This window comes from Siccirubricoccus deserti, from assembly GCF_014283215.1.
In the GTDB taxonomy this organism is placed as follows: Bacteria; Pseudomonadota; Alphaproteobacteria; order Acetobacterales; family Acetobacteraceae; genus Siccirubricoccus; species Siccirubricoccus deserti.
Genome location: NZ_JACOMF010000002.1, coordinates 277,757 through 331,043 on the forward strand (window position 1 = coordinate 277,757; position 53,287 = coordinate 331,043).

Below are 53,287 nucleotides of genomic sequence, written 5' to 3' on the forward strand. Positions count from 1 at the left end.
GGCGCGGAGCCATGTGCTGGAAGCGATGGGTTTCGGCACCGCCGCCGGCAGCGGCATCCGTATCTCGCTGCCCTGGAATGCCGCCGAGGACGCACCGGACCGCTTCCTGGCCGCCTGGGCTGCCATGCGGGCGCGGCTGGCGTGATCGGAGGAAGGAAGTTCGCGGGCTCCGCCCTATAGGCGCCAACTGCGGAAATTCCATTTTACAGTCAATGGATTGGCCGGTGGGTGCCCCCGTTTGAACACATGCGTTCAACTCGCCGGCAGGACAAGCGTCTCTCCAAGATCCCGGCGTGGGTGCGGATATCGCGGCTCCAATCGCCGCGCCGCCACCAGAAGCATGGGCCCGGCAAGCCGCGCCGATTGGGTGCCACACTCTGAGAGGCCCGGAATGAAGGCGAGCATGAGAGGGCTTCTCTCTGGCTCCACCACTACCGGCCCATCCGAACGGCGTGTATCCGAACTCAGGCTGGGGCCTGGGGGGAACGCTTGTCCCCTCAGCAGGGGTTCGGGGACAGCGTCCCCAGTTCAGCCGTTTGCCTTTGAAGAATTTCCTTTAAGGCCGGCGCTTGTGGGGCTCCGCCCCTGATCTATGGATCGGCTCTACCGTCACATTTACTCCGGAACGGCCCTCGCTCGCCCAACACCTCCATGACCAATGACCGAACCAGCCCTGCGGGCGCCGCGCGCCACGCGCCCTCGAAAACCGCCGCTGGAAGGGCCAAACTCGGAGTGATGCGCCCGAACCGCCCGATCTATCTCGACAACCACGCCACCACGCCGGTCGACCCGCGCGTGCTGGCGGCCATGCGCCCCTGGTGGGAGGAGAATTTCGCCAACCCGCACAGCGTCGAGCATGCCATGGGCCGCGAGGCCGAGGCGGCGGTGGAGGCGGCGCGGGCCGAGATCGCCGTGCTGATCGGCGCCGAGGCGCGGGAGATCGTGCTGACGTCCGGCGCCACCGAGAGCAACAACCTCGCCATCAAGGGCGCCGCCCGTTTCGCCGCCGCCCAGGGCAGCGAGCGCCGGTGCATCGTCACCCTGGCGACCGAGCATAAATGCGTCCTCGAAAGCGTCCGCGACCTGGCGGCCGAAGGCTTCGAGCCGATGGTGCTGCCGGTGCGCCCGGACGGGCTCGCCGACATGGATGCGCTGCGAGAGGCGGTGGACGACCGCACCTTGCTGGTCAGCGTCATGGCGGTGAACAACGAGATCGGCGTGGTCCAGGACCTCGCCGCGATCGGCGCCCTGGCCAAGGATGCGGGAGCGATCTTCCACACCGACGCGGCCCAGGGCTGCGGCCGTATCCCGCTGGATGTGGAGGCGATCCGGGCCGACCTGCTTTCCATCTCCGGGCACAAGATCTACGGCCCGAAGGGCATCGGCGCGCTCTATGTCCGGCGCCGGCCGCGGGTGCGGCTGGCGCCGCTGTTCTCCGGCGGTGGGCAGGAACGCGGCTTCCGCTCCGGCACCCTGCCGGCGCCGCTCATCGTCGGCCTCGGCGAGGCGGCGCGGATCGCCGCCATCGAAGGGTTGCTGGACACCGGCCGCATCGCCGGCCAGCGCGACCGCTTCCTTGCCGCGCTCAGGGCCGAGGTGCCGGAGGTGCGGCTGAACGGAGATGCCGAACGGCGCGTCAGCGGCAACCTCAACCTGACCTTTCCGGGGCCGGTGGATGCCCAGGCGATCATGGCGGCGGCGCCGGAGGTCTGCGTCTCCACCGGCTCGGCCTGTTCCTCGGCGGCGGTCGAGCCCTCCTATGTGCTGCGGGCGCTCGGGATTCCGGAGGCCGAGGCACGCGCCACCTTGCGGATCGGCATTGGTCGCTTTACCTCGCCTGCCGATGTGGACCAAGCCGCGGCAGCGCTTGCCGCCGGCTGGCGCCACGCCTCGGCTGGAAATTGAACCAACGCCCTTCGGGCAGAGCGGCCCGTCGGGGTTTCGGGCTGGATGGAGCGCGCGGACAGCATGCCCAGGATGACCTTCATTGAGACGGATGGCAGCCGGCGGGAAGTCGATGCGCCGCTCGGCCTTTCGGTGCTGGAGATCGCGCACAAGCACGGCGTCGACATCGAGGGCGCCTGCGAGGGGTCGCTCGCCTGCTCAACCTGCCATGTGATCGTGGACCCGGAATGGTTCGGCAGGCTGGTCGAGCCGACCGAGGATGAGGAAGACATGCTCGACCTCGCCTTCGACCTGCAGGAAACCTCCCGTCTCGGCTGCCAGCTCATCATGACGGAAGCGCTGGACGGGCTGGTGGTGAAGCTGCCCGCCGGCACGCGGAACGCCGGGGGATGACCGCGCCGGTCGCACCGGCCTGGGACCAGGGCTTCGGCGCCGAGGGCGGGCTGTACCGCCGGCTGCGCGACGGCTGTGCCCGGGACTGGGTGGCCTATACCTGGCACCCCTTCGTCCAGGGGCTGTCGGACGGCACCCTGCCGCTGGAAGCCTTCCGCCGCTACCTGATCCAGGACTACCTGTTCCTGATCCATTTTGCCCGCGCCAAGGCGCTTGCGGTCTTCAAGGCCGAGAGCATCGAGGCGATGCGTGACAAGACCGCGGCGATCTCCGCCATCCTCTCTGAGACGCTGATGCATCTGCGCTACTGCGCCGAGTGGGGCATCTCCGAGGCCGAGGTGCGCGGCACGCCGGAATCCGCCGAGACGGTCAGCTACACCCGCTACGTCATCGACCGGGGCCTCGCCGGCGACATCCTCGATCTCGAGGTGGCGCTGGCGCCCTGCACCGTGGGCTATGGCGAGGTGGCGCTGCGCATCCTGGCCGACCCGAACCGGCGGGTGGAGGGCAACCCCTACCAGAGCTGGATCGACACCTATGCCGACCCTGGCTACCAAGCCATGGCCAAGGCCGCGGCGATGCGGATCGACGCACTGGGCGAAAGTCACGGCGGCCACGCCCGCTTCGGCATGCTGAGCCCGACCTTCAGCGAAGCGGCGCGGCTGGAGGCGCGGTTCTGGCAGCAGGGGCTGGACGGGCTCTGATGCGTATCCTTGTGGCCTCCCTCCTGGCGCAGCCATGAGGATTCTCGTTGCCATGTCCGGCGGCGTGGACAGCAGCGTCGTCGCCGGCCTGCTGCGCGAGCAGGGCCATGAGGTCATCGGCGCCACCTTGCAGCTCTACGACCATGGCGCCGCCACGGCGAAGAAGGGCGCCTGCTGCGCCGGCCAGGACATCCACGACGCCCGCCGCGTCGCCGACACCCTCGACATCCCGCATTACGTGCTGGACCGTGAGGCCCGCTTCCAGGACGCGGTGGTGCGCGACTTCGCGGACAGCTACGCCCGTGGGGAGACGCCGATCCCCTGCATCCGCTGCAACCAGACGGTGAAGTTCCAGGATCTGGTGGCACTGGCCCGCGACCTGGGTGCCGAGGCGCTGGCCACCGGCCACTACGCCCGCCGCGTCGAGGGCGCGGACGGGCCGGAGCTGCACCGCGCCGCCGATCCGGCGCGTGACCAGAGCTATTTCCTCGCCGCGACCACCCCGGCGCAGCTTGCCTTCAGCCGCTTCCCGCTGGGCGACTACCCGGACAAGGCGGCGGTGCGGGCGGTGGCGGCGCGGCTTGGCCTCGCGGTGGCCGAGAAGCCGGACAGCCAGGACATCTGCTTCGTCCCCGCCGGGCATTACCATGACGTGGTGGCGCGGCACCGGCCGGATGCGGCGGAAGCCGGCGAGATCATCCACCTCGACGGGCGGGTGCTGGGGCGGCATGCCGGCATTGCCCGCTACACCGTCGGCCAGGGGCGCGGCCTAGGCATGGCGTCGCGGGATGGCGACCAGCCGCTGTATGTGGCGGCGCTGGATGCCGGGCGGCGGCGGGTGGTGGTTGGCCCGCGGGCGGCGCTGCCGCAGGCCGAGGTACTGGTGGGCGAGATGAACTGGCTGGCCCACCCGCCCCGCGGCCCGTTGCGCTGCCAGGTGAAGCTGCGGGCGCGCGAGGTGCCGCAGCCCGCGATGGTGGAATGGGATGCGGCGGCCGGGCTGCTGCGGGTGGTGCCGGCGGTGCCGGCCATCGCCGCCCCCGGCCAAGCCTGCGTGCTTTATGACGGGGATCGGGTGCTGGGCGGCGGTTTCATCCGCCGTGCCGCCGCGACGGCAGTGCCCGGCGCGGCCTGAGGATCAGCCCGGAGGGGACGCTTCTCGCCCGCCAGCCGCGCCAGGCCGCCGACAGTGTCGAAGGCAGCGAGTTCCTTGGTGCGGAACTTCACGCCAAAGCGTTCCTCCGTCATCGGGATGATCTCGATCGGTCTGAAGGAAGCCCGGCCCACAGGTCAGCGGCGCTGAGGCCGGGCGGGAGCACGATGTTGTCGCGGCGCAGGAAGACATGGTGGAAGATCTCGGCCAGGGCCAGACGGTCAGAGCGCCGGCTTCGCCGGGCTGATCCGCGCCGATGACGTCCGATGCGCCGGCCGGTCATCCGGCCGGAACAGTCCGGGCGGGGGAGGATGCCGTCCCTTTTTCCCCCCCGCCAACCGCGTGGCTATTCCGCGGCCTTGGCGGCCTTGGTCGGGCCCCAGCTCTTCAGCACCGGCAGCACTTCCTTGGCGAAGAGCTTCAGGCCGCGCTCGGACACCTCAAAGGGCGTGCCGCCGAAGCGGAAGGAGATGTTCAGCTCGAACTCGCCGAGCAGCCGGCGGCGCTCCTCGAGACCACGCAGGATCTTGTCCGGCGTGCCCCAGCTCGCCGCCTGCATGAAGCCCTTCACCGCGCCCTCGAAGCCGGACTGGCGGGCGATCTCGGCCTTCTGCTGGTAAGAGTCATAGCCCTTCACGGTCCTGAAGTGCTCGCCGAGGAACTCGTAGTGGTAGAAATTGCTCTCGACGAATTTGCCCTGGTACTTCCGCGCCTCCTCCTCGGCCTCGGCAAGGTTGGTGCCGCAGACGCAGAACTCGGTCAGCATGACCAGCGGCTGCGGCTTGTCGGTGCCGTGGTACTGGCGGTGCAGCTCCCGCCCACGCTCGATCACCGGCAGCCGCATCTCCCACGGCCGGTCGGCGAACATCACCATATGGGCGCCGAGCTTGGCCGCGGAGTTCACTGAATCCTCGGAGGAGGCCACGGCGTAGATGCGGCCGTCGAAGGAGCGCTGCGGCCGCGGCCGGATCTCAACGCGCGGCTGCTTGTAGTGCTTGCCGTCGCCTTCGATGAAGCCGGTCTCGAGCGCCTTGATGATCATCGGCGCCGCCTCGTCGAAGCGTTCGCGCGATTCATCCATGCTGAGGCGGAAGGCCGCGAACTCGCGCCGCGCCAGGCCGCGCCCGAAGCCGAGGCGGAGCCGGCCCTTGCTCAGCAGGTCGAGCACCGCGGCATTCTCGGCGACGCGCAGCGGGTCGTGCCAGGGCAGGATGACGGCCGCGGTGCCGACATCGATGTTCGGATGCTGCGCCGCCAGATGCGTCATCAGCGCCAGATTGTCGGGGACGAAGGAGTAGTCGTTGAAGTGGTGCTCGGCCGACCACAGGCAGTCGAAGCCGGAATCGGCGGCGATGCGGGCCAGGCGGAGTTCCTCCTCCCACACCTGACCATCGCTGCAACCTTCCCAGCCATAGCTGGAGAAGATCATCATCATGCCGACATCCATTGCGCTTCATCCCTTTGGTTGATGTTTGAACTGCCCTTCCCACGGCGTTGCGCGCGGCACCGAACGCGTCAGGGCACCCATCCGCCCGGCTGCGGCGGCGTGCTTCCGTTGGCCGCGGCAAGGCTATTCCCCTTCCACCGAGGCTTCAAATTCCAGCCCCCGTGGATATTCCAAGAACGAACCGTGCTGCCGGGCTTGCCGAAAAGGAGCGGCACTGCATAGGCTTCGCGGATGGACGCCACCCGTCATGCTCCGCCGCGGCGAGGCGAAGGCAACGCCCACGCAGGCATGGCCAGCGGCCGGGCGCGGCGATGAGCGGCACCGCCGCAACGCCGGGCACGACCCGGGTCGTCGTCGCGCTCGGCACGACCCAGACCCTGGCCTGGGCCTCCTCCTACTACCTGCCGGCCATCCTCGCGGTGCCGATGGCCCGGGAATTCGGCCTCTCCCCGAGCTGGGTGTTCGGCGCCTTCTCGGCGGCGCTGGTGCTCTCGGCCCTGCTGGGGCCGGTGGTCGGGCGCGCCATCGATGCGCGCGGCGGGCGCGGGGTGCTCGCCCTGTCCAATCTGGTGCTCGCCGCCGGGCTGGTCATGCTGGCGGTGGCGCCGGGGCCGGCGGTGATGGCGGGTGGCTGGATCGTGCTCGGCCTCGGCATGGCGATGGGACTCTACGATGCCGCCTTCGCCACCTTGGCGGGGCTGTATGGCCGGGCGGCGCGCGGGCCGATCACCGGCATCACGCTGATCGCCGGCTTCGCCAGCACCGTCGGCTGGCCGCTCTCCGCCCTGATGGAGGATGCCTTCGGCTGGCGCGGCGCCTGCCTGGCCTGGGCCGGGCTGCACCTGCTGGTCGGCCTGCCGGTGAACCGGCTGCTGGTGCCGCCGGCGCCGCCGCCCGAGCGGGAGGCCGCCGCCATCGCCGAGGGCCTGCCGCCGCCGCGCTTCGCCATGCCGCTGCTGGCCTTCATCTTCGCCATGACCTGGTTCGTCACCGGGGCGATGGCGGCGCATATGCCGGTGCTGCTGCAGGCGGCGGGCGCCACCCCGGCGGCCGCCATCGCCGCGGCGGCGCTGGTCGGCCCGGCGCAGGTGGCGGCGCGGCTGGCGGAATTCGGCCTGCTGCGGCGCTTCCACCCGCTGGTCTCGACCCGGCTGGCGACGCTCGGCCATCCGCTCGGCGTGGCGGTGCTGGCCCTGGCGGGCGGCCCGGCGGCGGCGGCCTTCGCGGTGCTGCACGGCATGGGCAATGGCGTGCTGACCATCGCCAAGGGCACCCTGCCGCTGGCGGTCTTCGGCCCGGCCGGCTACGGCGCGCGGCAGGGGCTGCTCTCCGCTCCGGCGCGGCTGCTGCAGGCGACGGCGCCCTTCCTGTTCGGCCTGCTGCTGGAACGCGCCGGGGTCGGCATCGCGCTGAGCGTCACCGCGGGCTGCTCGCTGGCCGCCACCGCCGCCCTGCTGGCGCTGCGGCCGGCGGCGGAGCCGGCGCGTGGCGGGGCGGTTCAAGCCGAGGTACGCAAGCGCCTGTAAGACCCCACCACATCCTGGTGCCCTTCCGTCGCTGTGCCACGGAAGGTGACGCCGAAGCGCCGATCATGAGGGCCTCCGGGACCCCTTGCAAAACTGCGCAGCGGTTCTGCGGGGATCAAACGATCGCTACCGGCCGCACCGGCGCGCCTGTCGCCCCGCGCATCTTGGGCGGCAGCACGATGAGGCAGAAGCGCGCGACCTTGTCCGCCGCCAGCTCCTCCAGCATCAGATTCTCGATGATGTGGACGCCGGCCTCGGCCAGACAGTGCTGGTGCACCGGCAGGGCTTTGGCCGGGTCGGGGTTGGGCAGCACCTCCAGCGCCATGTTGTCGGCGCCGATGGCGGTCACGCCCTGCGCCGTCAGCCACTGCGCCGCCGGCACGTCGATGCCCGGCGAGCCGGCCAGGTAGCGCGCGTTGTCGGTGCCGAAGTAGCGCCCCCAGCCGGTGCGGATCAGCGCGAAATCGCCTGGCTCGATCGTCACACCAGCGGCCTCGGCGGCGCGGGCCAGCTCCTCCGGCGTCACCACCCGGCCCGGCGCCAGATGCGGCCCACCGTCGAGCCCGGCGACATCCAGCAGCACGCCGCGGGTGATCATCGGCGGGGTCCGCTCGATCCCGAGCCGCGAGAGGCCCCACTCCGTCAGCGTCTCCGCCGCGTCGAAGCCGTTGTAGAGCCTGTCGCCCTTCGAGACATGGCCAAGCGCGTCGATGTGGGTGCCGACATGCGCGGTCATCTCGATCCGCTCGACATTGCTGCCGGCGTCGTTGGTCATGCCATGCTTTCGCCGACGGCGGATCGAATCCCGCCAGCTCGACCACATCATCATCAGGAAGGGCGTCTGGTTCGGCGCCATGTAGGGCGCATCGGTGCCGAAGACGTGGGAGAGGTCGTAGACCTTGCCGGTCTCGATGCTCTTCAGCGCCGCCAGCCGCTTCGCCGGGGTGAGCAGGTTGGCCGCCCCCAGCTCATCCTCCGCGCCCCAGCAGGCGCAGCCCCATTTGCCGTGGTCATGTGCGGTCATGGCGTCCCCCGTCTGCCCGGATGCTGCCGCCCTAGGCGGTGGCGGTCGCCGGCTGGCGCTGCAGCCGCAGCCAGCCGATGGCACCCACCGCAATGACCAGCAGCACGATGGAGAACCAGTTCAGCGGCACCCAGCCCATTCGTTCCTGCAGGAAGCCGGCCAGGAAGCTGGCAGTCGCCGTGGTGCCGAAGACCAGGAAGTCGTTCAGCGCCTGCGCCTTGCCGCGCTCGTTCGGGCGGTAGCAGGTGGTCACCATCGTGGTCGCGCCGACGAACAGGAAATTCCAGCCGACGCCGTTCAGAGTGAGGGCGATGCGGAAATGCCACTCCGTCATCCCCGCCAGCCCGGCCGCGACGCCGGCCAGCAGCATGACGATGCCAAGGAACATGATGTTCGTCACGCCGTAGCGGATGATCAGATTGCCGGTGAAGAAGGAGGGGACGAACATCCCCATCACATGCAGGAAGATCACCCAATGCGCCTCGGTGTGCGGCAGGCCGCAACCGACGATCGCCAGGGGCGAGGCGCTCATCAGGAAGGACATGGTGCCGAAGGCCATCATGGCGGAGATGACGGCGACGATGAAGCGTGGCTGGGCGGCGATCTCGCGCAGCGGGCGCGGCGGCGGCAGCGGGGCGCCTTGGGTGGAGGTGGTGCCGCCGCTGTCCGGCACCGGCGGGAAGCGGATGAAGGACATGATGGTGAAGACGATGACGTGCAGGCCGATCATGCTGGCATAGGTCGCCAGGTACAGCGGCATCCATTGGTCATGCGTCCAGCGGGCGAGGGCCGGCCCGATGATGCCGGCGACCACGCCGCCGGCCGTGACCCAGGAGATCGCCTTGGCGCGGTGGGAGGAGGGCACCAGCTCCACCGCAGCGAAGCGGTACATCTGCAGACTGGCCACCGCATAGCCGAGGATGAGCCCGCCGAGGCACATCAGCGGGAAGCTGGCGTTGTAGAGGCCGATGCTGACCGTGGTGCCGCCCAGCATCCCGAACACCGAGCCGACCCGGAACCCGAAGCGCCGCCCCCACCGCTGCATCATCAGCCCTGCCGGGAACACCGCGAGCATCACCCCGAGGTGCTGCAGGGTGATCGGCAAGGTCGCCAGGTCACGGTTCGAGTAGAAGGTCACGACTGACAGGGCGGTGGCCGAGAACATCATCGTGTTCCCCGCCTGGCCGATGGCCTGGCAGCAGGCGAGGAGGAAAAGGTTGCGCCGCATGCCGGCATCGAGCTGCTGCGCCATTGGGACGGTTCCGGTCATGCGCCGAACACTAACGATGATGCATGATTGGGCAAGCGGTGGCGACCAAATGCGCAACGCATGTCTGGGTTGCGATGCGGCCGTCATGCCCTGCCGCGGCAGAACGCCTGGCATGGTGCCGAAGGAAAACGGGCCGCGCCTTCGCCATGCCCGGGCCTGACCCGCGCAGCTTCCAGAGCAGGAATAAGCGCCTGAGTGGCCGGGTCAGGCTCGGTGGCTGCTATCCCGCGCCGCGCAGCAGGGTGGCGAGCCCCCCCACCTCGCCCGCCCCGGCGAGGCCGCGGATTGCGCCGAGCAGCGCTTCGGCCCGCTCCCGAGGCAGCATGCCGGCGCAATTGGCGTGGAATTTCTCCGCCACCTCGGCCGGTGTCATCGGATTGCCGGGGTCGCCCTTCGGCAGCAGCACCGTCTCGGTGAAGTGCGTGCCATCCGCCATGCGGATGGTCACCCGGGCGGGGAAGTTGCGCGGGTAGAGAGGGTCGAGGTCCGGCGCCGCCACGCATTCGGTGCGCGCCAGTACCTGGCGCACCAGCGGGTCGTGCAGCCGCGCCGGGGCGAATTGCGCCTGGCCCAGCACGCCATCCACCGCGGCGACGGCGATGCAGTAGGGCACCGAGACCCGCGCCGCCATCACCGTCTCCGCCGCCTTGGCGGAGAAATGCGTGGTCACCGTGGTGTAGGTCTCATTGGTGATGGCAACGATGCGCGCCGGGTCCGGGCGGTGCTTGCGGACCAGCTCCAGGGTCGCCTGGATGGGCGAATGGCTGGCCAGGATGGAGGGGAAATACTTGAAGCCGTTGCTCAGGATTTCCCAATGCGTGCCGAGGCCGGCGGTCAGCGCCTCCGGCTTCGGCGCCAGGGAAAAGGCAGCGAGATAGCCCTTCGGATGTTCCAGGATACCGGGCGGGCTGGTGCAGCCGAGATCGGCGAGCTGCGCCGAGAGCACGCCGTTCAGCGCTGCCTTGCCCGGATGCAGGCTCTTCGTCATGTCGCCGGATTCAAAGAAGGTGTTCAGCCCGGCCGCCTGGGTGCCGGCGAGGCCGAGCGCGCGCTGCACGCCATCCGCGTCCAGCCCCATCGCCTTTGCCGCAGTGGCGGCGGCGCCGAAGGTGCCGTTGGTCGCGGTGGAGTGCCAGAAGCGGTAATGCGTCGGCATCACCGACATGCCGACCCGCGCCGCGACCTCATAGCCGGCGACGACACTGAGGATGAGGTCGCGGCCCGAAAGCCCGCGCGCCTCCGCCATCGCCAGCGCCGCCGGCACCACCACCGAGCCGACATGCAGCAGCGCCACCTTGTGGGTGTCGTCGTTGTCGGCGGCGTTCACCAGGATGCCGTTCGCCAGGGCGGCGAAGGCGGGCTGGGCCGAGAGGCCGGCACCGATCACCGCGGCACCAGGGCCGGCCGCCGGGTAGAGCGCGGCGATGCCGCGGGCGACGGCGGCCTTGGACGGGTCCTCCACCCAGGCGGAGACGGCGCAGCCCACCGCATCCAGCACCACATCGCAGGCCATCGCCACCACCTCGGGCGGCAGGTCCTCGAAGCGCAGGCCGGCGACGAATTCGGCCAGGGCGCGGGTGGTCATGATGGCGTTTCCCCCGAAGATATGTCGTTGCGCCGGCCAGTATCCCGGCAGGCAGCGCGGCGGTCCAGCCGCGGGGCACCCGGCGAACCGGCCCGGTGGTACGAGGTTCAGGGCAAGCGCAACCCTACCGGCACCGGGACCCCACCATGAGCGAGTCCGTCCAACTCGTCTGCCCGCATTGCGACACGATCAACCGCATGCCCGCGGCGCGGCTCGGCCAGGCGCCGCGCTGCGGCAACTGCAAGACCCCGCTGTTCGGCGGCAGGCCGGTCGCTGTCTCCGAGGCGCAGTTCCGCCGCCATCTGCAGCACAGCGGAGTGCCGCTGCTGGTGGATTTCTGGGCCTCCTGGTGCGGCCCCTGCCGCAGCATGGCCCCGGAATTCGAGGTCGCGGCGACGCGGCTGGAGCCCCGGATGCGGCTGTTGAAGGTCTCGACCGAGGATGCCCCGAACCTCGCCGGGGAATTGCAGATCCGCAGCATCCCGACCCTGGCGCTGTTCGCCGGCGGGCGGGAGGTGGCGCGGCAGGCCGGCGCCATGCCGGCACGGCAGATCATCGGCTGGGCCGAGGCGGCCGCGCCCTGATGCGCAGGCCTGTCGCAGAGCGCCGTGCAGGCTGAGGCCGTCACGGCCGGGCTTGACCCGGCCGTTCAATCCATTGTTCTCACGGCAGACCGGATGCGCGGCTCAAGTCCCGCTTGACGGGGAGGGATAACCGGCCTTCTTCGGCGCCCCGCCAGCGGGCTCGTCCCGCGACGAGCCCCGCGCTTCAGCTATCCGTCGCCCCATGCTTGCGCAGCAGCGCGTCCAGCCGCCCGGCGTCGGCCTTCGGCACTTCCAGCCGCATCGTCACCCGGTCGTCGTCGAGGTCGATGGTGGCGCAGCGGCGGTCTATCGGCCCCTCCCGCACCGCGGCTTCCAGCGCCAGCTTGGCCGCCTCGGAGTCCGGAAAGCGCAGATCCAGGGTGGCGCTGTCGCCCTGCGGCGCCGGGCGCTCCCCGGACGACTGCATCATCTGCTCGGCCGGCACGGCGCGGTTGCCCTGGTCGCTGGTGTTGCCGGGCGGATCGCTGGCCGGAAAGGTCTGCTGCACAGCCTCCTCCACCTTGGCGTCGGCCTTGGCGTGGTCGCGGCGTTGGGTCCTGGTGGCCATGGCGATCCCTTTCCTGATGATGGAACGGAACGCCCTGGCACGACGCCGGGTTCGCCGCGCCGGCTCAACCGGCGGGCGGCATCCGCCCTGGCGTCATCCGACCTTGCCGCCGCCGATCCGGGTGATGGCTATGACCGAGGGCCGCGGCGGCATCCCCTCCACGAAATCCGGCCAGCGGGTGGAAGGCGCGTCGAAATGGCTGCCGGAGCTCTCGCCCGGGTGCTGGATGGCGAGGAAGAGGGTGGTGTCGTCCGGGGTGAAGGTCGGGCCGCAGACCTCGGCGCCGATCGGCGCCTGGTAGAAGCAGCGGCTCAGCGCCCGCCCCGGCCCGGCGGTGTCGGCGGCGTAGAGCCCGTCGGCGATGCCGGCCGCGTCATCAGCGCCATCGGTCGAGATCCAGATCCGGCCGCGGCTGTCGAAGGTGCAATTATCGGGGCAGGAGAGCCAGCCCTGGTCGCTGGTGGCGCGATGGTACTGCGTGCCGGGATCGACGCCGGGCTTGCCGGCGGCGAGGAAGACCTCCCACCGCGCCTCGGTCGCCGCGTGATCCACCGCGGCCGTGCCGGCGCCGGGCGGGATGATCTCCACCACATGGCCGTGGATGTTGCGCGGGCGGGGGTTGGCGGGGCTCACCTGTTCCGCGGTGCGGCGGTTGTTGTTGGTGAGCATGACATAGACCCGCCCGTTCACCGGGTTGGTCTCCACATCCTCCGGCCGGTCCATCGGCGTGGCGCCGAGCAGGTCGGCGGCGCGCCGCGCCTCGATCACCACATCGGCCTGGCTGGCGAAGCCGTTGGCCGCGGTCAGCGGCCCCTCGCCATGCACCAGCGGCAGCCAGCGCATCCTTCCATCCGCCTCGAAGCGCGCGACATGCAGCGTGCCCTCGTCCAGCAGGTCGCGGTTCGCGGCGGGGTCGGCCGGGTTCCAGGGCCGGGCGGTGACGAATTTGTAGAGGTACTCGAACCGCTCGTCGTCGCCGGAATAGAAGGCGACGCGGCCATCGGCGCTGACGGCATGGGTCGCGCCCTCATGCTTGAGGCGGCCGAGGGCGGTGCGCTTCACCGGCACGCTGGCAGGGTCGTAGGGGTCGTACTCGACGACCCAGCCGAAGCGGTTCGGCTCATTCGGCTCGCGGTCTAGGTTGAAGCGCGGCTCGTACTGCGCCCAGGCGTAGGCGCCCTGTTTCTGGATGCCGTAGCGTCGGTAATGCGCGGCCTGCGGGCCGCTCTCGGCCGCCTCGCCGCTGAAGTAGAAATTCGTGTTCTCCTCGGCGGTCAGCACGGTGCCCCAGGGCGTATTGCCGCCGGCGCAATTGTTCAGCATGCCGAGCACCTGGGTCCCGCCGGGGTCGGCGCTGGTCCGCAGCCGCGGATGGCCGGCGGCGGGGCCGGCGATGCGCATCGGCGTCGCCAGGGTGATGCGGCGGTTGTAGCGGCTGTCCCGCACATGGACCCAGCCGCTGGCCTCGCGCTTCACCTCCACCACGCTGCCGCCATGCGCCGCCATCTCGACGCGCGCCTGGGCTTCGGAGACCCGGCGCCGCGCCTGGTTGCCGGTGCCGAGGCCGGGGAACATCAGGCCGGGGATGGTGTATTCATGGTTCACCACCAGCAGCCCGTGGTCGCTGGCCCGGCTGCCGCGCGGCAGCGGGAAGAAGTCGAGGTAGTCACAATTGTAGCCGAACTGCCGGGCCTGGGCCTCCGGCGTCTGGCGCTGCGGGTCGAACTCCGGGGCCTCGGCCAGGATCGGGTCGCCCCAGCGGATCACTGTCTGGATGGCATGGCCTTCCGCCACCGCATCGCCCTCCGCGATCTGGTGGCGCAGCTCCGGGAAGGTGAGGCTGGAAGGGCCGGCATCCGGGGTGTTGCCGCTGCTGTGGGCGCGCTTCTGGGCCTCGGCCGGCGTGGCCAGCAGCGCCGCGGCGCCGGCCAGCAGCGCGGCGCGGCGGCCGAGCCGGGCGGCGATCAGCCCGCCGATGCTCTCGCCTGGCGCCGGGTTGCTGCTGCCGCGGTCCTCCATCGCCTCGGGGTCGAGGGATTCGCCGGGTGAGTCCGTCATGGCTCCGCTCCTGTTGCCATCGTTGCCGTGGGCATTATCGCGCGGCGCGGCGGTCCGCCGGGTTACATCGCAATGACAGGCCGATGCGGCTCGGCGCGCCCGGTCAGCGCAGCAGCAGGAAGGCCAGCATCAGCGTGCCGAGGCCGATGCGGTACCAGCCGAAGGGGGTGAAGCCGATGCGGCCGATGACCGCCAGCACCCAGCGCACCGTCAGCAGCGCCACCACGAAGGCGGCGACGAAGCCGACGCCGATCTGCCCCAGCCCATCGACGGAGATTTCATTCCGTACCTTCAGCAGGCTGTAGGCGCTGGCCGCCAGCATGGTCGGGATCGCCAGGACAAAGCTGAATTCCGCCGCCGTCCGCCGGTCCACGCCGAGCAGCAGGGCGGTGATGATGGTGGCGCCGGAGCGCGAGGTGCCGGGGATCATCGCCAGCGCCTGGCCGAAGCCGACGATCAGCGCCGCCAGCGGGCCGATCTCCGGCACCGAATGGATGGCGGGCGCGCGCCGCAGGCGCTCGATCAGGATGATGGCGACGCCGCCGAGGATCAGCGCGACGGAGACGACCCAGGGGTTGAACAGCGCCTCGGTGATCGTCCGGTGCAGGGTCAGGCCGATCAGCATGGCCGGCAGGAAGGCCAGCATCAGGTTGATCACGTAGTAGCGCGGCCGGCCCGGCCGCCACATCCCGGCCAGCAGGCCGACCAGCGTGTCGCGGAAATACCAGATCACGGCAAGGATGGCGCCGAGCTGGATGGAGATCTCGAACACCTTCCCCGGCGGGCCTTCGAACCCGATCAACTCGCCGAGCAGGATCAGATGGCCGGTCGAGGAGATCGGCAGGAATTCGGTCAGCCCTTCCAGCACCCCCATGGCGAGGGCGGAAAGCAGATCGGCGAAGGACATGCAGGGACGCGCTCCGATGCGGCGCGGCCGGCTATACTGCCGACTGCGCCGCCCGGGTAGGCGCTACCGCCCGGCTGCGCGGCTCTGTGTTGCGTCAGGCGAATTGGCTTGCCGGGATGCGCGGCATGCGTCCTGGCAGATGGTCGAGGAACCCGCTGCCGGGATGGGCGCCTCCGCAGACCCTCATGCATGGGCTTGATCCATGCATCCGACTGCACCGCAAAAGCAACAAGTTGAATGGCCGGATCAAGCCCGGCCATGACGGGAGGGGGTGCGCTCCCCCTCCGAGATCCGCTCTACCGCTGCTGCGCCGCCGCCGGGAAGGCGAAATTGTCGAAGCTGCTCTCGGCGACGCGGAACCACTGGTATTCCTCGTCCCGATAGGCGCGGTAGGCGGTCCAGATCTTCTTGAAGCGCTCGTTCCTGCCGGCCATCTCCTCGTACAGCCCATGCGCCTCGCGCCAGGATGCCTGCAGGATCTCGCGCGGCCAGAAGCGGAGCTGGGCCCCGGCGGCGACCAGCCGGCGCAGCGCCTGCGGGTTCAGATGGTCGTAGCGCGCCAGCATGTCGCTATTGGCCTCGCTCGCGGCCACTTCCAGCGCCGTCTTGTAGGCGGTGGGCAGCTTGTCGAACTCCGCCTGGTTGATCAGCAGGTGCAGGTGCGCGCCGGCCTCCCAGAAGCCCGGGGCGTAGTAGTTGCGGGCGACGCGGACGAAGCCGAGCTTCTCGTCGTCATGCGGGCCGACGAATTCGACGGCGTCCAGCGTGCCCCGCTCCAGCGCCGGGTAGATGTCGCTGGCGGCGATCTGGGTCGGCACCGCGCCGAGCTTGCGGAAGATCTCGCCGGCCAGCCCGGCGACGCGGAACTTCAGCCCCTTCAGATCGTCGAGGCTCTTCACCTCGTTGCGGAACCAGCCGCCCATCTGGGCGCCGGTGTCGCCGGCGGGAAAGCCGAGGATGCCGTAGTCCCTGAACAGCTCCGCCGCCAGCTCGTTGCCGCCGCCATACTGCAGCCAGGCCAAGTTCTGCCGGGCGTTCAGCCCGAAGGGCAGGGCGGTGAAGAAGGCGAAGGAAGGGTCCTTGCCGGTATAGTAGTAAACTGGGGTATGGCCGCCCTCAATGGTGCCGTTCTGCACCGCATCCAGCACGGCAAGGCCGGGAACGATCTCGCCGGCGGCGAAGAAGCGGATCTGGAAGCGGTTGTCGGTGAGCTGGGCGACCCGCTGGGTGATCTTCTCGCCGGTGCCGTACAGCACGTCGAGGTTGCGGGGAAAGGCGGAAGCGATGCGCCAGCGGATTTCCGGGTTGCTCTGCGCCACGGCGGGCGCGGCAAGCGCAACAGGCGCGGCGGCGACCGCGGCGCCGAACAGCAGGCGACGGTTCATGACTGGCTCCTCAGACGGCTGCGCGCATCTAGTACCGTTGCAGTGGCATGAAAAGTCCCACGCCGACGCGGGCCGGGAGAGGTGAGGATGGCCGCTGCTGCGGCGGCATGGCGCCCTTGGCTGGCGGTGCCGCTGGTGGCGATCGCCGGCTATGTCGATGGCATCGGCTGGCTCCGGCTGCAGGAGCTGTTCGTCAGCTTCATGAGCGGCACCAGCACGATGCTTGGCCTTGCCCTGATTGGTGGACCGGCCGGGCGGGCGGCGGCCCTGGCGCTGGTGGTCGGGCTTTTCACCGCCGGGGCGGTGGCCGGGGCGGTGCTGGGTCGGCTGGCGGGGCGATGGCGGGCGGCGGTGCTGGGGCTGGTGGCGGTGCTATTGGGTCTGGCCTGGAAACTGCCCTGGCTGGGGCCGCGGCTGCCGCCCGCGGCCTATGCGCTGGTTCCGGCGATGGGGGCGCTGAACCTGGCGCTGCCGGGGGTGGGCGGCATCACCTTCGTCACCGGCGCGCTGACCCGCTTTGCCGAGGCGCTGGTCGCAGCGCTGGCCGGCGCCGGCCCGCATGCCGCCTGGCTGCGCCAGTTCGCCGCCTGGGCAGCGCTGGTCGGTGGTGCCGCGCTCGGCGCTGCCATGGAGGCGCGGCTCGGCCAGCAGGCGCTGGGGTTGCCGGCCCTGGCGGCGGCGCTGGCCGCGATCGCCTCCGCGCTGGGGCGGTGGCGGTTGCACTGAATTCCGTTGCAGTGCCTGGGGGCTTTTCCGCAGGCTTGGCCCGGCGCCGGCAACAGGCGCTGGGAGGATATAGATGAACCGACGGAACCTCGTCGCCGGCGGGGCGCTCGGCGCGACTGCGCTGGCGACGCCGCATCTCGCCAGCGCCCAGACACGCATCCGCTGGCGCTGCCCGAACAGCTTCCCGAAATCGATCGAGACGCTCTACAGCGCCGCCGAGATCGTCGCCCGCCGGGTGCGGGAGATGTCGGACGGCTCCTTCGAGATCACCGTCTCCGGCCCCGGCGAGGTGGTGCCGGCGTTGCAGATCCTGGATGCGGTCACCCAGGGCTCGGTCGAATGCGGCTTCACCCCGGGCCTGTTCTACTTTGGCAAGGACCCGACCCTGGCGCTGTCCACCACCCTGCCGATGGGCATGGCGAGCCGCGCCATGTTCGCCTGGCTGCACTACGGCGGCGGCCGCGACCAACTGCGCGACGTGTTCCGTGACCAGAACGTCCACGCCATCCCCGCCGCCTGCACCGGGGCCCAGATGGGTGGCTGGTTCCGCAAGGAGATCCGCAGCGCCGAGGATCTGAAAGGGCTGAAATTCCGCATTGCCGGGCTGGGCGGTTCGGTGATGCAAAAGCTCGGCACCGTGCCGCAGCAGATCGCGCCTTCCGACATCTACCCGGCGCTGGAGCGTGGGGTGATTGACGCCGCCGAATACATCGGCCCCTTCGATGATGAGAAGCTCGGCTTCGCCCGGGTCGCCCGGTACTACTACTACCCAGGCTTCCAGGAGGTGGCGCCCTCCACCGATCTCATGGTCAACCTGCGTGCCTGGGAGGCACTGCCGAAGACCTACCAAGCGATGCTGGAGACCGCCTGCATCGAGGCTTGGCACGCCACGGCGGCGAAATACGACGTGCTGAACCCGCCGGCGCTGCGCCGCCTGATCGCCGCCGGCACCCAGCTCCGCCCCTATCCACGGGAGGTGCTGCAGGCGCTCTATCGCGCCGCGCAGGAACTCTATGTCGAGCTCGGCGAGCAGAATGCGCGCTTCAAGAGGGTCCATGAGCATTGGGAGAAATTCCGCGTCGAGCAGAGCCAGTGGTTCCGCATCGCCGAGGACTCCATGGTGAATTTCCTCGCGGTTGCTTCCGCGCCGCGTTGAGTAAAGCGCGATCGGCACAGCTGGCCGCTGCAGTTCGGAAGCGCGGCCGGCAGGGTCCTCCGCAAGCGTCAGACGGCGCATCAGGGGAGATACATGCATGGACCGCCGCCGCTGCTGCGGCTGCTGGCCGCGGGCACGCGGTGAGGCCCCCATTTGCGGGAGATCCTGACCGACGCCTACAAGACGATGCAGGCGCTCCGTGCCGAGCTTTCCGATCAGAACCCACGCTTCAGGCGGGTGTGGGATCACTGGACAAGCACCGGCTGGAGCAGACCCAGCGCTTCTGCGTGGCCGAGGATTCGATGCCGGGTTTCGTCACGGTGGCGACGGCGCAGCGCTGAGGCGGCCCGGGGGCTTTCCCTGGAAGGCCGAGCCGGCCGACTGGCGTGCTCTATCGCCGGCCTGCGCAGCGCAGGCCGGGATGGCATGACGTGGCCGGCTCCGGGCGGACCGCCCGGCGCTACCGTCCCTGGAAATTCCCCAGCCGGCGTTCCGCGGTGGCCTTGATGCCCTCGCGGAAGTCCTCGGTCTTGCGCAGCCAGTCCTGCTCCACCAGCTCGCGCTCCGTCGCCTGCTCGATCGCATCGGCGAGGCCGCGGCGCATCGTCTCCCGCGTCGCCTGCACGCCGAGCGGGGAGGATTGGGCAATCTCGACCGCGAGCGCGGTTGCCGCCGCGCGCAGTGCCTCGGCCGGCACCAGCAGATCCGCGAGACCGATGCGCACCGCTTCCTCGCCGCCGATCCGCCGCCCGGTGTAGAACAACAGCGCCGCCTGCTGCTGGCCGACCAGGCGTGGCAGGGTGCAGGTCAGGCCGAAGCCGGGGTGGAAGCCGAGCCGGGTGAAATTGGCGCTGAAGCGCGCCTCGGCGCAGGTGACGCGGAAATCCGCGACGCAGGCGAGGCCGAGTCCGCCGCCGATGGCCGGGCCCTGCACCGCGGCGACGATGGGCTTCTTCGTGCGGAACAGCCGCACCGCTTCCTTGTAGAGGTGCCGCACCGGCCCGCCCACGGGGACGCTGCCTTCTTCCGTGCCATCCTCGCGGCGATTGGCGAAATTGGCGCCGGCGCAGAACGCCTTGCCCTGGGCGGCGAGCACCACGGCGCGTACTGCCGGGTCGGCATCGGCGGCGTCGAAGGCGGTGGCGATTTCCCGGATCAGCACCGTGTCGAAGAAGTTATTCGGCGGCCGCTGGATCTCGATGATGGTGACGGCGTCGGCGGTGGTGACGCCGATACTGGTATAGCTGGCAGCCATGGCTGTGCCCCTCGGAGTTCTTGATTCGAGCGGCGGCAGCATGGCGGCAAACGCCGCGGTGGGCGAGGGGGGCGCCTGGCCCCCCTGCCTGATCAGTAGCGGTACTGTTCCGCCTTGAAGGGGCCTTCCTCGGCGACGCCGATGTAGGTGGCCTGGGCCTCAGTCAGCTTGGTCAGCTTCGCGCCGACCTTCGCCAGGTGCAGCGCCGCCACCTTCTCGTCCAGATGCTTCGGCAGCACATAGACCTTCTTCTCGTACTTGCCGGGGTTCGCCCACAGTTCGATCTGCGCCAGCGTCTGGTTGGTGAAGCTGGCGGACATCACGAAGCTCGGGTGGCCGGTGGCGTTGCCGAGGTTCACGAGACGTCCCTCGGACAGCAGGATGATGCGCTTGCCGTCGGGGAACTCCACCTCGTCCACCTGCGGCTTCACATTGTGCCACTTGTAGTTCTTCAGCGCGGCGACCTGGATCTCGCTGTCGAAGTGGCCGATGTTGCAGACGATGGCGCGGTGCTTCATCGCCCGGATGTGGTCGATGGTGATGACGTCCACATTGCCCGTGGCGGTGACGAAGATGTCGGCGCGCGGCGCGGCATCCTCCATCGTCACCACCTCATAGCCTTCCATCGCCGCCTGCAGCGCGCAGATCGGGTCGACCTCGCTGACCATGACGCGGCAGCCGGCGTTGCGCAGGCTGGCGGCGCTGCCCTTGCCGACATCGCCGAAGCCCGCGACCATGGCGATCTTGCCCGCCATCATCACATCGGTGCCGCGGCGGATGCCGTCCACCAGCGATTCGCGGCAGCCGTAGAGGTTGTCGAATTTCGACTTGGTGACGCTGTCGTTCACGTTGATGGCGGGGAACAGCAGCTTGCCTTCCTTCGCCATGATGTAGAGCCGGTGCACGCCCGTCGTCGTCTCCTCGGAGACGCCCTGGATCGCCTTCGCCAGCTTCGCGAACCAGCCCGGCTTCTGCTTCAGGCAGGTCTTGATGAGGGCGAAGAAGACCTCCTCCTCCTCATTCGTCGGATTGTCGAGGAAGCCGGTGTCGCCCTGCTCGGCGCGCAGCCCGTAATGGACCAGCAGCGTCATGTCGCCGCCATCGTCTAGGATCATGTTCGGCTCGCCGCCGTCGCCCCATTCCAGGGTCTTCTTCACGTAGTCCCAGTATTCCGGCAGCGTCTCGCCCTTCACCGCGAAGACCGGCGTGCCGGCGGCGGCGATGGCGGCGGCGGCGTGGTCCTGGGTCGAGAAGATGTTGCAGGAGGACCAGCGGACATCGGCGCCGAGGGCCTTCAGCGTCTCGATCAGCACCGCGGTCTGGATGGTCATGTGCAGGCAGCCGGCGATCCGGGCGCCCTTCAGCGGCTGGGACGGGCCGTATTCCCGGCGCACCGCCATCAGGCCGGGCATCTCGTCCTCGGCCATGGCGATCTCCTTGCGGCCCCAATCGGCCAGGGAGAGATCCTTAACCAGGTATTCGGCGGCAACGGCCATGATCGCTCTGTCCTTCGTCTCGTGGCGGCGCCGTAGCACGCCCCGGGTTCGGTGGCCAGAGGATATCCACGAGACATAAGGATGTCTTTATATCTCTGGCGTGGCCGTGACGAGAGTGGAATATCTGACTGTTGCCGTCGGACTTGCCCCCGGCTCCGCCAGCCTCCTACCATCCTTGCAGAACCGGCGCGCAGCCGCCGGCTGGGAGGAGAGCCATGCACCGACGCCTGTTGGCCCTCGGCTTCGCCGCGACCCTTGCCCTACCCGTCCTCGCCCAGCAGGCCCCGGTGCCCGCCTGGCAGCAGAGCCGCTCGGGCAGCACGAATGCCTCGCCGCTGGCGCCTCACCCGCCGAAGCTGACCGCGACGGCGGCCGAGCAGGTGCCGGTCGCGGCGCTCCGCGTGCCCGCCGGCTTCAAGGTGGAACTGTGGGCCAGCGGCGCCCCCGGCGCGCGGATGATGACGGAAAGCCCGAACGGGACGGTCTTCGTCGGTACCCGCACCATCGGCCGGGTCTATGCCATCTCCGAGGAGGGCGGCCAGCGCCGGGTGCGCACCATCGCCTCCCGGCTGACGGACCCCAACGGCGTCGCGCTGCGGGACGGCAACCTCTACGTCATCGCCATCAACCGCGTGCTGCGGTTCGACGGCATCGAGGGCAGGCTGGACGCCCCCGGCACGCCGACCGACCTGACCGCCGCCTTCGGCCTGCCGACCGAGACGCACCACGGCTGGAAATTCGCCGCCTTCGGGCCGGATGGCCGCCTGTATATGAACATCGGCGTGCCCTGCAACATCTGCGAGTTCAACCGCGACACCCATGCGCTGATCGTCTCCTTCAACCCGGACGACTCCGGCCGGCGAATTGAGGCAAAGGGCATCCGTAACAGCGTCGGCTTCGACTGGCATCCGACGACGCGGGAGCTCTGGGCCACCAACAACGGCCGCGACTGGGCCGGCAACGACACGCCGGACGACACGCTGCACCGCATCCGCCAAAGCGGCGCCGACCAGGGTTTCCCCTATTGCGCCGCCAACTGGCGCGACCCGGCGATCAGCCGCGGCCCGGCGAGCTGTTCGGAGTTCTCAGCGCCGGCGGCGTTGCTCGGGCCGCATACCGCAGCGCTCGGCATGCGCTTCTACACCGGCACCGCCTTCCCCGAGGCGTATCGCAACCAGATCTTCATCGCCCGCCGTGGCTCCTGGAACCGGGAGCAACTCTCGGGCTACGACGTGGTGGTGGCCAGGCTGGACGCGAACGGCACGGTCACCGGTGTCGAGCCCTTCATGACCGGGCTGCGGGACGAGGCCAAGAATCGCTTCCTCGGCCGTCCGGTGGACGTGCTGGTCCGCGGTGATGGATCGCTGCTGGTCAGCGACGAGCAGAACGGCGCCATCTACCGCATCACCCACGGAAATTGAGGATGGCGCACCGGCTGCCGGCGGCGGCGGCGCTGCTCGCCGCCGTCGCCCTGGCCTCGGCCGGAGCCGCGGCGGGGGATGCCGGACGCGGCGCGGCGCTGGCGGAGGCGCGCGGCTGCGGCGGCTGCCACGGCCCGCAGGGGGTCTCCGCCATGGAGAACATCCCCTCGCTTGCCGGGCATCCGGATGAGTTCATCGCCCTTCAGCTCATCCTGTTCCGCGAGGGGCTGCGCGACGTGCCGCCGATGACCCAGCTCGCCCAAGGGCTGACCGACCAGGAGGTGGAGGATCTGGCCGCCTTCTACGCTGGGCTGCCCGCTGGCCATGTGGAGCGCCCGCCGCGCGACCCGGCCCGCTACCAGGCCGGGGCGGTGCTGGCCGAACGGCTGCGCTGCGGCGCCTGCCATCTGGCCGATTTCCGCGGCCGGGCGCAGATGCCGCGGCTGACCGGGCAGCGGGAGGACTACCTGGCCCATGCCCTGGCCGAGTACCGCGACGGCACGCGGCGCGGGACCGACACCAACATGAATGCGGTGATGTTCGGCGTGACGGATGCCGAGATCGCCGCGCTGGCGCATTTCATGGCGCAGCAGTAGCCGGCGGATCGGCAGCGCCTTCCCCCGGCAGGGGCTGGGGGCAGCACCCCACTCTCGCTCCGCCCCCTCTGCCGTGATACCCCGGCCCGATGAACCGCCCTTCCGGCCGCGCGCCCGATCTGCTGCGCACCGTCTCCCTCGAACCCGGCGTCTCCCGCCATGCTGAGGGGTCCTGCCTCATCCGCATGGGTGATACCGAGGTGCTCTGCACCGCCAGCGTGGAGGGCCGCGTGCCGCCCTTCCTGCGCGGCCAGGGCCAGGGCTGGGTCACCGCCGAATACGGCATGCTGCCCCGCGCCACCCACACCCGCGGTGACCGCGAGGCGGCGCGCGGCAAGCAATCCGGCCGGACCCAGGAGATCCAGCGGCTGATCGGCCGCAGCCTGCGCGCCGTGACTGACCTGAAGGCGATGGGCGAGATGACCATCACCCTCGATTGCGACGTGCTCTCGGCCGATGGCGGCACCCGCTGCGCCAGCATCACCGGCGCCTGGGTGGCGCTGCACCTGGCCTTCCGCCACTGCATGAAGATGAACGTCATGGCCAGCATGCCGCTGCGCGACCATGTGGCGGCGGTGTCCTGCGGCATCTGGCAGGGCGTGCCGGTGCTCGACCTCGACTATGCCGAGGACAGCAAGGCGCAGACCGATGCGAATTTCGTCATGACCGGAAACGGCGGCCTCGTGGAGGTGCAGGGCACCGCTGAGGGCGAGCCCTTCTCCGAGGCCGAGCTGCTGGCACTGCTGAAGTTGGCGCGCCACGGCACGGCGGAGCTGTTACGCCGCCAGCGCACGGCCTGCGGGCTGGGCTGATGCCGTCGTCTGCCTCACCCCGGCGGCTGGCCCCTGGCCGGCTGGTGCTGGCCAGCCACAATCAGGGCAAGCTCCGGGAGGTGGCGGCGCTGGTCACGCCCTACGGCATGGAGATCGTCTCGGTTGCCGCCCTCGGCCTGCCGGAGCCGGCGGAGACCGAGAACAGTTTCCTCGGCAACGCCCGGATCAAGGCGCTGGCCGCGTCCCGCGGCACCGGCCTGCCGGCGCTGGCCGACGACAGCGGTTTCTCGGTCGCGGCACTCGGCGGCGACCCGGGGGTGCGCACCGCCGATTGGGCGGAGCTGCCGGGTGGCGGCCGCGACTACGTCATGGCGATGGCGAAGGTTGCCGCCCTGGCTGCGCCGCATGCGGACCGCACCGCCTGGTTCACCTGCGCCCTGGTCCTTGCCTGGCCGGACGGCCACACCGAGGGGTTCGAGGGCAAGGTGCACGGGACCTGGGTGCATCCGCCGCGCGGAACGCGGGGCTTCGGCTACGACCCGATGTTCGTGCCGGAAGGTGCCACCGAGACCTTCGGCGAGATGGATCCGGTGGCCAAGCACGCCATCAGCCATCGCGCCCGGGCCTTCGCCCTGCTGGCCGCGGCCTGCCTGCCGGGATAGGCCCGCCCCCGGCAGACGGGCCCGGCTCAGGACCGGACGGCTTCAGCCGCCGGGGTATGTGCCTTCAGCCCGTGCGAGGTCAGCCAGTCCCAGCCTTCCTCCGGCTCGTCCACCAGGCCGAACAGCGAAAGGTCCGCCGCATCCACCATGCCATGGCGGACCAGCGCCTCGAAATTCACCACCTCGCGCCAGTAGTCGCGGCCGAACAGCACCACCGCGACCGGCGGGGCCTTCCGGGTTTGCAGCAGGGTCAGGATCTCGAACAACTCGTCCAGCGTACCGAAGCCGCCGGGGAAGACGGCCAGCGCATTGGCGCGCATCGCCAGGTGCATCTTGCGCATGGCGAAGTAGTGGAAGCGGAAGGTCAGCGCGGGGGTCGAATAGGCATTCGGCCCCTGTTCCCTCGGCAGGGAGATGTTGAAGCCGATGGAGGGCGCGCCGGCATCGGCAGCGCCGCGGTTAGCCGCCTCCATGATGCCCGGCCCGCCGCCGGTGGCGATGACGTTGTCGCGCAGCTTGCCCTGCGGCGCCAGCGCTCCGCCGCGCTCCGAGACGATGCGGGCGAACTGCCGCGCCGTGGCGTACCAGCGGGCGAGCGGGTCGGCCGCCGCCTGCTCCGGCGCCGGGATGCGGGCGCTGCCGAACACCACCACGGTGGAGCGGACGCCCCAGTCGCGCAGCGCCAGCTCCGCCTTCGAGTATTCCAGGGCGAAGCGCAGCGGCCGCATCTCGTCGCGCAGGAGGAACTCGGTATCCTTGAACGGAAGCCTGTAGCTTGGAGAATTGCGTTGCGCGTCATTCATGAACGGGGAGCCTACTGATGGAGTGAGGACTTTTGGACCGCTTTCCAAGCCATGAATTGAACTGAACTTAACGATATCTGTCGCCGCGAAAGAGGTTCGCCGCCAACGCGAATTCGACTTGGTGCAGCTGCAATCTCGAGGATGTCACGCGTGCACGCGACCGACAGCAAGGTCCATCCCGGCGCGGCGCTGCCGCCGACTCCCGCCACAGAACGTACCCTGGCCCGGCTTATCTTCGCCAGCCGCTGGCTGCAGGCGCCGCTCTATGTCGGGCTCATCATCGCCCAGGGCGTTTATGTCGTGCTCTTCGCCAAGGAGCTGTGGCATCTGGTGATGTCGCTGACCCATGCGGCGGATGAGAGTCGCATCATACTGACGGTGCTGGCGCTGATCGACGTGGTGATGATCTCCAACCTGCTGATCATGGTGATCGTCGGCGGCTACGAGACCTTCGTCGCCAAGCTGGGGCTGGAAAGCCATTCGGACCGGCCGGACTGGCTGAGCCACACCAAAGAGAACACGATGAAGATCAAGCTCTCGCTGGCGCTGATCGGCATCTCCTCGATCAGCCTGCTGAAGTCCTTCATCGACGCGGCGAACCAGTCCCAGGAAACGCTGATGTGGCAATCGATCATCCACGTCATCTTTCTTGTCTCCTCCATCGCCATCGCCTTCACCGTCTGGTTGTCGAACAAGGCGACGCAGGTCGGCCACGAAAAGCACTGAAGGCGGCGCGCCGGCGTAGGCCCGGCGGCGTCCGGCACTTCCCCGCTCACTCCCTCGGACGCCTCGACACCGGTGCCGCCCAGCCGGCACACTGCGCGCCACAGGGGAGAGCGCCATGAACCAGGACACCCGCCAGAAGCTGCTCGCGGTCAGCACCGCGACCTTGACCACCGTGCTGTTCAAGCGAGGCTTCCGGAACTGCTTCCTGCAAGGGCCGCGGCTGATCAACCCGGCCGCGCCGCGCATGGTCGGCCCGGCCTTCACCCTGCGCTACATCCCGGCGCGGGAGGATCTGGACACGCTGGACGCCTTCCTCGACCCTGCCCATCCGCAGCGGAAGGGGGTGGAGGAATGCCCGCCCGGCTGCGTCTTCGTCGTCGACAGCCGTGGCGACCCGAAGGCCGCCAGCGCCGGCGGCATCCTGCTGACCCGGCTGATGGCCCGCGGTGTCGCCGGCGCGGTCACCGACGGCGGCTTCCGTGACACGCCGGACTTGGCGGTGATGCCCTGGCCGACCTATCACGCGGCGCCGAGCGCCCCGACCAATCTCATCCGCCATCATGCCGTGGACACCAACCTGCCGATCGGCTGCGGCGAGGTGCCGGTCTACCCCGGCGACATCATGGTGGGTGATGGCGAGGGGGTGGTCTGTATCCCTGCCCACCTGGCCGATGCGGTGGCGGCCGAGGGTTTCGAGCAGACGGTGGTCGAGGATTTCGTGCAGGAACGGGTGGCGGCGGGCCACAGCATCCGCGGCCTCTACCCGATGACCGACCCGGTGAACCGGGAACTGCTGGCAGCCTGGCGCAAGGAGCGGGGGCGGTAGGGCGAACGCTGCTCGGGATACCATTACCGGGCAGCGAAATTCGCTTTGCGGGTGCGAGTCTGGCGCGCAGGCCGATATCCATCCCGTCTGCACCGCGCGCCTCTCCCCGATTTGCCGCCGCGCCCTCCGGAACAGGGCCGATAACCCGTTCCGGCTGGTTGATCCCGGGCACGACCGGCCCCTGATGCGGCTTGCCGGTCAATCGGGTCGGCCTGGGCGACGATCCCATCGGTGTTTTGATCAGGGGGCTGGTGGCCTCGGTCTCGGCGCGGGTTCCGGCATCGGCCAGGCCGCCGCCGTCGCCACGCCCATCCTCGACGCGCTACCCATCCCGGTCTCGGGCGAGAAGGCGAGAATGCTGCAGGTGCGGGACTTGGCCGCCGCGGTAGCGGTTGCGCGTTCACTGGCCGCCGAACCGCGCGCGGCGGCGGAGCAGGGGCCCTGCCGCCGCAGCCCGGCCCGATGCGAATTCTCTTGTATCCGCCTGAATGGTATACAAATATCGGGCCCAGAACGAGATTGGGAGGGAGGGCAATGGCCGGTTCTTATCCTGGAAGCTGCTTCTGCGGGGCCGTTGAGATCCGCGTCACCGGCACGCCGGAAGTCATGGGCTACTGCCATTGCCGCTCCTGCCGTTCCTGGTCCGGCGGCCCGGTGAACGCCTTCAGCCTCTGGCAGCCGGAGGCGGTCGAGGTGGTGAAGGGCGCCGAGCACCTCGCCACCTACCACAAGACGCCGATGACCGGGCGGCAGTATTGCCGGCTCTGCGGCGGCCACCTGATGGCGGTGCATCCGTCGCTGAAGATGGTCGATGTCTTCGCCGCCACCCTGCCGACGTTCCCCTTCGTGCCGGCGGTGCATGTGAACTACGCCGAGACCGTGCTGCCGATGCGCGACGGGCTGCCGAAGCTGAAGGATTTCCCGGCCGAGGCCGGCGGCTCCGGCGAGACGGTCCCGGAGTAGCCGGACCGGCCGCCTACTCCGCCCGGATGTTGTTGGCCCGCACCACCTCGCCCCAGCGGGCGTGGTCGGTGCGCATGATCTGCGCCAGCTGTTCCGGTGTGCCCCCGCCCGGCTCGTCGCCGCGGCTGGTGATGCGCTCGCGGATGGTGGCGTCCTGGCTGGCCGTGTTCACTGCGGCATTGGCGCGGGTTACGATCGCCTCCGGCAGGCCCCTCGGGCCGAACAGCCCGATCCAGGCCTGCACCTCGAAATCCGGCAGCCCCTGCTCCTTGCCCACGGGAATGTCGGCGAAGGCCGGGATTCGCTCAGCGCTGGTCGCCAATATGCCGCGCAACTGGCCGGCCTGGAGGAAGGGGGCGACCACGCTGGCGCCATCGAACATCGCGCTGAACCGGTTGGCGATGAAATCCTGCATCGCCGGGCCGCTGCCGCGATACGGCACATGTGTCATCTCCGGCAGGCCGGCACGGGCGCGGAACAGCTCCATCGCCACATGCGAGAGGCTGCCGGCGCTGGCCGAGCCGTAATCCACCCCCTGCTGCTGGGTCTTCGCCCAGGTGACGAACTCCCCCACGGTCCTCGCCGGCACCGAGGGATGCACGCAGAGGATCAGCCCGCTGGTCAGCATCATCCCGATCGGCGTCAGGTCGAGCGGGTTGAAGCTCATGCTCGGCATGGTGTGCGGGTTGATGACCAGCGGATTGGCGTTGCCGACCAGCAGCGTGTAGCCGTCCGGCCGTGCCCGCAGCACCTGCTCGGTCCCGAGGTTGCCGCCGGCGCCGCCCCGGTTGTCGATGACCACGGCCTGGCCGAGTGCTGCCTGCAGGCCGGGTTGCAGGATGCGCGCGGCGAAGTCGGTCTGGCCGCCGGGCGGAAAGCCGACGACCAGGGTAACCGGCCGCGCCGGCCAGGCCGGCTGGGCGAGCGCCGGCGCCGCGAGCCCGGCGGCGCCGAGGGCAAGCGCGGCACGGCGCGGAAGCGGCCGCTGGCCAAGGTGGTCGCTGGTCATCGCTGACGTTCCTTCCGCCGCGGCCGAAGGGGCCGCGGCTGGGGCGGAAGCCGGCAGACCCGAAGAGGTTTCGCCGGATCGCCGCGCCAGGCGCCAATACCTCGCGAGAGCGGCGGCCCACCGGCCACCGCGGCGCCTTCGCCACCAGCGTCAATCCATTCCGCAGGGTTTGCGCGGCGTTGCGGCACTGGCGCAGACTGGCCGCAAGAAAACACCCGGAGGAGTCGCCATGCCCATCGCCCGCCGCACCGCCCTGGCCCTGCATGCGCTGCTGCTCGCCTCCGGCGCCCGCGCCCAGGCCTTCCCGAACCGGCCGGTGCGGCTGATCGTCCCCTATACCCCCGGGGGCGTCTCCGACATCACCGCCCGGCTGATGGCCGAGCCGCTGGCCGCCGCCTGGGGCCAAGCGGTGCCGGTGGAGAACCGCGCCGGCGCCGATGGGGTGATCGGCACCGAGGCGCTGGCCCGCAGCGCGCCGGACGGCCACACGCTGGCGCTGGTCTCGGTCGGGCATCCGGTGAACGCCGCCTACTACAAGTTGCCCTACGACACGATGCGCGACTTCAGCTTCGTCACCCAGACCACCTCCACCCCGCTGGTGCTCTGCGCCGCGAAGGGCTTCGGGCCGAACACCCCGGCGGAGCTGGTGGCGCATGCGAAGAAGAACCCCGGCGTCACCTTCGCCGGAACCGGCGGCGTGGTGCGGCTGGCGCCGGTGCTGTTCGGCCAGCTCACTGGGGCCGAGCTGACCTATGTGCCCTATCGCGGCAGCACCGCGGCGCATCCCGACCTGATGGCCGGCCGCGTCGACATCATGTTCGACACCGTGCCAGCCGCCCTGTCGCACATCCAGTCAGGCGCGCTGAAGGCGCTGGCGACGACGGGGGCGAAGCGGGCGCCGCAGCTGCCCGATGTGCCGACCATCGGCGAGGCCTTCCTGCCGGGCTTCGAGGCCTCGACCTGGGGCATGGTGATCGCCCCAGCCGGCCTTCCCGCGCCGGTGCTGGCGAAGCTGAACGCCGATTGCATCGCCGCGCTCCGGCGGCCGGATGTGATCGGCCGCCATCGCGCCCTCGGCGCCGAGATCGTCACCTCCACGCCGGAGGCGATGCGTGAATTCTGCCAGGCGGAGCTGACCAAATGGGGCGAGGCGGCGAGAAAGGCGGGCATCGTGCCGCAATAAAGCGGATCGCGGAGGGGGATACGCCTGGCAGCGTGAAGCCGCTCTGGCAGATTGGGAGCAAGGCTCCCTCCCACTGATCGTGCGCGTGTTCCTGGCTTGATGCCTGCGCTACCGCGCCGGCCGCCCACCCGGCATGGCGCCGCCGGGCACGCCACCCGGCATCTGCATCGCCTGATAGCCCTGCGGCAGGCGGAAGCGCGCGGCATCCTGCGGGCCGTAGGTGACCTGGGTCGCCTCGATCGAGCCGCTGTGGCCTTCATAGCTGCCCTGGCTGCGCAGCATCACCCCGTCGGCGGTGATGCAGGCCTCGCCGCGGTTGCCGCCGTCCTCGTAGCGCCAGTTGGTGCAGGGGACGCCAGCGATGGTGGCGGTGGAGCCGCGCGAGAAGCGCGCCGTCTCCGGCGGCCGGGTGGGAATGAGCGGACCGCCGCTGCTGCTCCGCATCGGCATTTCCATGACCATGCGCTGGGCTTCCAGGACCATGGACATCTTCTGCGCCGCCTCATCCATCAGCGACCAGCCCACGCCGCCGGGCATGTCGACACGTAGCTTCTGCTCGGCGACCAGCCACGACATCCGCATCTCATGCGTGCCGCCGGCGCCCTGGCCGCTGGTCATGCGGTAGGTGACGCTGACGTCGCGGGTCGGCTTGAACAGCGGCTTCTCCTGCGCCGCGGCGGGCAGGGCCAGCGCGGTGAGCAGCACGGCGGCGGTGACAATTCGCATGCGGCGAAACTCCTTGCGGGGCGTGATTGGGCCGGCCCGCCGCCCTGGCGTCAATCCTCGTCGTCCGAGGTTCGCCGCGTCAGCACCTCTCGCTTGCCGACATGGTTGGCCGGGCCGACCACGCCTTCCTTCTCCATCTGCTCGATCAGCTTGGCGGCGCGGTTGTAGCCGATGTTGAGATGGCGCTGGATGAAGCTGGTGCTGGCCTTGCCCTCGCGGGAGACCAGCGCCACCGCCTGGTCGAACAGCCCCTTCTCGCCATCCGAGGCGGCGGCGATGCCGGAGAGGGAGAGGCCCTCGCCGCCGCCATCCAGCTCCTCCTGCGCCTCGGTCACTTCCTCGATGTAGGCGGGCTCGCCCTGCTCGCGCAGGAACTCCACCACCTTCTCCACCTCGGCGTCGGAGACGAAGGGGCCGTGCACGCGGGCGACGCGGCCGCCGCCGGCCATGTGCAGCATGTCGCCCTGGCCGAGCAGCTGCTCGGCGCCCATCTCGCCGAGGATGGTGCGGCTGTCGATCTTGCTGGTCACCTGGAAGCTGATGCGGGTCGGGAAGTTGGCCTTGATGGTGCCGGTGATGACATCGACCGAAGGCCGTTGCGTCGCCATGATCACATGGATGCCGGCGGCGCGGGCCATCTGCGCCAGCCGCTGCACCGCCGCCTCGATCTCCTTGCCGGCGACGATCATCAGATCCGCCATCTCGTCGATGACGACGACAATCATCGGCAGCGGGGAGAGGGCGAGCGGCTGCTCCTCGAACACCGGCTTGCCGGTTTCCGGGTCGAAGCCGGTCTGCACCTTGCGGGTCAGCACCTCGCCGCGAGCGCGGGCCTCGGTCACCTTCTCGTTGTAGCCGCCGATATTGCGCACGCCGAGCTGCGACATGGAGCGGTAGCGCTTCTCCATCTCGCGCACCGTCCATTTCAGCGCGCCGATCGCCTTGGGCGGCTCGGTCACCACCGGCGCCAGCAGATGCGGGATGCGGTCGTAGACCGACAGCTCCAGCATCTTCGGGTCGATCATGATGAAGCGGCACTCCTCCGGGCTGAAGCGCCAGAGCAGCGACAGGATCATGGTGTTGATGGCGACCGACTTGCCCGAGCCGGTGGTGCCGGCGATCAGCAGGTGCGGCATGCGCGCCAGGTCGGCGATGACGGGGTTGCCGCCGATGTCCTTGCCGAGCGCCAGCGGCAGCCGGGCCGGATGCCGCATCCAATCCTCGGAGCCCATCATCTCGCTGAAGTAGACCGTCTCCCGCTTGGCGTTCGGCAGCTCGATGCCGATGACGTTGCGGCCGGGGACGGTGGCGATGCGCACCGCGGTGACATGCATGTTGCGGGCGATGTCGTCGGCCAGGCCGATGACCCGGGCGGATTTGGTGCCCGGCGCCGGCTCCAGCTCATACAACGTGACCACCGGCCCTGGGTTGATGGCGGCGATGCGGCCGCGCACCCCGTAATCCTCCAGCACCTGTTCCAGCAGCCGGGCGTTGTTCTGCAGCGCCTCCTCGCTCGGCCGGCCGACGCGCTTGGTCGGTGGCTCCGCCAGCAGGGTGATGGGCGGCAGCCGCCAGGGGCTGTCGGCGAGGTCGAGGGTCTGCTGCTGCGCCGCGGCGCTGCGCTTGGGCGGGATGGGCGGGACGACCTTCGGCGGCTTGGCCGCGGCACGCGGCTCGGTGCTGGCCGGCGGGGCGCCGGGGACCGGGGCAATGCGTGGTTCCGTCCTTCGCCGCGGCACCACGGCGGCGGATCCCTCGGCCGCGGCATCGGCGGCGCGCAGCACGGCGGCCAGATCGGCGCCCGGTGCCGCCCGCTGGCGGCGCCGCCACAGGGCGGGGAAGCGGATGCGGCCGAACAGCCAGCCGAAGGCTCCGGCCGCGCGGCGCGCCCCGGCACCCCCGACCCGCGCCGCGCCGACTGCGCCGCGCCGCGCCGCGCGGCCGAGGCCGAGCCATTCGCCGGGCGAGAGGCCAAGCGCGGCGACAGTCAGCAGCAGCGCCACGGCGACGAGCAGCCCGTTGCCGATCAGCCGGCCGAAGGGGCCGAGCACCGCCTCCGCCATCTCCAGCACCGCGCCGCCGACGATCCCGCCGGCCACGCCGCCCGGGCCAAGCCCGGCCTGCGTGCCGGGCGGCGCCGGCAGCGGCGACAGGGTCAGCGTCGCGGCGATCGCCGGCAGCGCCGCCAGCAGCGCCGCCAGCCGGGCCGGGAACAGGCCGAGGCCGCGATGCGTCGCCAGCCGCCAGGCCCAGGCCAGCAGCGCCACCCCCGGCAGCGCCGCGGCCCAGCCGAAGCCCTGCACCAGCACGTCGGAGACCACCGCCCCGGTCGGACCGGCAAGGTTCATGGGCGCCCGCGTGGTGGCGGTGGAGAGCGACGGGTCGGCCGGGTCGTGGCTGGCCAGGGCGATCAGCAGTGCCAACCCGCCGAGGCCCGCGACCAGGCCCAGCAACTCGAACAGCCGGCGCCGGATGGCGGCGCGGACGGCGGGGGAGGCGAAGCGGCGGACGCCGGAAAGCGGGACAGGGCGATCGGTGGCGGAGCGGGGCATGCGGCTCGGTCGGCTTGAGGTTTCGCCGCAGATATACACCGGAACCGATTGGCGGCGCGGCAAATTGCGCATGGTTGGGTGGGGAGCCAAACCCGCCCGGACGCAAGAAGGGCGCCGGCCCTGCGGCCAGCGTCCCCCGAGGCGCCATTCAGCTTTGGATCAGAAGACCTTGCTGACCGAGAACAGCACCCGGCCGGCGCAGATGCGCTGGCCGCCATCGGCCCGGTCGGTGACCGGGACGCATTCGCCCTTGTCAATGTTCGTGCCGTACCAGGCGAGCGTCGCGGTCACGCCGGCGACGATCTCCCGCGACAGGCCGATCGAGTACCAGAGGTAGTCCGGCGTGCCGAAGCGCGGGTTGCGCTCGATCCATTGGTAGCCGATGCGGCCGGAGGCGGTGAACTCGAAGGGCAGGCTCACGTCGGCGCCGCCCTCGGCATAGTAGCCGCTGCCCGACCGGCCGAAGAAGTTCGGCGAGTAGTTGAAGGCGGCCAGCAGCTTCACGGGCTCGAAGGTGTAGGACGCCTTCAGGGCGACCTCATGATACTCGTTCAGCTGGGTGCCGTCCGGCTTGCTCTGGCCCGGATAGAAATAGCCGATGTAGCCGAGGTCAAGGCTCACCCCGCCCAGATCGAAGCGGTAGCCCGCCATCGCGTCCACTTCCATCCGGGTGTCGTTGAACGGCGCGGCAAGGAAGGTGGCGTTGCTGACGAAGGTGCCGATGTAGAAGCCGCTGTCGTGCTGGAGATCGACCGCGGCCTGGCCGGCCCAGGTGTTGCGGGTCTGGCTGATGCCGCGGAACAGGTAGTCGCTGGCGACGGTGGGGGTGACGATGAGGGTAAGGCCGAGGCTCTCGATATTGGTCTGCGCGCTGGCGGGCAGGGCCGGCAGGACGAAGGCGGCGGCGGCGAACACGGCGGTCCGGAGGCCGGCGACGGCGCGCGACAGGCGCCCTGGTTGAAAGGACATGGCAGCGGATTCTCCAGGTCTGACGGTTGCGTCGGATTTCAACGAAAGCGGAACGTCTGGTGGCGTGGAAAAGGGGAGGCCACCCTGGCGACCTCCCCCCGGTTGGGCTCAGGCCAGGCGTTCGCCGTGCTGGGTGACGTCGAGACCCTCGCGCTCCTCCTCCTCCGCGACGCGGAGGCCGACGAGCACGTCGGTGATCTTCAGCAGGATGAAGGTACCGATGGCGGTGAAGACGATGACCGCGACGGTGGCGTAGACCTGGATCAGGAACTGGTCGAAGGAGCCACTGATGCCTTCCGGTGCCGCGGTGGTGGCCGAGAGCGGGCCGAAGGCGAAGACGCCGACGAGCAGCGAGCCGACGATGCCGCAGACGCCATGGACGCCGAAGGCATCGAGGCTGTCGTCATAGCCGCACAGGTGCTTCAGCGCGGTGGCGCCCCAGAAGCCTGCGAGGCCCGCGACCACGCCGATGATCAGCGCCGGCACCGGCAGCACGAAGCCGGAGGCCGGGGTGATGGCGACGAGGCCGGCGACCGCGCCGGAGATGGCGCCGAGGACGGAGGGCTTGCCCTTGGTTGCCCACTCGGCGAACAGCCAGCCGAGCGCGGCGGCGGCGGCGGCGATCTGCGTCACCAGCATCGCCATGCCGGCGCGGGCGCCCGCACCGGCCGCGGAGCCGGCGTTGAAGCCGAACCAGCCGACCCAGAGCAGGCTGGCGCCGATCACGGCGAGCGCCAGGTTGAAGGGCGACATGTTGTCGGCGCCGTAGCCGAGGCGCTTGCCGAGGACGATGGCGGCGACGAGGCCGGCGATGCCCGCGTTGATGTGCACCACCGTGCCGCCGGCGAAGTCGAGCGCGCCGAGGGCGAAGATCCAGCCGTTCGGGTGCCACACCCAGTGCGCCACCGGGCTGTAGACCAGCAGCGACCAGAGCACGGTGAAGACCACCATGGCGCTGAACTTCATCCGGTCGGCGAAGGCGCCGGTGATCAGGGCCGGGGTGATGATGGCGAAGGTCATCTGGAAGGTCAGGAAGACCGTCTCGGGGATGGTGAAGGCTACGGCGCCGTCACCGCTGCCGAGGACGAAGGGCTTGTCCCAGCTCTCGCCGAGGCCCGCGAGGAACATGCGGGAGAGGTCGCCGATGTAGGCATTGCCCTCGCCGAAGGCCAGGCTGTAGCCGGCGACCATCCAGACCACCGAGACGATGGCGGTGATCGAGAAGCTCTGCATCATGGTGGCGAGCACGTTCTTCTTGCGCACCATGCCGGCATAGAACAGCGCCAGGCCGGGCACCGTCATCAGCAGCACCAGGGCAGTCGAGGTCAGCATCCAGGCGGTGTCGCCGGTGTCGATCTGCGGGCCGTCCTGCGCCATGGCGGGCGCCACGGCGAACAGCATGGCTGGCAGCGCAGCGGCCATGGTGGCCAGGCCGCGGGCGGGCTTCCTTATCATCACTATCCCCTGTGTCGTTCTTGCATTCGGTTCAGTCGCGCCGGGCCACCGCGCTCTACAGCGCCGCCGAATCGGTCTCGCCGGTGCGGATGCGCAGCGCGCGCTCCACGTCCAGCACGAAGATCTTGCCGTCGCCGATCTTGTCGGTGCGGGCTGCCTTGGCGACGGCCTCGATCACCGAATCCACCAGCTCGTCCGGCACCACGACCTCGATCTTGATCTTGGGCAGGAAGCTCACCTGGTACTCGGCACCACGGTAGATTTCCGTCTGCCCCTTCTGGCGCCCGAAGCCCTTCACCTCGGTCACCGTCAGCCCCTGCACGCCGAGCGGGGTAAGCGCTTCGCGCACCTCGTCCAGCTTGAAGGGCTTGATGAATGCCATCACCAGCTTCATCTGCCCGTGTCCTCCATATGTCCGGCTCCAGACCTGCCTTCAAATCTCGTGCCACGCGCATCCCCGGCTTCCGGGCCGGAATTCGGCCGCGCGTGCGGCAAATTGCCTGCGAAATGTGCATGTATGGGCAGGAGTCGGGCGGCGGCTGGACTGTCACTCACAAGGATGGGAGGAGGCGGCGATGAGCGAGCCCCCTGAACTGGCCGTCTGCATTCTCGGCGCCGGCCCGGTGGGGGCGACCCTCGCCGCCACCCTGGCCGCCGCCGGCCTGCCCACCGCGGTGGTGGACAGCGCCCCGCTGCCGCCGATGGAACTGCAGGATTTCGACGGCCGCGCCTATGCCATTGCGCTGACCTCGAAGCGGCTGCTGGAGGCCTCGGGCATCTGGGACCGGCTGCCCGCCGAGCCTTGCCCGATCACCGCCATCCGCGTCGCCGACGGCCGCCCGGGCGAGCCGGCCTCCCGCCTCTCGCTGCATTTCAGGGCCGACGAGGTGGGGCCGGAGCCCTTCGGCTACATGGTGGAGGCGCGCAGCCTGCGGGTCGCGCTGAACGCCCGGCTGCCGGCGATGGAAAACCTGCAGGTCTTCGCCCCCGCCACCGCGACGGTGGAGCGGCAGGCGGAGGGGGCGACGGTCCGCCTCTCCACCGGGCAGGTGCTCCGCGCCCGACTGGTGGTGGCGGCGGAAGGCCGCAACAGCCCGCTGCGGCGCCAGGCCGGCATCCGGGTGGCGGTGCTCGACTACCACCAGATCGGCATGGTGGGCGCCTTCGCCCATGAACGGCCGCACGGGAATGTCGCGCTGGAGCAATTCCTGCCCAATGGCCCCTTCGCGCAGCTTCCCCTCGCCGGGCCGGGCGGCTTCGGCAGCGCCGCCTGGCCGCATGCCTCGGCCTTCGTCTGGGCCGACCGCACCGTCATCGCCCGGCGGATGCTGGCGCTGGACGACGCCGCCTTCGGGCGGGAGCTGGCGCGCCGCCTGGGCGACCACCTGGGCGCGATCCGGCCGATCGGCCGGCGCTGGTCCTACCCGCTCTCGGCGCTGCAGGTGGAGCGCTGGACCGATACGCGGCTGGCGCTGATCGGCGACGCGGCGCATGGCGTGCATCCGATCGCCGGGCAGGGACTCAACCTCGGATTCCGCGACGTGGCAGCGCTGGCGGAGGAGATGACGGCTGCCTGGAATGCCGGCGCCGATCCAGGGGCGCCGACGGTGCTGGCGCGCTACCAGGCGCGGCGGCGGCCGGACACATTGCTGATGCTGACCGGCATGCATGCGCTGGAACGGCTGTTCGGCAATGATTTTGCGCCGGTGCGGATCGCCCGGCGGCTCGGCATCGCCGCGGTGGACCGCATCCCGGCGCTGAAGCGCGGCTTCGCCCGGCAGGCGATGGGGCTAGGGCCGGGGGTGACCGGGCTGCTGGCAGGCCAGGGACTGCCCGGGATGCGGTAGGACGCGCCTCCGCAGGCCCCGATGTTCCCGGGCCTGTGCTTTTCCAGGCAGCCACAGGCAGAATCCGCAGGGCAGGATATCGACCTCAGATTGACGTTTCGCATGTAGATAGTTAACGCTGACGTCAAGGAAACGAGGTTGTTACTAGATGTGGTGGACCCGCCTGGGCTTGGTGGTTTGCTGCGCTTGGCCGGTTGCCACGTTGGCGCAGCCGGCGCCTGTCAGGCCATCTTCTGAAATCATTCCACCACAGCGCAATCCGGTCGATCTCGCCGCCCCGCCCGCGGCGCCGCGCCTCGCCCCGCGGATCGAGGGGCCGGAGCCGGTCCGCCAGACCGGGCCGGGCGCTGCCGCCCAGATCCATATCGGTCAGGTGCGCGTCACCGGCAATGACGCGGTGCCGGCGCCGCAACTCGCCGGCGCCCTCGCCGGGCTGGCCGATGCCACTGTGCCGCTGGCGCGGATCGAGGAGGCGCGGCTCGGCATCCTCCGGGTCTACCGCGACAGCGGCTACCCCTTCGCCGCGGTCAATGCCGGCGTCACGCGGCGGCCCGGCACCGACCTCGCCGACCTGAATTTCGTGGTCACCGAAGGCTTCATCGCGGAGGTGAAGCTGGAAGGCGACCCGGACAACATCGGCCCCGCCGGCACCCAGGTGCTGCGCTTCCTCAACCGGCTGATCGGCCAGCGTCCGGTCACCGGCGCCGCGATCGAGCGGGCGCTGCTGCTGGCTTCCGACGTCCCCGGCATGACCGTGCGCGGCACGCTGCGGCCGCTGCAGAGCGAGCCCGGGGCGCTGCAGCTGGTGGCGCAGGTCGAGCGCAAGGCGGTCTCGGGCTACGTCAACGTCGACAACCGCGGCTACCAGCTAGTCGGTCCGTGGCAGGGGCTGTTCGTCGCCGGCGTCAACTCGCTCACCAGCTTCGGCGAGCGGACCGAGCTCTCCCTGTTCGGCGCTCCCAACAGCACCCAGTGGTTCACCCAGGGCTCGATCGAGAGCTTCATCGGCGGCTCCGGCCTCAGGGTGCGGCTCTATGCCGGCACCGGGCAGACCCGGCCGTCCGGCTCGCTGCGGGCCATCGGCTACTATGGCGAGACCCAGGTCGGCGGCATCTCGCTCAGCTACCCGATCATCCGCAGCCGGCCGCTGAACCTCTATGCCGTCGGCGCCTTCGACATCTTCGACAGCGAGGTGGAGACCGGCACCAGCGGCCGCAGCCGTGCCAGCCGCGACGCCATCCGCACCTTCCGCGCCGGCTTCGACGGCCAGCTGCTGGAAGCCTGGCTGCCGGTGCTTCCGGCCGCCACCACCTATGGCAGCATCCGGCTGCACCAGGGCGTCACCGGCCTTGGCGCGACGCGCAACGGCTACCCCCTGTCGGGCCGCAGCGGCGCCGAGGATTTCGGTTTTCAGAAGATCTCCGGCGAGATCCAGCGCAACCAGCCGCTGTTCGCGCCCTACGACGGCGCGATGATCAGCGTGCAGGCGCTGTTCGCCGGGCAATGGAGCAACGACATCCTGCCGCAGGCGGAGAAATTCTATCTCGGCGGCAACCGCCTCGGCCGCGGCTACTACGCCGGGCAGGTGACCGGCGACAGCGCCTGGGGCCTGGCGGTGGAGCTGCAGTTCGACACCAGCTTCGAGCTGCCCTTCCAGCCCGCCCTCGGCAGCAACCGCTTCGCCCCGCAGCTCTACGTCTTCCGCGACATCGCCCGCGCCGTGCAGAACCGCCCCGACGACGCCAACCAGCGGCTCTCCTCCTGGGGCGGGGGCGTGCGGCTGCTGATCAGCGACGCGGTGCAATTCGACCTGGAAGGCGTCCGCCGCGAGGTGCGGCGGCCGGACGGGCTCGCCGCCGACCCGCTGAAGGAGGCGTCGCTCATCTTCCGCATGCTGGTCCGCTTCTGACCGGCCGGTGCGTGGCGTTCAGGATTTTCCGCCCGGGCTGACACCGGGCAACGAGGGGTAGGCCGATGGCCGGTAAGGTCTCGACGGGCAGGAAGGCGCGGGCATCCTGGCGTGGCCGGGTGGCGCAGCTTGGGCTGGCCCCGGCGCGGGCGACCGCGCTCCGGGCCTGGCTGCTGGGCACCACGGCATTGCTGCCGGCGATCGGCGCCGCCCAGGCGCAGGCGCCGAATGCGCGGCCGACCGGCGGGCAGGTGGTGGCCGGCAGCGCCACCATCGGCCAGACCGCGACCAACACCACGATCAACCAGGCCACCGACCGCGCCGCCATCAACTGGCAGCAATTCAACGTCGGCAGCCAGCACAGCGTCACCTTCCAGCAGCCCAGCGCCTCCTCCTGGACCCTGAACCGGGTGGTCGGCTCCGACCCCTCGTTGATCGCCGGGCGGATCACCGCCAATGGCGGCGTCGCCATCGTCAACCAGTCCGGCGTGGTCTTCGCCGGCGGCGCGCAGGTGAACGTCGGCAGCCTGATCGCCTCGGCCGCCAACATCACCAACCAGAATTTCATGAACGGCCGGATGGTGTTCGACGGCGCGCCGAACCCCGGCGCGACGGTCGAGAACCACGGCAGCATCACCGTCGCCGACCGTGGGCTGGCCGCGCTGGTCGGACCGCGGGTGCACAACTCCGGCGTCATCCGGGCGCGGCTCGGCCGGGCGGCGCTGGCCGGGGCGGAGACCTACAGCCTCGACCTCGCCGGCGACGGGTTGCTGTCGATCGACGTCACCCAGGCGGTGCGCAGCACGCCGGCCGGCACCACCGCGCTGGTCACCAATTCCGGCACCATCGAGGCCGCCGGCGGCTCGGTGCTCATCAGCGCCCATGCGGCGTCCGGCCTGGTGGAGGATCTGGTCCGCAACACCGGCACCGTCTCGGCGGCGACCGAGGCCGGGCGTACCGGCCAGGTGGCGCTGCGGGCACAGGGCGGCGGCGTGCGGGTGGAGGGCAAGGTCAGCGCCGTCGGCGGCGCCGGGCAGCGCGGCGGCAGCGTCGCCATTGCCGCCAGCGGCACCGCGACGGTGGCGCGCGGCACGGTGGTGGATGCCTCGGGCGGCGCCGGCGGCGGCACGGTCGCGATCGGCAACGCGCGCACCCGAAACGCAAGGGTACAGGGCAAGGTCACCGCCCGTGGCACCGGTCGGGGCGCCCGCGGCGGCACGGTCACGGTGCAGGCGCGCGAAACCGCTACCGTCGCCGCCACCGGCACGGTCGATGTGTCCGGCACCGCCGGCGGTGGCGACATCCGCCTCGGTACCACCGGCTTCGGCCGGGACCAGACCATGGCCGCGACAACGGTGCTGGAGCAGGGCGGGCGGCTGGTTGCCGATGCCACGGCCAATGGCACTGGCGGCACCATCGCGATCAACAGCACGACCGAGACCCGCATGCTCGGCACCGCCTCGGCGCGCGGCGGCGCGCAGGGCGGCAACGGCGGCTTCGTCGAGGTTTCGGCGCTCGGCAACATCAGCTTCCCGAGCTTGTCGACGCAGGTGGACCTGACGGCGCCGGCGGGGCGGGCAGGGACGCTGCTGCTCGACCCGCTCAGCATCACCATCATTGGCGACGAGGGGCCACCGCCGGCCAGCTCGCAAGGCGATGTGGCGGGCGGGGATGCGCCGCCGGGCGGCAACCTCGATGTTCGCGCCATCGACATTGCGGCCAGCTCGGCCAATCTGGTGCTGGAAGCGGTCGAGACCATCACCGTCGATGCCGCCGTCACCAAGCCGCTCGGCGGCGACCTGACGCTGCGCACCACGGGCACCACCGGCGCCACGCCGGGCATCTTCGTCAACGCAGGCATCACCCTTGGCGTCGACGGCGGCCCGGCGGCCGGCAGCCTCATTCTCACCTCCGCCACCGGCATCGCCGTGGCCGGCGCCATCACCGTGCACAACGGCAGTGTGACGCTGACCGCGGCGGACTCGCTTTCCATCAGTGCGCCGGTCTCCGCCATCGCCGGCACGCTGCGCGCCGACACCACCGGCACGCTGGACGTCACCGCCACCGGCAGCATCGACGCCGGCGCGGTGGACCTGAACTTCTCCTCCGCCACCGGCACCGATACCACCATCGAGGGCGCGGTACGGGCACGCACCGGCACGCTGCGCATCGCCACCGGCGCCGGCGACCTGACCACCAGCGGCCTCGGCACGCTGCAGGCGGATGCCGGCGCCATCACCCTGGCGGCGACCGGCAACACGGTGATCGGCGCCACCGTCACCGCGCCGGACACCGCCACCGTCACCATCAGCGTGCCGGACGCCAGATCGATCACCACCACCGCGGCGATCCAGGGCGGCAATGTTGCGCTAGCCGCCAATACCATGGACCTCGGCGCCGCGGTCACCGCCAATGCGGCGGCTGGCGTGGTCGCGCTGGCGCCAACGGTGGCGGCCGCCGCCATCCGGCTCGGTGGCGCCGATCCGGCGGATGGCTCGCTCCATCTCTCCGCGGAGATGCTGGGCCGGATCACCGCGCCCACGCTGCGCATCGGCACCCCTGGCGGCTCCGCCATCACCCTGGACGGCACACTGAACTTCCGTGATGCCGGCCCGGGCTTCGGCAATGCGACGGTCGGCACGCTCGACCTGCTCGGCACCACGGCGACGCAGGCCACGGGCAGCGTGCTCAACATCGGCACGGTCAGCGCCACCGTCAGCGGCGCGGGCGGGCTGGTACTGGGCGAGGCGAGCAACACCATCGACACCATCGGCGCGGTCAGCGCCATCGCCGGGCCGGTCACGGTGACCAGCCTGCGGGCGCTGACGGTGAATGACGGCGGCGTGAGCGCAGGCGGTGCCGTGGCCCTGACCGGCGCCTCGCTGACCCTGACCGGCGCCATTGACGCCAGCGGCCAGGGGGTGACGCTGGCCGCCACTGCCGGCGGCATCAGCCAGGGCAACGCCGGCGCCATCATTGCCGCCACGCTGGATGCCAGCGCCACCGCCGGCATCGCCCTGGCGGCGGCGAACAACGCCGTGACCGGGAATCTGATCGGCACGGTCACCGCCAACGCCACGGGCGGCGGGGTCGCGGTCTTCTCGCGCGATGCGCTCACCGTCGGCAGCGGCGGCGTCACCGCGACCGGCGCGGTGGCGCTGACCGGCACCTCGCTCAGCCTCGAGGATGTGGTTTCGGCCAGCGGCCAGACCGTGACGCTGCGGGCGACGGACGGGGGCATCAGCCAGCTCGCCGCCGGCGCCATCACCGCCGCCACGCTGGACGCCAGCGCCACCGCCGGCATCGCCCTGGCGACGGCGAACAACGCCGTGACCGGGAATCTGATCGGCACGGTCACCGCCAACGCTACGGGCGGCGGGGTCGCGGTCTTCTCGCGCGGTGCGCTCACCGTCGGCAGCGGCGGCGTCACCGCGACCGGCGCGGTGGCGCTGACCGGCACCTCGCTCAGCCTCGAGGATGTGGTCTCGGCCAGTGGCCAGACCGTGACGCTGCGGGCGACCACGGGCGATATCAGCCAGCTTGCCGACGCCGCCATCACCGCCGGGACGCTGGATGCGGGTGCCGTCACCGGCATTTCCCTCGCCACCGCGAACGACGCCCTGTCCGGCAACGCCATCGACAGCCTCACCGCCAGCACCACCAGTGGCGGCATCGCGGTCCTCTCGCGCAGCGGGATGACGGTGACGAGCGGCGGGGTGACGTCGGGTGCCGGCGGCATCTCGCTCATCGGCCCGTCGCTGACCCTGACCGGCGCGGTCAGCGCCAGCGGCCAGACCGTGAGCCTCGATGCCACCGCCGGCAGCATCACCCAAGGCGCCAGCGGCGCCGTCACCGCGGCGACGCTGCGGGCCGATGCCGCCACCTCGGTTGATCTCTCGACCGCCAACGATAGCGGCACCGGCAACAGCTTCACCGCCGTCGGCGCCACCGCCGGCACCGGCGGGGTCGCGCTGTTCTCCCGTACTGCCTTCGAGGTCGACGCCGCCGGCGCCGGCATCAGCGCCGGCGCCGGCTCGACCATCGCGCTGACCGGCCCGGGCATCACCGTCAGCAAGGCGGTCGGCTTCACCGCAGCCGATGCCGCCAACCTCATCACGCTGACCACCGATACGCTCGGCGCCACCGCAGGCATCAGCGCAGGCGCCACCGGCACGGTGCAGATCGCGCCCACTTCAGCGGACACAGGGGTGGAGATCGCCGGCACGGCGATCGCCGGCGCGCTGCAGCTCTCGGCCGCGACGCTCGGCCAGGTGACGGCATCGCGGCTGGTGATCAGCGCCACCGGCACCGGCGGCATCACCCTCGGCGGCGCCTACACCTCCACCGCCAACACGCTGGAACTGGTCGCCGGCGGCAGCATCGACCAAGTGAGCGGGGCGACGCTGACGGTGGCGAACCTCGCCGCCATCGCCGGCACCGGCAGCGGCGGCAGCATCACCCTGACCGAGGCCAATGCAGTCGACGCCATCGTCGACAGCACGCAGGCACCAGGCTTCGGCCTGCGCGCCGGCGGCGATGTGGCGTTGACCAGCACCGCGGCGCTGCTGACGGTGGATGGGGTGGTGCAGGCGGGCACGCTGGCAACGCCGGCCGGCATCACCCTGCGGGCCAATGACCTTGAGCTTAACGCGGCGCTCAAGGGCGCTGGCGCCAACCTCACCACGGTCACCTTGCTGCCGCACACCGCCGGGACCGATGTCACCTTGGGCGGCAGCGCGGCCGGCACCTTCTCGGTGACCGATGCGGAGCTAGCGCGGATCGCCGCCGGCACCGGGCTGCTGCGCATCGGCGCCAGCGGCACCGCGGCCGGCAGCTTCACCGCCGGCATCATCGATGTCGCCGGCGACTTCACCGTGCGTGGCCATGCCGCGGCGCTCGACCTGCGCGGCCGGCAGGTGACGCAATCCGGCGGCGTGCTGGATGTGGCGACGATCACCGGCGCCACGGCCGCGGTGAACGCGGTGGCGGCCAGCGGCTTCGCGCTGGACCGCACCCTCGCCGATGCTGCGGTGAACCGCATCGAGACGGTCGGCACCCTGGGCATCACCGCCGCCGCCGGCGATGTGCGGCTGGTGACCGCGAATGGGCTGACCGTGCTCGGCGGTATCGCCGCCACTGCGAACGCCAGTGCCAATGTGCTGCTGCGGTCGGCCGGTGACATCCAGTTCGGCAATGGCACGGATGCGGGGCTGGTGCAGGCCGGCGGCGGCGACCTGACGGTGGTGTCCGACGGCGCGGTGACGGTCAGCGCCAATGCGACGCTGCGGGCGCAGGATGAGTCGCTTGCCGCCGGGAGCATCAGCCTCACCGGCACGACGCTGACGGTGGACGGCAGGCTTGACGCCAGCACCGGCCACAGCATCGTCCTGACCGCGACCGATGGCAGGCTGCTGGTCACCGGCAGCCTGGAGGCCCGGGTCGACATCACCGCAGGCGTCACCGGCACGGTGGATGGCAGCATTGCCGGCGGCTCCCCGGCGATCAGCCTCGGCAGCGCCAGCAGCCTGGCGGCTGGCGGCAATATCGTGCTGAACGAGCAGACCGCGCTGATCAGCGGCCTGACCCGCGATATTGACGCCCAGGGCAGCATCACCGCTGGCGGCACGGCATCGCTGACCACCCTGACCGGCAGCATCGCTCATGCCAGCGCCATCCTGGCTGGGGTCGATGCGGTGCTGACCGCCGCCGGCTCCATCGGCAACTCCGGCACCATCGGTGCCGACGCGAATGCGCTGCTGTCCGCCGGCACCAGTATCGGCAACTCCGGCGGCATCGATGCCGGAGCGCAGGCGCGGCTATCCGCCGGTACCAGCATCGATAACTCCGGCAGCATCGATGCGGGCACGCAGGCGCTTCTGCTCGCCGGTACCAGCATCGACAACAGCGGCACCATCAGCGCCGGCACGCTGGCGCGGCTGGAGGCCGGCCTCGGCGGCGTCTCCGGCGGCATCGCCCTCTCCAACAGCATCAGCGCCAGCACTGGCGACGTGGTGGTGCTGACCCATCTCGGCGACATCAGCCAGACCGCGGGCAGCCTGACTGCCCTCTCGGCCGCGCCGCGCGGCACGGTGGCGCTGGTGGCGCTGGACGGCGACGTCAGCCAGTCCGGCACCGGCCGGATCCAGGCGACCCAGCTCATCGCCCGTGCCGGTGGCACTGTCGCGCTGGAGAATTTCACCGGCGGCCTCGGCAATGTCGTCGGCCGGCTGCTGGGCGCCGGCGCCACCGCCGGGCTTGACGCCACCGCCTTTCCGGGCGGCAACCCGGCACGGCTCGGCTCCATGGCCGGCGGCGATTTCCGGCTGCGGACGACCAGCGCCTCCCTGACCGTGGCGGGGCTGGTGCGGGCCGGCACCGAGGTGGACAGCGGCGGCACCGTCACGGTGCAGGCCCCGGGGCAGGTCCTGCGACTGCTGGCCGATGACCTAGTGCTGGATGCCACCACCTCGCCGGACGGCTTCGTGCTGCGCACGCCGGGCGGCACGGTGGAGATCGCGCCGCATACGCTGGGCGGCGCCACGCCACGGCAGGTGGTCCTGGGTGGTGCCACGGGCTCGACCAACGCCGGTGCGCTGACGCTGGACAGTACCGAAATCGGACTGATCGACACCCGCTTCGCCTCGGGCATCGGCGCCGGGACGCTGGTGACCGGCCGCGCCGACAGCGGCGCGCTGACGGTGCGCGGCGATGTCGACCTGCGCGATGCGCCGGGCACCCCCAGCGAATACGGCAACGTCCGGGCGCGGCGGCTGGTGCTGGCCTCGGGCGGCGCGGTATCGCAGCAGGACGGCACGCGGCTGAATGTGGAGCAGCTGGCCGGCACCGCCGGCGGCAGCTTCGTGCTGGATTCGGTGAACGTCATCAACAGCATCACCGGCACCGCGACCAGCGTGACGGCGGCCGGCAGCAGCGGCGCCTTCAGCCTCTCGGGCATTTCTGCCGTGGGCGATGTGACGTTGCGGGTTGGCGGCCGGGCTGGCACGGCGGATGGGACACTGGCGGCCGCTGGCACCACCCCGGTGCTGCCGCCGGCGCTGGATGCGGATGGCGCGCCGCTGGCCGGCACCGCGGCGCTGGCGATCAACGGCGCCATCACCACCGGCGGCGCCGGCGACATCACCCTGCGGGCGGATGACCTTGCGGTGAATGCGGCGCTGACCGCCGGTGCGGCGCGCCGGGTGGTGCTGCAGCCGGTCACCGCCGGCCAGGCGGTGCTGCTGGGCGGCGGCGTCAGCGGCGCGGTGGGCGCCGAGCCTGCCGCCGGCAGCGCGCTGTCGCTGACCCAGGCGGAGCTGGCGCAGGTCTCGGCCGGCCTGCTGCGGATCGGCGGGCTGAGCAGCCTCGATGCCCGCGCCGCCAGCACCGGGCTTGTGGTGCAGGGCCAGCAGGCGATCGACCTGACCGGCCGCGCCACCACCCTGGAGGTGCTCAGCGCCCATGGCTTCGAGCAGCGCGGGGCGCTGCTGGCCGGGCTGCCGGGCGCCGGGCTGACGGTGGCCAACCTCGCCGCCACCATCCGCACCGCGGACCGCGCCAGCGCGGCCGATCTCTCGCCGGCCACGGTCTGGCTGGGGGCCGACAACCGGATCGGCGCGATCGGCGACACCACCGGCCTTGCCAGCGGCGCCGGCATCCGGCTGACCATCGACCGGGCGGTCGGCGACGGCGCCCTGCCAAGCAATGTGGTGACCATCCGCCAGGCGGCCGGGCAGAGCCTGCTGGTGGCGCATGACGGCATCGCGCTGAATGCGGCGGGCGGCCGGGTGACGCTGGTCGCCGACCGGCTGCTCGACTTCACCGGCGCGGTCTCGGTCAGCGACGGCACCATTGAGCTGCTGCCGCGCACCGCCGGCACGGCGCTGGCCCTCGGCACCGCCGGCGTCGCCGCGGATGGCGAGATCGGCGCCGCGACCCTGGCGCGGCTCTCGACCGGCGGCGGCGTGCTGCGGATCGGCCGCAGCATCGATGCGGCGGTCGCCGGCAGCGCCACCTACGCGCCGATCGGCGGCGGCGACACGACCCTCGCCGGCGTCGCGGGCGAGGACAACTCCCGGCTGGCCGGCAACATCGCCATCAGCGGCGACCTGGCCCTGCGCGGCGTGGCAGCGCAACTCGAACTCTATGCCGGCACCGCCACCGGGACCAGCAACGGCAGCATCGCCCAGGCCGCCGGTACCAGCATCGATGTGGCGCGGATCGCAGGTGCCAGCCGCTTCGCCACTTCGCTTGAAGGTGCCGCCAACACCATCGACACGCTGGCGCCGCGGACGGTGCTCAGCGCGGCCGACACAGGCATCGGCTTCCGCGCCGGCACCGCCGCTGCCATCGCTGCCGATGCGGTCTTCGCGCTGCGCACCGGCAGCGACAGCCTGGCGGTTTCCGGCCAGATCTCGGTCGGCGTCGGCGCAGGCAGCGCCGGCAATGGCAGCATCGGCCTCGGCGGCGGCGCGATCACCCTGCTGGCCGATGACATGCAGCTCAATGCCGTGCTGCTGGCGCCGGATGGCATCGTCGCCCTGGCGCCGCACACCGCCGGTCGGCACATCGCGCTCGGCCGCACCGGCACCGCCGCCGGCAGCAACGAGCTGGAACTCGGCGCCGCCGAGCTGATGGATTCGATCCGGGCCGGCACATTGATTATCGGCCGGGCCCCCGACAGCAGCACCCTGCTCGGCACCCTCGGCGACGGCACGCCGATCAGCGGCGCCGTGCAGCCGGTGGCGGGCAGCATCCGGCAATACGGCGACAACATCGACTTCATCACCGGCGTCGGCAGCGCCGGCGCCGGGCTGGAGATTGGGCAGGGCCGGCCGGATACGCTGACCCTGGTGGCCCAGGGCAGCATCCAGCAGCGCGGCCGCAGTGGCGCCATCGCCGCGGAGACCGAGGGTAACGGGCCGGATGCCGGCACCGATGCTCGCGGCTATCTGCGGGTGCAGACGCTCACCGCCGTGGCCGGAGATTCCCTCTGGCTCGGCGCCGACAACCGCATCGCCGCGCTGGCCGAGAACACCCGCGACGGCGGTATCGCCGGCATCACCGTGGGCGGGATCGGCACCCCCGGCGTCTTCGTGCTGCGCCAGGCGCGGGCGGCGGATGCGGCGCTCGACGGACTCGGCAGCGGTATCCTCGACAATGGCGTGCAGGTGCGGGGCGATGTCGTCGCGCTGGGCGGGGCGGGCAGCCGCATCACCCTGGCGACGGATGTGCTCGATATCCCCTCGGGGCTGGTCTCGGCGGCATCCGGTACGGTGGAAATCCTGCCGGCGACCGCGGGGCGCGGCGTCACCCTGGGCGGTTTCACCGCCGGCACGCTCTCGCTCACCACCGCCGAGCTGGCGCGGATCGGCAGCATTGGCGGCGCGATCGACATCTTGCGCTTCGGCCGCTCGACCGATCCGGCAGTCACCGGCAACCTCTCCTGGCCCGGCAACTTCGCCATCGGCGTCGCCGAGGCGGGCGGCGCCGGGGCACGCACCGGCGGCGACATTACCCTGGCCGGCGATGTGACCCTGCGCGACGGCAGCGACGCCAACCGCGTGCGCCTGCTGGAGCTGTATTCGGGCGTCGAGGGCAGCGCGACCGGGACCATCAGCCAGACCGCCGGCACGTTGAACGTTGCCGATCTGGCCGGCGAATCACGCTTCTCCACAAGGCTCGATGCAACGACCAACCGCATTGACCGGCTGGCGCCACGCGGCGCCATCGCCGATGAGGTTGGGCCGGCGGCGTCCTTCCGCGCCGGAACGGCGGCGGCCACCGCGGCGGATGCGGTCTTCCATCTGGTCACCACAAGGGCGCTGAGCGTGGCGACCGAGGTCTCGGTCGCCACCCCCTCCATCTCGCCGGATGGCTCCGGGCAGCAGCGCGCCAGCCTGCGTGAGGGCAGCATCCTGCTCGGCGCCGCCGCCATCGATCTCGGCGCCAACCTCACCGCGCCGCCGGCCTTCGGCTCGGTGCTGGAAGCCGGGCCGGGCAGCGCGGTGCGCAGCGATACCAGCCAAGTGAAGCTGCAGGTGACCGCCGGCGGCATCAGCCAAAGCGGCGGGCGCATCCTGACCGGGCGCCTTTCGACCGAGTCCACGGGCAGCACGATCCTGGATGCCGCGACGAACGAGATCCATGCGGTCGTCCCGATGCTGTCCACGCCAATCGGCATCGGCCTCTCGGCGTTCGGCATGACGGCCGGCGGTAGCACGCTGACCCTCGCCACGCTGCTGAACAGCGGCAATGGCGGCGGCATTCTCGCGCCGGGTGGCACGGGCACGGCGCCGGTGGCCGATACCGAACGCGCCCTGGTCATCGCCGGCACCATGGCCGTCGCCCCGGCGACTGCGCTGTTCATCCTGACCGATGCCAACGGCACGCCGATCCCCGATCTGCTGCCGACCGAGGCCGACCCGAACCCCAACCTCTACTTCGCCTACGCCAATGGCGCGCCGGCCATCACGATCCGCGCCGACGACCTCGACATCCGCGCCGGCATCCAGGCCTCGGGCGGGCAGGTGGTGATCGCGCCACCGGGTGGCGGCACCGCGACCTTGCATGACGGCGCGCGGCCGGCTGGGACGGGGCTGTTTCTCTCCTCGGCCGAGATCGACCTGATCGACACCAGCGGCACGGCAGCGAATCTGCCGGCCGGCGGCACGCTGCTGCCGGGCGAGTTCACCCTGCAGACCGGCGGCGACGTCACCATCGCCGGGCTGAACATCAGCCGTGGCCTGCGTGTCATCGCCACCGGCGACCTGACGCAATCGGGCGCCATCAGCGTCACCAGCCTGTCCGGCCGGATCGGCGGAGATGTGGTGCTGGACAGCAGCGGCAATGCCATCGGCATGGTGCGCGACCTGGTGGCCGGCGGCGATGTCACCATCCGCAACGGCGCCGGGTTGCAACTGCGCATCGGCGGCCGCGGCGGCCGTGCGCTCGGCGGCGGCCTCGGCAGCCCGGAGGGGCTGGCCAGCCCCGCCGAGACACCGCTCGGCGCCGGCATCACCGTGGGCGCCGGCCGTACCATCACGCTCCGTGCCGACGACCTCGACATCCGTGCGCCGCTCAGCGCGATCGGCGGGCTGATCCAGCTGCAGCCGGTGACGCCGAGCCGGGCTATCCTGATTGGCCAGGCGGTGCAGACCGATGCCGGGGTGATGCATCTCTCCCGCATGGAGCTGACGCGCAGCCCGATCGACCCCGCCACCCTGGCGGAGCTGTACAACCCCGACCGCATCGTGCTCGGCAGCAATGGCGTGCTGCGGATCGGCGGCATCGCCGGCGATGCCGGCGGCAGCGGCGCCTCGGCCGGCGCCATCGAGCAGCGCGAGCAGGCGATCGACTTCCGCAGCGCCCGCGGCGGCGGCGCCATCGCCGGGGTGCTGGAGCTGCGCAGCGCCACCTCCATCGGCCAAACCGGCGTGTTCCTCACCCTGCCGGGCACGCCGCCGGATGGCAGCGCCTTCACCCTGGCAGGGCTGGAGGCCGGCGCGCTCGGCGTGGATGCGCTGGTGGCGCGGGTGGATGCGGCACAGCGCGCCGGCGGCGACGACAGCGCCGCCCATATCTGGCTCGGCGCCCGCAACCGCATCGGCACCTTGGGCAGTGACGACGCGCGGCTGCTGACCCGGACCATTCAGCTGGCGGTGCCGGACAACCTGGCCGCCGTAGTGCCGCCAGGCGGCATCGGCAACAACATCGTCACCATCCGCCAGGCCGCCGGCACCGCCATGGTGGTGCAGAACGGCAATGGCACCGCGGATGAGGGCCGGATCGGTGTGGAGCTGACCCGCAGCGGCGGCCGCATCACCCTGCTGGCGGACAGCCTGACCCTGGCAACCTCGGCCGCCTCGCCGGACACCGTGCTGCGGACGCCGGGCGGGCTGGTGGAGATCGCGCCCTCAACCTTGGATCGCAGCCGCGCGGTGGTGCTCGGCGGCACCGATGCCGGGGCGCTCAACCTCGACAGCGCAACCCTGCGGCGGATCGTGGCGGGAACGCTCTCGGTCGGCCGGGCGGCGACCGGCGCTGGCACCGACCAGGGTGGCAGCGGCGCGCTCACCATCACCGGCAATGTCGACCTGCGCGACGCGCCGGGCAGCGCCACGGAATACGCCAACGCCAATGTGCGGTCGCTGGTGCTGCAATCCGCCGGCGCGGTCAGCCAGATGGATGGCACGCGGCTGAATGTGGAGCGGCTGGTGGTCGCGGCCGGCGGCGCGGTCGGGCTTGATTCGATCGGCGCCGGGTTGGCGCCGCTGAATGTGGTGAATGAAGTTGGCGCGGCGGCGGCTGTCACCAGCACCGGCGCGCTGCGGGTGGATGGAGAGGTCAACAGCCTCTCGGGCATTTCTGCCGTGGGCGATGTGACGTTGCGGGTTGGCGGCCGGGCTGGCACGGCGGATGGGACACTGGCGGCCGCTGGCACCACCCCGGTGCTGCCGCCGGCGCTGGATGCGGATGGCGCGCCGCTGGCCGGCACCGCGGCGCTGGCGATCAACGGCGCCATCACCACCGGCGGCGCCGGCGACATCACCCTGCGGGCGGATGACCTTGCGGTGAATGCGGCGCTGACCGCCGGTGCGGCGCGCCGGGTGGTGCTGCAGCCGGTCACCGCCGGCCAGGCGGTGCTGCTGGGCGGCGGCGTCAGCGGCGCGGTGGGCGCCGAGCCTGCCGCCGGCAGCGCGCTGTCGCTGACCCAGGCGGAGCTGGCGCAGGTCTCGGCCGGCCTGCTGCGGATCGGCGGGCTGAGCAGCCTCGATGCCCGCGCCGCCAGCACCGGGCTTGTGGTGCAGGGCCAGCAGGCGATCGACCTGACCGGCCGCGCCACCACCCTGGAGGTGCTCAGCGCCCATGGCTTCGAGCAGCGCGGGGCGCTGCTGGCCGGGCTGCCGGGCGCCGGGCTGACGGTGGCCAACCTCGCCGCCACCATCCGCACCGCGGACCGCGCCAGCGCGGCCGATCTCTCGCCGGCCACGGTCTGGCTGGGGGCCGACAACCGGATCGGCGCGATCGGCGACACCACCGGCCTTGCCAGCGGCGCCGGCATCCGGCTGACCATCGACCGGGCGGTCGGCGACGGCGCCCTGCCAAGCAATGTGGTGACCATCCGCCAGGCGGCCGGGCAGAGCCTGCTGGTGGCGCATGACGGCATCGCGCTGAATGCGGCGGGCGGCCGGGTGACGCTGGTCGCCGACCGGCTGCTCGACTTCACCGGCGCGGTCTCGGTCAGCGACGGCACCATTGAGCTGCTGCCGCGCACCGCCGGCACGGCGCTGGCCCTCGGCACCGCCGGCGTCGCCGCGGATGGCGAGATCGGCGCCGCGACCCTGGCGCGGCTCTCGACCGGCGGCGGCGTGCTGCGGATCGGCCGCAGCATCGATGCGGCGGTCGCCGGCAGCGCCACCTACGCGCCGATCGGCGGCGGCGACACGACCCTCGCCGGCGTCGCGGGCGAGGACAACTCCCGGCTGGCCGGCAACATCGCCATCAGCGGCGACCTGGCCCTGCGCGGCGTGGCAGCGCAACTCGAACTCTATGCCGGCACCGCCACCGGGACCAGCAACGGCAGCATCGCCCAGGCCGCCGGTACCAGCATCGATGTGGCGCGGATCGCAGGTGCCAGCCGCTTCGCCACTTCGCTTGAAGGTGCCGCCAACACCATCGACACGCTGGCGCCGCGGACGGTGCTCAGCGCGGCCGACACAGGCATCG

37 protein-coding genes (1 of these 37 only partly in view) are annotated in these 53,287 nt (G+C 71.1%); 20 read left to right on the forward strand and 17 right to left on the reverse strand.

Going from position 1 to position 53,287, the window contains the following annotated elements:
- The 5 genes from H7965_RS03015 to mnmA form a co-directional block, all read left to right on the forward strand.
- A protein-coding gene (locus H7965_RS03015) for a cysteine desulfurase family protein (protein ID WP_186769040.1) crosses the window boundary here: on the forward strand, positions 1 to 145 show its final stretch. 941 nt of this gene lie to the left of the window's left edge; 145 of the gene's 1,086 nt are visible here — the last part of the coding sequence; its start codon lies off the left edge, out of view; it ends in the stop codon at positions 143 to 145.
- A 590-nt stretch (positions 146 to 735) separates the two neighbouring features.
- Positions 736 to 1,905, forward strand: a complete 1,170-nt coding sequence (locus H7965_RS03020; protein ID WP_222440438.1) for a cysteine desulfurase family protein — start codon at positions 736 to 738, stop codon at positions 1,903 to 1,905.
- Between the two features lie 63 nt (positions 1,906 to 1,968).
- A complete protein-coding gene (locus H7965_RS03025) occupies positions 1,969 to 2,298 on the forward strand; it encodes a ferredoxin family 2Fe-2S iron-sulfur cluster binding protein (protein WP_186769042.1) in 330 nt (109 codons plus the stop codon).
- Positions 2,295 to 3,002, forward strand: a complete 708-nt coding sequence (locus H7965_RS03030; RefSeq protein ID WP_186769043.1) for a TenA family protein — start codon at positions 2,295 to 2,297, stop codon at positions 3,000 to 3,002. Before H7965_RS03025 ends, H7965_RS03030 begins: the two co-directional genes overlap by 4 nt.
- A gap of 34 nt (positions 3,003 to 3,036) precedes the next feature.
- Positions 3,037 to 4,137, forward strand: coding sequence for a tRNA 2-thiouridine(34) synthase MnmA (gene mnmA, locus H7965_RS03035; protein ID WP_186769044.1), 1,101 nt, complete (start codon positions 3,037 to 3,039; stop codon positions 4,135 to 4,137).
- A gap of 364 nt (positions 4,138 to 4,501) precedes the next feature.
- Here the strand turns inward: mnmA and H7965_RS03040 are convergent, their stop codons facing one another.
- The gene (locus H7965_RS03040; RefSeq protein WP_186769045.1) at positions 4,502 to 5,602 is read right to left on the reverse strand and encodes an LLM class flavin-dependent oxidoreductase; all 1,101 of its coding nucleotides are present in this window, start codon (positions 5,600 to 5,602) and stop codon (positions 4,502 to 4,504) included.
- Between the two features lie 311 nt (positions 5,603 to 5,913).
- Here H7965_RS03040 and H7965_RS03045 point away from each other — a divergent pair, with 311 nt between their 5' ends.
- Complete coding sequence (locus H7965_RS03045; RefSeq protein ID WP_186769046.1) at positions 5,914 to 7,128, forward strand: MFS transporter; 1,215 nt, start codon at positions 5,914 to 5,916, stop codon at positions 7,126 to 7,128.
- A gap of 115 nt (positions 7,129 to 7,243) precedes the next feature.
- Here the strand turns inward: H7965_RS03045 and H7965_RS03050 are convergent, their stop codons facing one another.
- From H7965_RS03050 to H7965_RS03060, 3 genes are all read right to left on the reverse strand, one after another.
- Positions 7,244 to 8,152: a cyclase family protein gene (locus tag H7965_RS03050; protein WP_186769047.1), complete on the reverse strand. Its 909-nt coding sequence runs from the start codon at positions 8,150 to 8,152 to the stop codon at positions 7,244 to 7,246.
- A gap of 31 nt (positions 8,153 to 8,183) precedes the next feature.
- The gene (locus H7965_RS03055; RefSeq protein WP_186769048.1) at positions 8,184 to 9,422 is read right to left on the reverse strand and encodes an MFS transporter; all 1,239 of its coding nucleotides are present in this window, start codon (positions 9,420 to 9,422) and stop codon (positions 8,184 to 8,186) included.
- A gap of 220 nt (positions 9,423 to 9,642) precedes the next feature.
- Positions 9,643 to 11,007 carry an MmgE/PrpD family protein gene (locus tag H7965_RS03060; RefSeq protein WP_186769049.1) on the reverse strand — a complete coding sequence of 455 codons (1,365 nt, stop codon included), beginning with the start codon at positions 11,005 to 11,007 and terminating at the stop codon, positions 9,643 to 9,645.
- A 146-nt stretch (positions 11,008 to 11,153) separates the two neighbouring features.
- Here H7965_RS03060 and trxC point away from each other — a divergent pair, with 146 nt between their 5' ends.
- Positions 11,154 to 11,591 (forward strand): thioredoxin TrxC, encoded by a 438-nt coding sequence (trxC, locus tag H7965_RS03065; RefSeq protein ID WP_186769050.1) that lies wholly within the window; start codon positions 11,154 to 11,156, stop codon positions 11,589 to 11,591.
- 184 nt (positions 11,592 to 11,775) lie between these two features.
- Here trxC and H7965_RS03070 read toward each other — a convergent pair whose 3' ends face one another.
- The 4 genes from H7965_RS03070 to H7965_RS03085 form a co-directional block, all read right to left on the reverse strand.
- Positions 11,776 to 12,159: a hypothetical protein gene (locus H7965_RS03070; protein ID WP_186769051.1), complete on the reverse strand. Its 384-nt coding sequence runs from the start codon at positions 12,157 to 12,159 to the stop codon at positions 11,776 to 11,778.
- Positions 12,160 to 12,252: 93 nt separating this feature from the next.
- The gene (locus H7965_RS03075; protein ID WP_186769052.1) at positions 12,253 to 14,217 is read right to left on the reverse strand and encodes a PhoX family protein; all 1,965 of its coding nucleotides are present in this window, start codon (positions 14,215 to 14,217) and stop codon (positions 12,253 to 12,255) included.
- 103 nt (positions 14,218 to 14,320) lie between these two features.
- Positions 14,321 to 15,124: an undecaprenyl-diphosphate phosphatase gene (locus H7965_RS03080; protein ID WP_186769053.1), complete on the reverse strand. Its 804-nt coding sequence runs from the start codon at positions 15,122 to 15,124 to the stop codon at positions 14,321 to 14,323.
- 296 nt (positions 15,125 to 15,420) lie between these two features.
- The gene (locus H7965_RS03085) at positions 15,421 to 16,509 is read right to left on the reverse strand and encodes a TRAP transporter substrate-binding protein (RefSeq protein ID WP_186769054.1); all 1,089 of its coding nucleotides are present in this window, start codon (positions 16,507 to 16,509) and stop codon (positions 15,421 to 15,423) included.
- An 87-nt stretch (positions 16,510 to 16,596) separates the two neighbouring features.
- Here H7965_RS03085 and H7965_RS03090 point away from each other — a divergent pair, with 87 nt between their 5' ends.
- Both H7965_RS03090 and H7965_RS03095 read left to right on the forward strand, forming a co-directional pair.
- Positions 16,597 to 17,235 (forward strand): DUF1275 family protein, encoded by a 639-nt coding sequence (locus H7965_RS03090; protein ID WP_186769055.1) that lies wholly within the window; start codon positions 16,597 to 16,599, stop codon positions 17,233 to 17,235.
- 73 nt (positions 17,236 to 17,308) lie between these two features.
- Entirely contained in the window at positions 17,309 to 18,391 is a 1,083-nt protein-coding gene (locus H7965_RS03095) for a TRAP transporter substrate-binding protein (protein WP_186769056.1), read from the forward strand.
- Between the two features lie 460 nt (positions 18,392 to 18,851).
- Here H7965_RS03095 and H7965_RS03100 read toward each other — a convergent pair whose 3' ends face one another.
- Complete coding sequence (locus H7965_RS03100) at positions 18,852 to 19,646, reverse strand: enoyl-CoA hydratase/isomerase family protein (RefSeq protein WP_186769057.1); 795 nt, start codon at positions 19,644 to 19,646, stop codon at positions 18,852 to 18,854.
- Positions 19,647 to 19,738: 92 nt separating this feature from the next.
- Complete coding sequence (gene ahcY, locus H7965_RS03105; protein WP_186769058.1) at positions 19,739 to 21,142, reverse strand: adenosylhomocysteinase; 1,404 nt, start codon at positions 21,140 to 21,142, stop codon at positions 19,739 to 19,741.
- 215 nt (positions 21,143 to 21,357) lie between these two features.
- Between ahcY and H7965_RS03110 the strand changes: the two genes are divergently transcribed.
- From H7965_RS03110 to H7965_RS03125, 4 genes are all read left to right on the forward strand, one after another.
- Positions 21,358 to 22,563 (forward strand): PQQ-dependent sugar dehydrogenase, encoded by a 1,206-nt coding sequence (locus H7965_RS03110; protein WP_186769059.1) that lies wholly within the window; start codon positions 21,358 to 21,360, stop codon positions 22,561 to 22,563.
- A gap of 2 nt (positions 22,564 to 22,565) precedes the next feature.
- The gene (locus H7965_RS03115) at positions 22,566 to 23,159 is read left to right on the forward strand and encodes a c-type cytochrome (protein ID WP_186769060.1); all 594 of its coding nucleotides are present in this window, start codon (positions 22,566 to 22,568) and stop codon (positions 23,157 to 23,159) included.
- 89 nt (positions 23,160 to 23,248) lie between these two features.
- Positions 23,249 to 23,971, forward strand: a complete 723-nt coding sequence (rph, locus tag H7965_RS03120; protein ID WP_186769061.1) for a ribonuclease PH — start codon at positions 23,249 to 23,251, stop codon at positions 23,969 to 23,971.
- Positions 23,971 to 24,594, forward strand: coding sequence for a non-canonical purine NTP pyrophosphatase (locus H7965_RS03125; protein WP_186769062.1), 624 nt, complete (start codon positions 23,971 to 23,973; stop codon positions 24,592 to 24,594). Before rph ends, H7965_RS03125 begins: the two co-directional genes overlap by 1 nt.
- Positions 24,595 to 24,620: 26 nt before the next feature.
- Here H7965_RS03125 and H7965_RS03130 read toward each other — a convergent pair whose 3' ends face one another.
- Entirely contained in the window at positions 24,621 to 25,397 is a 777-nt protein-coding gene (locus H7965_RS03130) for an LOG family protein (RefSeq protein WP_186769063.1), read from the reverse strand.
- A gap of 150 nt (positions 25,398 to 25,547) precedes the next feature.
- On the opposite strand from H7965_RS03130, the gene H7965_RS03135 reads away from it, so the two are divergent.
- From H7965_RS03135 to H7965_RS03145, 3 genes are all read left to right on the forward strand, one after another.
- Positions 25,548 to 26,123, forward strand: a complete 576-nt coding sequence (locus H7965_RS03135) for a TIGR00645 family protein (protein ID WP_229682409.1) — start codon at positions 25,548 to 25,550, stop codon at positions 26,121 to 26,123.
- 115 nt (positions 26,124 to 26,238) lie between these two features.
- A complete protein-coding gene (locus H7965_RS03140; RefSeq protein WP_186769065.1) occupies positions 26,239 to 26,949 on the forward strand; it encodes a ribonuclease activity regulator RraA in 711 nt (236 codons plus the stop codon).
- 534 nt (positions 26,950 to 27,483) lie between these two features.
- Entirely contained in the window at positions 27,484 to 27,912 is a 429-nt protein-coding gene (locus H7965_RS03145; protein ID WP_186769066.1) for a GFA family protein, read from the forward strand.
- Between the two features lie 13 nt (positions 27,913 to 27,925).
- Here the strand turns inward: H7965_RS03145 and H7965_RS03150 are convergent, their stop codons facing one another.
- The gene (locus H7965_RS03150) at positions 27,926 to 28,921 is read right to left on the reverse strand and encodes a Bug family tripartite tricarboxylate transporter substrate binding protein (RefSeq protein ID WP_186769067.1); all 996 of its coding nucleotides are present in this window, start codon (positions 28,919 to 28,921) and stop codon (positions 27,926 to 27,928) included.
- 229 nt (positions 28,922 to 29,150) lie between these two features.
- Here H7965_RS03150 and H7965_RS03155 point away from each other — a divergent pair, with 229 nt between their 5' ends.
- Complete coding sequence (locus H7965_RS03155; protein ID WP_186769068.1) at positions 29,151 to 30,104, forward strand: tripartite tricarboxylate transporter substrate binding protein; 954 nt, start codon at positions 29,151 to 29,153, stop codon at positions 30,102 to 30,104.
- A gap of 108 nt (positions 30,105 to 30,212) precedes the next feature.
- Here the strand turns inward: H7965_RS03155 and H7965_RS03160 are convergent, their stop codons facing one another.
- The 5 genes from H7965_RS03160 to H7965_RS03180 all read right to left on the reverse strand — a co-directional run bounded on the left by H7965_RS03160 (position 30,213) and on the right by H7965_RS03180 (position 36,200).
- On the reverse strand, positions 30,213 to 30,830 hold the full coding sequence (locus tag H7965_RS03160) for a DUF4412 domain-containing protein (protein ID WP_186769069.1): 618 nt from the start codon (positions 30,828 to 30,830) through the stop codon (positions 30,213 to 30,215).
- A 50-nt stretch (positions 30,831 to 30,880) separates the two neighbouring features.
- On the reverse strand, positions 30,881 to 33,382 hold the full coding sequence (locus tag H7965_RS03165) for an FtsK/SpoIIIE family DNA translocase (protein ID WP_186769070.1): 2,502 nt from the start codon (positions 33,380 to 33,382) through the stop codon (positions 30,881 to 30,883).
- A gap of 159 nt (positions 33,383 to 33,541) precedes the next feature.
- Positions 33,542 to 34,351 (reverse strand): TorF family putative porin, encoded by an 810-nt coding sequence (locus H7965_RS03170; protein ID WP_186769071.1) that lies wholly within the window; start codon positions 34,349 to 34,351, stop codon positions 33,542 to 33,544.
- A 108-nt stretch (positions 34,352 to 34,459) separates the two neighbouring features.
- Positions 34,460 to 35,806, reverse strand: a complete 1,347-nt coding sequence (locus H7965_RS03175; RefSeq protein WP_186769072.1) for an ammonium transporter — start codon at positions 35,804 to 35,806, stop codon at positions 34,460 to 34,462.
- A 55-nt stretch (positions 35,807 to 35,861) separates the two neighbouring features.
- Positions 35,862 to 36,200, reverse strand: coding sequence for a P-II family nitrogen regulator (locus tag H7965_RS03180; protein ID WP_186769073.1), 339 nt, complete (start codon positions 36,198 to 36,200; stop codon positions 35,862 to 35,864).
- A 181-nt stretch (positions 36,201 to 36,381) separates the two neighbouring features.
- Here H7965_RS03180 and H7965_RS03185 point away from each other — a divergent pair, with 181 nt between their 5' ends.
- The 3 genes from H7965_RS03185 to H7965_RS03195 all read left to right on the forward strand — a co-directional run.
- Entirely contained in the window at positions 36,382 to 37,653 is a 1,272-nt protein-coding gene (locus H7965_RS03185) for a UbiH/UbiF/VisC/COQ6 family ubiquinone biosynthesis hydroxylase (protein ID WP_186769074.1), read from the forward strand.
- Positions 37,654 to 37,855: 202 nt separating this feature from the next.
- Complete coding sequence (locus tag H7965_RS03190) at positions 37,856 to 39,562, forward strand: ShlB/FhaC/HecB family hemolysin secretion/activation protein (RefSeq protein WP_186769075.1); 1,707 nt, start codon at positions 37,856 to 37,858, stop codon at positions 39,560 to 39,562.
- A gap of 65 nt (positions 39,563 to 39,627) precedes the next feature.
- A partial coding sequence (locus H7965_RS03195; RefSeq protein WP_186769076.1) for a filamentous hemagglutinin N-terminal domain-containing protein occupies positions 39,628 to 53,287 on the forward strand: 13,660 nt, incomplete at its 3' end.

Excerpts from the sequence above, each read along its gene's own strand:
- H7965_RS03070 (WP_186769051.1), bottom strand. The coding sequence starts at position 12,159 with ATGGCCACCAGGACCCAACGCCGCGACCACGCCAAGGCCGACGCCAAG.
- H7965_RS03025 (WP_186769042.1), top strand. The coding sequence starts at position 1,969 with ATGCCCAGGATGACCTTCATTGAGACGGATGGCAGCCGGCGGGAAGTC.
- H7965_RS03050 (WP_186769047.1), bottom strand. The coding sequence starts at position 8,152 with ATGACCGCACATGACCACGGCAAATGGGGCTGCGCCTGCTGGGGCGCG.
- H7965_RS03100 (WP_186769057.1), bottom strand. The coding sequence starts at position 19,646 with ATGGCTGCCAGCTATACCAGTATCGGCGTCACCACCGCCGACGCCGTC.
- H7965_RS03020 (WP_222440438.1), top strand. The coding sequence starts at position 736 with ATGCGCCCGAACCGCCCGATCTATCTCGACAACCACGCCACCACGCCG.
- H7965_RS03165 (WP_186769070.1), bottom strand. The coding sequence starts at position 33,382 with ATGCCCCGCTCCGCCACCGATCGCCCTGTCCCGCTTTCCGGCGTCCGC.
- H7965_RS03075 (WP_186769052.1), bottom strand. The coding sequence starts at position 14,217 with ATGACGGACTCACCCGGCGAATCCCTCGACCCCGAGGCGATGGAGGAC.
- mnmA (WP_186769044.1), top strand. The coding sequence starts at position 3,037 with ATGAGGATTCTCGTTGCCATGTCCGGCGGCGTGGACAGCAGCGTCGTC.
- H7965_RS03140 (WP_186769065.1), top strand. The coding sequence starts at position 26,239 with ATGAACCAGGACACCCGCCAGAAGCTGCTCGCGGTCAGCACCGCGACC.
- H7965_RS03185 (WP_186769074.1), top strand. The coding sequence starts at position 36,382 with ATGAGCGAGCCCCCTGAACTGGCCGTCTGCATTCTCGGCGCCGGCCCG.
- H7965_RS03055 (WP_186769048.1), bottom strand. The coding sequence starts at position 9,422 with ATGACCGGAACCGTCCCAATGGCGCAGCAGCTCGATGCCGGCATGCGG.
- H7965_RS03040 (WP_186769045.1), bottom strand. The coding sequence starts at position 5,602 with ATGGATGTCGGCATGATGATGATCTTCTCCAGCTATGGCTGGGAAGGT.
- H7965_RS03180 (WP_186769073.1), bottom strand. The coding sequence starts at position 36,200 with ATGAAGCTGGTGATGGCATTCATCAAGCCCTTCAAGCTGGACGAGGTG.
- H7965_RS03045 (WP_186769046.1), top strand. The coding sequence starts at position 5,914 with ATGAGCGGCACCGCCGCAACGCCGGGCACGACCCGGGTCGTCGTCGCG.
- H7965_RS03175 (WP_186769072.1), bottom strand. The coding sequence starts at position 35,806 with ATGATAAGGAAGCCCGCCCGCGGCCTGGCCACCATGGCCGCTGCGCTG.
- H7965_RS03150 (WP_186769067.1), bottom strand. The coding sequence starts at position 28,921 with ATGACCAGCGACCACCTTGGCCAGCGGCCGCTTCCGCGCCGTGCCGCG.
- rph (WP_186769061.1), top strand. The coding sequence starts at position 23,249 with ATGAACCGCCCTTCCGGCCGCGCGCCCGATCTGCTGCGCACCGTCTCC.
- H7965_RS03145 (WP_186769066.1), top strand. The coding sequence starts at position 27,484 with ATGGCCGGTTCTTATCCTGGAAGCTGCTTCTGCGGGGCCGTTGAGATC.
- H7965_RS03090 (WP_186769055.1), top strand. The coding sequence starts at position 16,597 with ATGGCCGCTGCTGCGGCGGCATGGCGCCCTTGGCTGGCGGTGCCGCTG.
- H7965_RS03130 (WP_186769063.1), bottom strand. The coding sequence starts at position 25,397 with ATGAATGACGCGCAACGCAATTCTCCAAGCTACAGGCTTCCGTTCAAG.
- H7965_RS03110 (WP_186769059.1), top strand. The coding sequence starts at position 21,358 with ATGCACCGACGCCTGTTGGCCCTCGGCTTCGCCGCGACCCTTGCCCTA.
- H7965_RS03155 (WP_186769068.1), top strand. The coding sequence starts at position 29,151 with ATGCCCATCGCCCGCCGCACCGCCCTGGCCCTGCATGCGCTGCTGCTC.
- ahcY (WP_186769058.1), bottom strand. The coding sequence starts at position 21,142 with ATGGCCGTTGCCGCCGAATACCTGGTTAAGGATCTCTCCCTGGCCGAT.
- trxC (WP_186769050.1), top strand. The coding sequence starts at position 11,154 with ATGAGCGAGTCCGTCCAACTCGTCTGCCCGCATTGCGACACGATCAAC.
- H7965_RS03170 (WP_186769071.1), bottom strand. The coding sequence starts at position 34,351 with ATGTCCTTTCAACCAGGGCGCCTGTCGCGCGCCGTCGCCGGCCTCCGG.
- H7965_RS03095 (WP_186769056.1), top strand. The coding sequence starts at position 17,309 with ATGAACCGACGGAACCTCGTCGCCGGCGGGGCGCTCGGCGCGACTGCG.
- H7965_RS03060 (WP_186769049.1), bottom strand. The coding sequence starts at position 11,007 with ATGACCACCCGCGCCCTGGCCGAATTCGTCGCCGGCCTGCGCTTCGAG.
- H7965_RS03080 (WP_186769053.1), bottom strand. The coding sequence starts at position 15,124 with ATGTCCTTCGCCGATCTGCTTTCCGCCCTCGCCATGGGGGTGCTGGAA.
- H7965_RS03125 (WP_186769062.1), top strand. The coding sequence starts at position 23,971 with ATGCCGTCGTCTGCCTCACCCCGGCGGCTGGCCCCTGGCCGGCTGGTG.
- H7965_RS03160 (WP_186769069.1), bottom strand. The coding sequence starts at position 30,830 with ATGCGAATTGTCACCGCCGCCGTGCTGCTCACCGCGCTGGCCCTGCCC.
- H7965_RS03115 (WP_186769060.1), top strand. The coding sequence starts at position 22,566 with ATGGCGCACCGGCTGCCGGCGGCGGCGGCGCTGCTCGCCGCCGTCGCC.
- H7965_RS03085 (WP_186769054.1), bottom strand. The coding sequence starts at position 16,509 with ATGAACCGTCGCCTGCTGTTCGGCGCCGCGGTCGCCGCCGCGCCTGTT.
- H7965_RS03030 (WP_186769043.1), top strand. The coding sequence starts at position 2,295 with ATGACCGCGCCGGTCGCACCGGCCTGGGACCAGGGCTTCGGCGCCGAG.